Annotated in this window: 55 protein-coding genes and 1 pseudogene (2 of these 56 only partly in view); 29 read left to right on the plus strand and 27 right to left on the minus strand. The window is 62.7% G+C overall.

The features are described from left to right. From wag31 to H351_RS15425, 6 genes and pseudogenes are all read left to right on the plus strand, one after another. A protein-coding gene (gene wag31 / locus H351_RS15400; RefSeq protein ID WP_003941722.1) for a DivIVA-like cell division protein Wag31 crosses the window boundary here: on the plus strand, positions 1-381 show its end. It extends 447 nt beyond the left edge of the window; only the last 381 of its 828 coding nucleotides appear in the window; the start codon falls outside the window, past its left edge; its stop codon occupies positions 379-381. Positions 382-430: 49 nt separating this feature from the next. Continuing rightward, positions 431-616 (plus strand): annotated as a pseudogene (locus H351_RS32935) (hypothetical protein); the annotation flags it as partial. 420 nt (positions 617-1,036) lie between these two features. Further along, on the plus strand, positions 1,037-4,150 hold the full coding sequence (gene ileS / locus H351_RS15410; protein WP_020908068.1) for an isoleucine--tRNA ligase: 3,114 nt from the start codon (positions 1,037-1,039) through the stop codon (positions 4,148-4,150). Positions 4,151-4,218: 68 nt separating this feature from the next. Then, on the plus strand, positions 4,219-4,557 hold the full coding sequence (locus tag H351_RS15415; protein WP_029255550.1) for a TfoX/Sxy family protein: 339 nt from the start codon (positions 4,219-4,221) through the stop codon (positions 4,555-4,557). Between the two features lie 36 nt (positions 4,558-4,593). Next, positions 4,594-5,958, plus strand: coding sequence for a DNA polymerase IV (locus H351_RS15420; protein WP_019748863.1), 1,365 nt, complete (start codon positions 4,594-4,596; stop codon positions 5,956-5,958). 116 nt (positions 5,959-6,074) lie between these two features. After that, the gene (locus H351_RS15425; protein ID WP_029255549.1) at positions 6,075-6,581 is read left to right on the plus strand and encodes a WKL family lipoprotein; all 507 of its coding nucleotides are present in this window, start codon (positions 6,075-6,077) and stop codon (positions 6,579-6,581) included. A gap of 83 nt (positions 6,582-6,664) precedes the next feature. Here H351_RS15425 and gad read toward each other — a convergent pair whose 3' ends face one another. From gad to H351_RS15440, 3 genes are all read right to left on the minus strand, one after another. Then, positions 6,665-8,056: a glutamate decarboxylase gene (gene gad / locus H351_RS15430; RefSeq protein WP_020969851.1), complete on the minus strand. Its 1,392-nt coding sequence runs from the start codon at positions 8,054-8,056 to the stop codon at positions 6,665-6,667. Positions 8,057-8,198: 142 nt separating this feature from the next. After that, positions 8,199-8,963: a sensor domain-containing protein gene (locus H351_RS15435; RefSeq protein ID WP_241896081.1), complete on the minus strand. Its 765-nt coding sequence runs from the start codon at positions 8,961-8,963 to the stop codon at positions 8,199-8,201. Next, on the minus strand, positions 8,960-9,886 hold the full coding sequence (locus H351_RS15440; RefSeq protein WP_019748859.1) for a hypothetical protein: 927 nt from the start codon (positions 9,884-9,886) through the stop codon (positions 8,960-8,962). The genes H351_RS15435 and H351_RS15440 overlap by 4 nt, the downstream gene beginning before the upstream one ends. Before the next feature lie 68 nt (positions 9,887-9,954). Between H351_RS15440 and lspA the strand changes: the two genes are divergently transcribed. The 5 genes from lspA (at position 9,955) to dnaE (ending at position 16,830) form a co-directional block, all read left to right on the plus strand. After that, on the plus strand, positions 9,955-10,641 hold the full coding sequence (lspA, locus tag H351_RS15445) for a signal peptidase II (RefSeq protein ID WP_021344550.1): 687 nt from the start codon (positions 9,955-9,957) through the stop codon (positions 10,639-10,641). Further along, positions 10,638-11,564: an RluA family pseudouridine synthase gene (locus H351_RS15450; protein ID WP_007733161.1), complete on the plus strand. Its 927-nt coding sequence runs from the start codon at positions 10,638-10,640 to the stop codon at positions 11,562-11,564. Before lspA ends, H351_RS15450 begins: the two co-directional genes overlap by 4 nt. Next, complete coding sequence (locus H351_RS15455) at positions 11,561-12,244, plus strand: hypothetical protein (protein WP_029255547.1); 684 nt, start codon at positions 11,561-11,563, stop codon at positions 12,242-12,244. Before H351_RS15450 ends, H351_RS15455 begins: the two co-directional genes overlap by 4 nt. 11 nt (positions 12,245-12,255) lie before the next feature. Next, the gene (gene rarD / locus H351_RS15460; RefSeq protein WP_037120403.1) at positions 12,256-13,194 is read left to right on the plus strand and encodes an EamA family transporter RarD; all 939 of its coding nucleotides are present in this window, start codon (positions 12,256-12,258) and stop codon (positions 13,192-13,194) included. Between the two features lie 99 nt (positions 13,195-13,293). Beyond that, on the plus strand, positions 13,294-16,830 hold the full coding sequence (gene dnaE / locus H351_RS15465) for a DNA polymerase III subunit alpha (RefSeq protein WP_003941755.1): 3,537 nt from the start codon (positions 13,294-13,296) through the stop codon (positions 16,828-16,830). Positions 16,831-16,925: 95 nt separating this feature from the next. On the opposite strand, the gene H351_RS15470 is transcribed toward dnaE, so the two are convergent. Beyond that, positions 16,926-17,159, minus strand: coding sequence for a hypothetical protein (locus H351_RS15470; RefSeq protein ID WP_029255545.1), 234 nt, complete (start codon positions 17,157-17,159; stop codon positions 16,926-16,928). A gap of 220 nt (positions 17,160-17,379) precedes the next feature. Between H351_RS15470 and H351_RS15475 the strand changes: the two genes are divergently transcribed. The 3 genes from H351_RS15475 to ilvA all read left to right on the plus strand — a co-directional run bounded on the left by H351_RS15475 (position 17,380) and on the right by ilvA (position 21,141). Further along, positions 17,380-17,814, plus strand: coding sequence for a nitroreductase family deazaflavin-dependent oxidoreductase (locus H351_RS15475; protein ID WP_019748853.1), 435 nt, complete (start codon positions 17,380-17,382; stop codon positions 17,812-17,814). A gap of 116 nt (positions 17,815-17,930) precedes the next feature. Then, the gene (locus H351_RS15480) at positions 17,931-19,706 is read left to right on the plus strand and encodes a pyruvate dehydrogenase (protein ID WP_020969844.1); all 1,776 of its coding nucleotides are present in this window, start codon (positions 17,931-17,933) and stop codon (positions 19,704-19,706) included. A gap of 79 nt (positions 19,707-19,785) precedes the next feature. Continuing rightward, on the plus strand, positions 19,786-21,141 hold the full coding sequence (gene ilvA, locus H351_RS15485; RefSeq protein WP_019748851.1) for a threonine ammonia-lyase IlvA: 1,356 nt from the start codon (positions 19,786-19,788) through the stop codon (positions 21,139-21,141). Positions 21,142-21,154: 13 nt separating this feature from the next. Here ilvA and H351_RS15490 read toward each other — a convergent pair whose 3' ends face one another. Beyond that, complete coding sequence (locus tag H351_RS15490) at positions 21,155-21,676, minus strand: TetR/AcrR family transcriptional regulator (RefSeq protein ID WP_019748850.1); 522 nt, start codon at positions 21,674-21,676, stop codon at positions 21,155-21,157. A gap of 128 nt (positions 21,677-21,804) precedes the next feature. Between H351_RS15490 and H351_RS15495 the strand changes: the two genes are divergently transcribed. Next, complete coding sequence (locus H351_RS15495) at positions 21,805-23,349, plus strand: MFS transporter (protein ID WP_029255544.1); 1,545 nt, start codon at positions 21,805-21,807, stop codon at positions 23,347-23,349. 50 nt (positions 23,350-23,399) lie between these two features. On the opposite strand, the gene treZ is transcribed toward H351_RS15495, so the two are convergent. After that, on the minus strand, positions 23,400-25,121 hold the full coding sequence (treZ, locus tag H351_RS15500; protein WP_019748848.1) for a malto-oligosyltrehalose trehalohydrolase: 1,722 nt from the start codon (positions 25,119-25,121) through the stop codon (positions 23,400-23,402). A 69-nt stretch (positions 25,122-25,190) separates the two neighbouring features. Further along, entirely contained in the window at positions 25,191-26,552 is a 1,362-nt protein-coding gene (locus H351_RS15505; RefSeq protein WP_029255543.1) for an NAD(P)-binding domain-containing protein, read from the minus strand. 95 nt (positions 26,553-26,647) lie between these two features. Here H351_RS15505 and H351_RS15510 point away from each other — a divergent pair, with 95 nt between their 5' ends. From H351_RS15510 to H351_RS15525, 4 genes are all read left to right on the plus strand, one after another. Further along, positions 26,648-27,532, plus strand: coding sequence for a helix-turn-helix domain-containing GNAT family N-acetyltransferase (locus H351_RS15510; RefSeq protein WP_029255542.1), 885 nt, complete (start codon positions 26,648-26,650; stop codon positions 27,530-27,532). Between the two features lie 64 nt (positions 27,533-27,596). Next, positions 27,597-27,983, plus strand: coding sequence for an ArsR/SmtB family transcription factor (locus H351_RS15515; RefSeq protein WP_021334076.1), 387 nt, complete (start codon positions 27,597-27,599; stop codon positions 27,981-27,983). Beyond that, entirely contained in the window at positions 27,980-29,083 is a 1,104-nt protein-coding gene (arsB, locus tag H351_RS15520; protein ID WP_019748844.1) for an ACR3 family arsenite efflux transporter, read from the plus strand. The genes H351_RS15515 and arsB overlap by 4 nt, the downstream gene beginning before the upstream one ends. Beyond that, on the plus strand, positions 29,080-29,493 hold the full coding sequence (locus H351_RS15525; protein ID WP_019748843.1) for an arsenate reductase ArsC: 414 nt from the start codon (positions 29,080-29,082) through the stop codon (positions 29,491-29,493). Before arsB ends, H351_RS15525 begins: the two co-directional genes overlap by 4 nt. 21 nt (positions 29,494-29,514) lie before the next feature. Here H351_RS15525 and H351_RS32785 read toward each other — a convergent pair whose 3' ends face one another. The 3 genes from H351_RS32785 to H351_RS15535 are packed head-to-tail and all read right to left on the minus strand — an operon-like array spanning position 29,515 to position 32,286. Next, entirely contained in the window at positions 29,515-29,646 is a 132-nt protein-coding gene (locus tag H351_RS32785) for a hypothetical protein (RefSeq protein WP_007733137.1), read from the minus strand. Further along, on the minus strand, positions 29,643-30,233 hold the full coding sequence (locus H351_RS15530) for a TetR/AcrR family transcriptional regulator (protein WP_019748842.1): 591 nt from the start codon (positions 30,231-30,233) through the stop codon (positions 29,643-29,645). Before H351_RS15530 ends, H351_RS32785 begins: the two co-directional genes overlap by 4 nt. Positions 30,234-30,273: 40 nt before the next feature. After that, positions 30,274-32,286, minus strand: coding sequence for an MFS transporter (locus H351_RS15535; protein WP_029255541.1), 2,013 nt, complete (start codon positions 32,284-32,286; stop codon positions 30,274-30,276). Positions 32,287-32,464: 178 nt separating this feature from the next. On the opposite strand from H351_RS15535, the gene H351_RS31435 reads away from it, so the two are divergent. From H351_RS31435 to H351_RS15550, 3 genes are read left to right on the plus strand one after another with little or no spacing between them, the layout of a single operon-like run. Further along, positions 32,465-32,659 carry a DUF1918 domain-containing protein gene (locus tag H351_RS31435; protein ID WP_003941743.1) on the plus strand — a complete coding sequence of 65 codons (195 nt, stop codon included), beginning with the start codon at positions 32,465-32,467 and terminating at the stop codon, positions 32,657-32,659. 57 nt (positions 32,660-32,716) lie between these two features. After that, positions 32,717-33,340 (plus strand): TetR/AcrR family transcriptional regulator, encoded by a 624-nt coding sequence (locus tag H351_RS15545; RefSeq protein ID WP_019748839.1) that lies wholly within the window; start codon positions 32,717-32,719, stop codon positions 33,338-33,340. 57 nt (positions 33,341-33,397) lie between these two features. Next, positions 33,398-33,754 carry a PLD nuclease N-terminal domain-containing protein gene (locus H351_RS15550; RefSeq protein ID WP_019748838.1) on the plus strand — a complete coding sequence of 119 codons (357 nt, stop codon included), beginning with the start codon at positions 33,398-33,400 and terminating at the stop codon, positions 33,752-33,754. A gap of 1 nt (position 33,755) precedes the next feature. On the opposite strand, the gene H351_RS15555 is transcribed toward H351_RS15550, so the two are convergent. Next, entirely contained in the window at positions 33,756-34,646 is an 891-nt protein-coding gene (locus H351_RS15555; RefSeq protein ID WP_029255539.1) for a LysR family transcriptional regulator, read from the minus strand. Positions 34,647-34,729: 83 nt separating this feature from the next. Here H351_RS15555 and H351_RS15560 point away from each other — a divergent pair, with 83 nt between their 5' ends. Then, positions 34,730-35,626, plus strand: a complete 897-nt coding sequence (locus H351_RS15560) for an EamA family transporter (protein WP_029255538.1) — start codon at positions 34,730-34,732, stop codon at positions 35,624-35,626. 34 nt (positions 35,627-35,660) lie between these two features. On the opposite strand, the gene H351_RS15565 is transcribed toward H351_RS15560, so the two are convergent. Then, positions 35,661-36,254 (minus strand): TetR/AcrR family transcriptional regulator, encoded by a 594-nt coding sequence (locus H351_RS15565; RefSeq protein WP_029255537.1) that lies wholly within the window; start codon positions 36,252-36,254, stop codon positions 35,661-35,663. Between the two features lie 55 nt (positions 36,255-36,309). On the opposite strand from H351_RS15565, the gene H351_RS15570 reads away from it, so the two are divergent. Continuing rightward, positions 36,310-36,729, plus strand: coding sequence for a PaaI family thioesterase (locus H351_RS15570; protein ID WP_020908051.1), 420 nt, complete (start codon positions 36,310-36,312; stop codon positions 36,727-36,729). A 16-nt stretch (positions 36,730-36,745) separates the two neighbouring features. Here the strand turns inward: H351_RS15570 and H351_RS15575 are convergent, their stop codons facing one another. From H351_RS15575 to H351_RS15595, 5 genes are all read right to left on the minus strand, one after another. Beyond that, entirely contained in the window at positions 36,746-37,675 is a 930-nt protein-coding gene (locus H351_RS15575) for an NADP-dependent oxidoreductase (protein ID WP_029255536.1), read from the minus strand. Between the two features lie 66 nt (positions 37,676-37,741). Continuing rightward, positions 37,742-38,554 (minus strand): mycofactocin-coupled SDR family oxidoreductase, encoded by an 813-nt coding sequence (locus H351_RS15580; protein ID WP_019748832.1) that lies wholly within the window; start codon positions 38,552-38,554, stop codon positions 37,742-37,744. Positions 38,555-38,648: 94 nt separating this feature from the next. Continuing rightward, positions 38,649-41,006 (minus strand): malto-oligosyltrehalose synthase, encoded by a 2,358-nt coding sequence (gene treY / locus H351_RS15585; protein ID WP_029255535.1) that lies wholly within the window; start codon positions 41,004-41,006, stop codon positions 38,649-38,651. A gap of 13 nt (positions 41,007-41,019) precedes the next feature. Next, entirely contained in the window at positions 41,020-43,359 is a 2,340-nt protein-coding gene (gene glgX / locus H351_RS15590) for a glycogen debranching protein GlgX (protein WP_029255534.1), read from the minus strand. A gap of 57 nt (positions 43,360-43,416) precedes the next feature. Then, positions 43,417-44,709: an adenosylmethionine--8-amino-7-oxononanoate transaminase gene (locus H351_RS15595; RefSeq protein ID WP_029255533.1), complete on the minus strand. Its 1,293-nt coding sequence runs from the start codon at positions 44,707-44,709 to the stop codon at positions 43,417-43,419. A 38-nt stretch (positions 44,710-44,747) separates the two neighbouring features. On the opposite strand from H351_RS15595, the gene H351_RS15600 reads away from it, so the two are divergent. The 3 genes from H351_RS15600 to H351_RS15610 all read left to right on the plus strand — a co-directional run bounded on the left by H351_RS15600 (position 44,748) and on the right by H351_RS15610 (position 48,066). Next, positions 44,748-45,893, plus strand: coding sequence for an 8-amino-7-oxononanoate synthase (locus H351_RS15600; protein ID WP_019748828.1), 1,146 nt, complete (start codon positions 44,748-44,750; stop codon positions 45,891-45,893). Next, a complete protein-coding gene (bioD, locus tag H351_RS15605) occupies positions 45,890-46,573 on the plus strand; it encodes a dethiobiotin synthase (protein ID WP_020908046.1) in 684 nt (227 codons plus the stop codon). The genes H351_RS15600 and bioD overlap by 4 nt, the downstream gene beginning before the upstream one ends. 80 nt (positions 46,574-46,653) lie before the next feature. Next, complete coding sequence (locus tag H351_RS15610) at positions 46,654-48,066, plus strand: GGDEF domain-containing protein (protein ID WP_244891359.1); 1,413 nt, start codon at positions 46,654-46,656, stop codon at positions 48,064-48,066. Between the two features lie 59 nt (positions 48,067-48,125). On the opposite strand, the gene H351_RS15615 is transcribed toward H351_RS15610, so the two are convergent. The 7 genes from H351_RS15615 to H351_RS32790 all read right to left on the minus strand — a co-directional run bounded on the left by H351_RS15615 (position 48,126) and on the right by H351_RS32790 (position 55,054). Continuing rightward, positions 48,126-49,508, minus strand: a complete 1,383-nt coding sequence (locus tag H351_RS15615) for a tripartite tricarboxylate transporter permease (RefSeq protein ID WP_003941745.1) — start codon at positions 49,506-49,508, stop codon at positions 48,126-48,128. Next, positions 49,505-50,011, minus strand: a complete 507-nt coding sequence (locus H351_RS15620; RefSeq protein ID WP_029255531.1) for a hypothetical protein — start codon at positions 50,009-50,011, stop codon at positions 49,505-49,507. Before H351_RS15620 ends, H351_RS15615 begins: the two co-directional genes overlap by 4 nt. Positions 50,012-50,072: 61 nt before the next feature. Beyond that, complete coding sequence (locus H351_RS15625; protein WP_080910802.1) at positions 50,073-51,041, minus strand: hydroxymethylglutaryl-CoA lyase; 969 nt, start codon at positions 51,039-51,041, stop codon at positions 50,073-50,075. Positions 51,042-51,046: 5 nt separating this feature from the next. Then, entirely contained in the window at positions 51,047-52,336 is a 1,290-nt protein-coding gene (locus H351_RS15630) for a hydroxymethylglutaryl-CoA reductase, degradative (RefSeq protein ID WP_029255530.1), read from the minus strand. Positions 52,337-52,442: 106 nt separating this feature from the next. Further along, on the minus strand, positions 52,443-54,416 hold the full coding sequence (locus H351_RS15635) for a helix-turn-helix domain-containing protein (RefSeq protein WP_020969825.1): 1,974 nt from the start codon (positions 54,414-54,416) through the stop codon (positions 52,443-52,445). A gap of 10 nt (positions 54,417-54,426) precedes the next feature. After that, positions 54,427-54,942, minus strand: coding sequence for a tail fiber domain-containing protein (locus H351_RS15640; RefSeq protein ID WP_144440112.1), 516 nt, complete (start codon positions 54,940-54,942; stop codon positions 54,427-54,429). Continuing rightward, positions 54,926-55,054, minus strand: a complete 129-nt coding sequence (locus H351_RS32790) for a hypothetical protein (RefSeq protein WP_021333694.1) — start codon at positions 55,052-55,054, stop codon at positions 54,926-54,928. Before H351_RS32790 ends, H351_RS15640 begins: the two co-directional genes overlap by 17 nt. A gap of 288 nt (positions 55,055-55,342) precedes the next feature. On the opposite strand from H351_RS32790, the gene H351_RS32290 reads away from it, so the two are divergent. Further along, entirely contained in the window at positions 55,343-55,507 is a 165-nt protein-coding gene (locus H351_RS32290) for a hypothetical protein (protein WP_019748819.1), read from the plus strand. 5 nt (positions 55,508-55,512) lie between these two features. Here the strand turns inward: H351_RS32290 and H351_RS15645 are convergent, their stop codons facing one another. The 3 genes from H351_RS15645 to H351_RS15655 all read right to left on the minus strand — a co-directional run bounded on the left by H351_RS15645 (position 55,513) and on the right by H351_RS15655 (position 57,004). After that, positions 55,513-55,887, minus strand: coding sequence for a VOC family protein (locus H351_RS15645; RefSeq protein ID WP_019748818.1), 375 nt, complete (start codon positions 55,885-55,887; stop codon positions 55,513-55,515). 29 nt (positions 55,888-55,916) lie between these two features. Beyond that, a complete protein-coding gene (locus H351_RS15650; protein WP_021344530.1) occupies positions 55,917-56,330 on the minus strand; it encodes a VOC family protein in 414 nt (137 codons plus the stop codon). Between the two features lie 101 nt (positions 56,331-56,431). Then, entirely contained in the window at positions 56,432-57,004 is a 573-nt protein-coding gene (locus H351_RS15655; protein ID WP_020908036.1) for a helix-turn-helix domain-containing protein, read from the minus strand. Positions 57,005-57,068: 64 nt separating this feature from the next. Between H351_RS15655 and H351_RS15660 the strand changes: the two genes are divergently transcribed. Continuing rightward, on the plus strand, positions 57,069-57,671 hold the 5' portion of the coding sequence (locus tag H351_RS15660) for an AzlC family ABC transporter permease (protein WP_020908035.1). It continues 93 nt past the right edge of the window; only the first 603 of its 696 coding nucleotides appear in the window; the start codon lies at positions 57,069-57,071; its stop codon lies beyond the right edge, outside the window.

Here is a 57,671-nt window from a genome sequence, read left to right on the forward strand (position 1 = left end):
ACCAACTCCGAGCAGCTCATGAGCGAGGCTCGCAGCAAGGCCGACGGCATGATCGCGGATGCGCGCAACAAGTCGGAGGCAATGCTGACCGACGCTCAGACTCGCTCCGAGACCCAGCTTCGCCAGGCTCAGGAGAAGGCAGACGCTCTCAAGGCAGACGCCGAGAAGAAGCACACCGAAATCATGGCGACCATCAACCAGCAGCGTTCGGTCCTCGAGGGCCGTATCGAGCAGCTGAAGACGTTCGAACGTGAGTACCGGGTGCGCCTGAAGTCCTACCTGGAATCGCAGCTCGAAGAGCTCGAACAGCGTGGCTCGGCCGTTCCGGTCGACGGTGGACAGGATTCCTACAGCCCGTCCTTCGCCAAGGGAAACAGCTGACCGAGAGCGCCTCGTCGGCTCAGCTATCGGACCGGACAAAGGTTGATACGTGCTGGTCGTGACGTTGGTTCTCGCGGGAGTTGGCTTCGCTCTCCTGATCGTTGCCCTGACCACAGGGTCGCTGATCTGGGCGTGGGCATGTATCGCGATTTGTGTAGCAGGTGCCGTCCTCCTGCTGGTCAGTGCGCTGACCAGCAGGAAGGCGGTTCCTTCGTTGGATGACCCGATATCGGGCAGCGGCGTGTCGTCGCCTTACGGTCGAGTCGAGAGTTCCTCGGATTCCTCGACCGATGATGCAGCTACTGCCAACGACGACAATCAGGGAAACCACGGCGGGTCGCCGGGTACCCCCGACAAGACCTAGGGCGAGTTCCGACAAGGTCCAGGACGAGTATTAGACTGTCCAACACGAATACCAGGCTGTGATCCGGCAATCACCGGGGAGCTTTCGGAAGAACGGTTGTCGACGCTTTCGTACGTGTCGAGGACCCAGTAGAACCGAACGGGTGAGCCCGTCACAGCTCGATCGAGTGGCAGCTCGAGATCCGGTGTGAAAGCACGGATCTGCGGGGTGCAAACGGGGTGGTACCGCGGTGTCGGCGCACAAGCGTCACGTCGTCCCCGTGCCGAGTCCGACTGGCACGAGGAGATCGCCATGGCGAGTAACGGGTATCCCAAAGTCGACTACGGTGTCCCCGCCGACACCGGAGTCAAGTTCCCCGAACTGGAACAGAAAGTCCTGAAACAGTGGGACGACGACGACACCTTCCGTGCGTCGGTTTCCAATCGGGACGGTAACGAAGAGTTCGTTTTCTACGACGGACCGCCATTCGCAAACGGTTTGCCGCACTACGGCCACCTGCTGACGGGGTACGTCAAGGACCTGGTGCCGCGCTTCCAGACAATGCGTGGACGCAAGGTCGAACGACGCTTCGGCTGGGATTGCCACGGCCTTCCGGCAGAGCTCGAAGCGGAGAAGCAGCTCGGCATCAAGGACAAGGCCGAGATCGAAGTCATGGGTCTGGCCAAGTTCAACGAGTACTGCAAGGCCTCGGTGCTCAAGTACACCGACGAGTGGCGTGACTACGTCACCCGCCAGGCGCGCTGGGTCGATTTCGACAACGACTACAAGACCCTGGACGTCGACTTCATGGAGTCCGTCATGTGGGCCTTCAAGGAGCTGCACGACAAGGGCCTGATCTATCAGGGCTTCCGTGTGCTGCCCTACAGCTGGTACGAGCAGACTCCACTGTCCAATCAGGAGACTCGCCTCGACGATGCGTACAAGATGCGTCAGGATCCTGCAGTCACGGTCGACATGCCGCTGGTCGCTCCGGGTTCACCCCTCGACGGCGCAAACGCGATCATCTGGACCACGACTCCGTGGACACTGCCGTCCAACTTGGCCACTGCGGTTCATCCCGAGGTCGACTACGTCCAGGTGCTCGGCGAGGACGGAAAGCGGTACGTGCTCGCAGAAGCACGGGTAGCTCATTACGCACGTGAGCTGGGGGAGGACCCCGAGGTCGTTTCCCGTCACAAGGGCGCCGAACTGGTCGGACTGTCGTACACACCGCCGTTCGACTTCTTCCTCGGACATCCGAATGCGCACGTCGTGCTCTCGGCGGACTACGTGACAACCGACTCCGGAACCGGAATCGTCCACCTCGCACCGGCTTTCGGTGAAGAGGATATGGACGTGGCCACGGCCAACGGTATCGAGGTCGTACAGCCGCTCGATCCGGGTGGAAAGTTCACCTCGATGGTTCCGCCGTACGAGGGTCTGATGGTGTTCGACGCCAACCCGGTCATCATCAAGGACCTCAAGGCTGCCGGAAAGCTGCTGCGGCACGAGACGATCGAGCACTCGTACCCACACAGTTGGCGCAGTGGGCAGCCGCTGATCTACATGGCGGTCCCCTCGTGGTTCGTCGCGGTCACCAAGTTCCGAGATCGCATGGTCGAGCTGAACAAGGACATCACGTGGGTGCCCGAGCACATCCGTGACGGCCAGTTCGGCAAGTGGCTCGAAGGTGCACGAGACTGGAACATCAGCCGAAACCGCTACTGGGGCAGCCCGATCCCGGTGTGGGTGTCGGACGATCCGCAGTACCCGCGTACGGACGTGTACGGCTCGCTCGATCAGTTGGAGGCAGACTTCGGCGTCCGTCCGACCGATCTGCATCGCCCGATGATCGACGACTTGGTCCGCCCGAACCCCGACGACCCGACCGGGAAGTCGATGATGCGCCGCGTTCCCGAGGTGCTCGACTGCTGGTTCGAATCCGGTTCGATGCCGTACGCGCAGGTGCACTACCCATTCGAGAACCGTGAATGGTTCGAGGGCCATTTCCCGGGCGATTTCATCGTCGAGTACAACGGGCAGACTCGCGGCTGGTTCTACACGCTGCACGTGCTGGCAACCGCACTCTTCGATCGTCCGGCGTTCAAAACCGTTGCTGCGCACGGCATCGTGCTCGGCGACGACGGACTGAAGATGAGCAAGTCCAAGGGCAACTACCCGGACGTGAAGGAGGTGTTCAACCGCGACGGCAGCGATGCCATGCGCTGGTTCCTGATGTCTTCGCCGATCTTGCGCGGCGGAAACCTCATCGTGACCGAGCAGGGCATCCGCGAAGGCGTACGTCAGGCGTTGCTCCCGCTGTGGAACGCCTGGAGCTTCCTGCAGTTGTACGCGCCGGAATCCGGTGTGTGGCGTACCGATTCGGAGAACATCCTCGATCAGTACATCCTGGCCAAGCTCGCTACCACCCGCGACGTGATCACCGAGGCCCTCGAGGTCAACGACATCGCCGGCGCGTGCGACGAGCTTCGGTTGTTCTGTGATGCGCTCACCAACTGGTATGTGCGACGGTCTCGTTCGCGGTTCTGGGACGAGGATCGCGACGCGATCGACACCCTGCACACAGTGCTCGAGGTCGTGACGCGTCTCGCTGCGCCGCTGTTGCCGCTGGTGTCCGAGGTGATCTGGCGCGGGTTGACCGGGGAGCGCTCGGTTCACCTGGCTGATTGGCCCGAGGCGTCGGAGCTCCCCGCGAACCCCGAGCTGGTAGCGGCGATGGACGACGTCCGGACCGTGTGCTCCACGGTGCTGAGCCTGCGCAAGGCGCAGAATCTGCGAGTTCGTCTTCCGCTGCCCGAGGTCACGGTTGCGGCGCCGGATGCCGAGCGTCTGCGTCCGTTCCTCGGACTGATTGCCGACGAGGTCAACGTCAAGAAGGTCGATCTGACCGATGACGTCGACGTGCACGGGCGCTTCGAGATCGCGGTCAACGCGCGTGCTGCAGGACCGCGTCTGGGCAAGTCCGTTCAGACTGTCATCAAGGCGGTCAAGGCGGGCGACTGGACCGAGAACGCGGACGGCGTCGTAGTTGCGGCGGGCATCGAACTGCTGCCCGAGGAGTACACGCAGAAACTGGTTGCAGCCGAGCCTGATTCGACGGCGGCATTGCCAGACGGTGCGGGACTCGTCGTACTCGATTCCGTCGTGACGGAGGAACTCGAAGCCGAGGGCTGGGCGAAGGACCGTATCCGTCAGTTGCAGGATGCGCGTCGTGCCGCCGGTTTGGACGTCTCGGACCGGATCAACGTCGTACTCGAGGTTCCGCAGGACTGCAAGGAGTGGGCGGAGCGTCATCGCGAATTGATCGCCGGTGAGGTTCTGGCCACCTCGTTCTCGGTGGGTGAAGCGGGAGACGACGCCGTCGATCTCGGTGACGGTATCCGCGCCGCGATCACGAAGGTCTAATACCGCCGTAACTACTCCGGCTCCCCGATGAATGTCTGTATGTCAGGGTGCCGGAGTAGTTTGCTCTCATGAGTACGAGCAAGGAAACCGTGGCGAGCATTCTCGAGCAGTTGGAACCGCTCGACGTGCGGGCAAGGGCGATGTTCGGCGAGTACGGATTGTATTGCGACGAGAAGATCGTGGGCTTGATCTGCGGAGACGTTCTGTTCGTCAAACCCACCGAGGTCAGTGCCGAGTTCGGATCAGAGGCCGATCTGGCTCCGCCGTACCCGGGAGCGAAGGATTACTACCGGGTGACGGAGGAACGGCTGCAGGACCTCGATCACCTGCACGCCTTCATTCAACGGACTGCCGACGTACTACCCCTGCCGAAGAAGAAGTCGCCCAAGAAGAAGGCGCGGACGTAAATTCTGCACCTACTTTTGAGAGAACCGTAACGCCCGATGAATCAAGGTGATCCCACACGAAGTCGCAGGTGGGTGCTGCATCTCGACATGGATGCGTTTTTCGCTTCCGCCGAGCAGTTGACGCGTCCCACGCTGCGAGGTCGGCCGGTGCTGGTCGGCGGCTTGGGCGGGCGCGGAGTGGTGGCCGGGGCAAGTTACGAAGCGAGAGTTTTCGGTGCGCGTTCGGCAATGCCGATGCACCAAGCACGCCGGATGGTCGGTGGCGGAGCGGTGGTATTGCCACCGCGGATGTCGTTGTATTCAGTTCTGAGTAAACGCACCTTCGACGCGTTGCGCCTTCGTATGCCGATCCTCGAGCAATTGTCGGTGGACGAGGCATTCGGCGAACCAGTGGAATTGGCCGGAGTCGGCGCCGACGAGGTCCGCGCGTTTTGTGAGGACCTGCGGGCGTTGATCAAAGCCGAGACCGGGTTGGTCGCCTCGATCGGTGCCGGCGCAGGTAAGCAGGTCGCCAAGATCGCGTCGGGACTGGCAAAGCCCGACGGCGTCGCAGTGATTCCTCCCGGGATGCAGCACGAGTTGCTCGATCCACTTCCGGTGCGAAAGCTGTGGGGGATCGGCCCTGTTGCCGAGGAAAAGCTGAAGCGTCTCGGCATCGAAACCATCGGAGGGTTTGCCCGCACTCCCATAGCGGAGGTGGCGTCGATACTCGGAACCACTGTCGGACCGGGGTTGCATCGGCTCGCGCAGGGGATCGACGACCGGCCGGTCGCGGAGCGTGCCGAATCCAAGCAGATCAGCGCGGAATCCACGTTCGCCGCAGACATCGTCACTATGGCGCAACTGCGCGCGGCCGTCGAAAGTAGTGGTCGCGCAGCATTTTCCAGGCTGGAGAAGGACGGAAGAGCAGCTCGCACCGTCGTACTGAAGCTCAAGAAGTCCGATATGAGCATTCTGACGCGATCCGTGACGTTGCCGTTTGCCACCATCGACCGCCAAATCCTTGTCGCGACTGCGCAGAAACAGGTCATCGACCCGCAGGAATTGGGGCCGATTCGCCTCGTCGGTGTGGGATTCGCCGGTTTGTCCACCGTTCGGCAAGGATCACTTTTTCCCGAGTTGGATCAGGATGTTCCCGGCTATCCGGTCGAGACTCTCACGGGCGCCCTCGATGAGGCCGAACTCGACGTTCCGGTGGCCGCACGCGTCCCTCAGCGCTACTGGCACCCTGGTTTGGACGTGAAGCATCCAGAATACGGACACGGTTGGGTGCAAGGCGCCGGGCACGGAGTGGTGACAGTTCGCTTCGAAACCCGTTCCAGCGGAACGGGAATAGCCAAAACCTTCGCCGAATCGGATGAGGTGCTCGAGGTAGCAGATGCGGTCGACAGCCTTCTCTGAGGATGTCCTTAGACTTTTTCCGCTTACCGTTGGGTAATGTTGTCGACGATCCTCGAGCAAGCACGATGTTCGACTGACGCTCGAATGTGAACACCCGAATGGATAGGACTGAGAAGTTGAAGCTTCAGAAGATGACCGTTGCAGCCGTGGCGATCGCAGCAGCCCTGACGATGACCGCTTGTGGCTCGGATGACAAGACCGACTCACCCACCACGACGTCCAAGAGTGCGACGGCCACCACCAGCACCACGGACGTTGCAGCTCCCGAGCTCCCGACGTCTGCTGAGCTCAACGGCAAGGTCGCTCAGGCACTCGACGAGACCGTTCCGGCCGCAGACAAGGTCAACCTCGTCCAGGGCGCCGAGCAGGATCCCGAGCTGATCAACCAGGTCGCCGCTGCCGCCAAGGCTGCCGGCGCGCAGGTCGAGATCCTCGACCCGGTCACCGACACGGGTAGCGAGACGGCCGCAGCTTCGCTGAACATCGTCGTCAACGGCCAGCCGCTGCAGCAGGGTCTGCAGGCTTCGTTCGTCTACGAGGACGGCGTCTGGAAGCTCTCGAAGACCACCGCTTGCCAGATCGTCGGCGTTGCAGGTCTGACCTCGCCTGCTTGCGCTGCTTGATCTCTGCGCAACACCTGAAACACCAGAGCGGCCGTCGACCCCCGAAAGGGAGTCGGCGGCCGCTCTTCATGCAGTGAGCGTCGTCAGTGATGGAATCCCTCGGTGACGCGTGGCCGCGGCATCGGGCTGTCGAGTTCGTCGAGGAACGCGGTTTCCTCTTCGATGATGCGCAGCAGATTGGCTGCCAGGTCCATGCTCAGTCCGTTACGAACCACGATGCGCTGCACTGTCAGATCCGAGAGATCGTCCGGCATGGGATAGGCCGGCACCAACCAGCCCTTGCCCCGCAGCCGGTCGGACAGGTCGTACAGCGTCCAGTTGGACGTGTGGCCCTCGGCGAGGCGCCACGCGAAGACCGGGATGTCGGAACCGTCGTTCCACAATTCGAAGGCGTCGAGCTTCCCGATTCCTTCGGCGAGGAATTTCGCCACGTCCTGTGAGGACTGCTGGATCGCGCGATAGCCGTCGTGGCCGAGACGCAGGAACAAGTAGAACTGCAGGATCACCTGAGCACCGGGCCGCGAGAAGTTCAGCGCGAAGGTCGGCATACTGCCGCCGAGGTAGCTCACCTTGAACACGAGGTCGTCGGGAAGTAGATCCTGCGATCGCCAGACCACCCAGCCGAGGCCGGGATAGACGAGTCCGTACTTGTGCGCCGAGGTGTTGATGGAGTGCACGCGCGGGAGCCGGAAATCCCATTCGAGTTCCGGCTGTAGGAACGGGGCGATCATTGCGCCGGAAGCGCCGTCGACGTGGATGGGAACGTCGAGTCCCGTCTTTTCCTGGATCGCGTCGAGTGCCTTCGAGATTTCCAGGACCGGCTCGTACATCCCGGTGTACGTGACACCCATGATCGCGATTACGCCGATGGTGTTCTCATCGACGTACTTGTCCAGATCGTGACCGTCGAGGGTCCGGTGTTCCTCGCTGATCGGCACGTAGCGCGCCTCGACGTCCCAGTAGTTGCAGAATTTCTCCCAGCACACCTGGACGGCGGAACTCATGATGAGATTTGGTTTTTCGGTGGACTTCCCCGCGGCTTTTCGTGCGTGCTGCCAGCGTCGTTTCATCGCCAGGCCACCGAGCATGCACGCCTCGGACGAACCGATCGTCGAGGTACCGATTGCGTCCTTGGGGGAGGGCGAGTGCCAGAGGTCGGCAAGGATGCGCCAGCAATAGGTTTCGATCGCGGCGGTCTGTGGATACTCGTCCTTGTCGATCATGTTCTTGTCGAACGACTCGGTATACAGCTTGGTGGCGTGGTCGTCCATCCACGTGCTGACAAACGTCGCGAGATTGAGCCGCGCATTGCCGTCGAGCATCGTTTCGTCGTGGACGATCTGATAGGCGGTCTCGGGAAGCATGCCGTCGGGTTCGAGTGTGTACTTCGATGCAACCGAATCCTCGCCAGGCCTCGAGAAGATCGGATTGACGGCTACGTAATCGGTGTGATCTGACCTTCTGGGTTCCGGCATGAACTCTGGCTCCTCACATCAGTGTGTCGCGTTGGTCTGTTTCGTACCTACTCTCACCGTTCAGTGTGGACGGGCAGTTGTCAAAGGGTCTGTGGTCCCGAATCATTCGCGTAAGGCCGAGACGGGACTAATCCGCTCGTTGTCAGGGCGTTTGTGCGCGCAGGCGATCGGCGGCGGCCGACGCCATCGAGTGCAGAACATCGGGGGCGATCGCACTCGGCGCCGTCGCGGACACCTGAGTCAACGTCGTCCCGACTGCGGCCACGATCGCGTCGGCAACCAAGGTGAAACCACCACTCTCCGTGATGATTCGGAAAGCGAAAGACGCGTCGCCGACGTTCGGGCCCGACGCTCCGCCGACGCGATAGGTGATTTTCGTTCCGTCGGCATCGGTTCCCGAATACTCCGCACACCCGGCCAGCGTGGTCTGAAGTTTCTCGAAAGCTGCTGCTGCCGCGGTGCCGTCGGCGTACGAAGCAGAGTCCTGATCGATGCTCGTGAAATCGGGGCCGGTGAACATGTCGGAGAGGTCGGCGACCGATTCGGGAGCCTGGGTGGCTATCGGCGCCAGAACCTGGGCGCAGACGGCGGGGTCGGTGCTCGACTTGTCCGCCTCCGAACTCTCCGGCGCCGGTGCGAGGCCGAGGTCGTCGACCGGGTCGGGAACTATGTCGAAGTCCGCAGGTAGTTCGGAGAGGGTGAGCGCGGCTCGTTGCAGCGCATCACGGTCGAGAGGTGCCCCGCTCAGCGATGCGGCCGGAGCAGCTGTGAACGGCGTCAAGCCGACCTGTGGGGCGGAAACCTGCGTAGTTGTGTCAGCACTAGGAGAGTCGTCCGAGCCGCAACCGGTGACGACGAACAGTGCCGCCGTTGCTGTCAGGCCCAGTGCGAGCGATCGGCGTGTCACGATTCCCACCGAATGCTGTTGGAGATGGTCTGCCGGATCACCGAGGAACTGTCCGGATCTCCGTACGCCTGGTCGCCGCCGACGGTCATCTGTCCGTCGATCGGCAAGGGGAGTGAGAGGTCGACGGTGAGGTTTCCGGAGCCGGCCATGACGTACTGATCGATGTTCAGCGTTCCGGCGTCACCGGCCAGGTTCCAGACCGGGCTCTGCGGGGTCTGCGATACGTCCACCGCGAGCGAAAGCCGATTACCCTCGCGCGCGGTGAGCGTGACGGTGGTTGTCTGATCGAGCAGGATTTCACTGCTGACTTGTTGTCGAACCACCCAACGTGCGCCGACACCGACCGGAGCGTCGGGGAGTGCAACGGTCCGGTAGACCGCTTGGCCGAGCGCCTGTTCGATTGCAGCGCGGGCAGCATTGGCCGAGTTGGCGGACGGCTTCAACCGTAGGGCGGTGATGGCGCCCGAATCCGTGACCGACAATCCGGCCGCAGATCCGTCGGCCCCGCTCAGCGCTGCCTGCAGCGTTGCATCCGGCGAGGTCATCGACGACAGCGTCAGGTCCACGACAGCGGTGGGATCGTCAGCGGTCACGTTTGCCGAGAGCGGGATCGTGATCTCCGGCGAAGAGAAATCTTGTGCCGGCTGTTGATCGATCTGCTGACTCACGACCGCCTGGGTGACGAGCGTCGCCGTCTGCGTGGTGCCGACAGGCAAGTTCATGCGCAACACCTCGCGCGGTTCGCTTCCCGCATCGAGTACCTCGACGGTGGCGGCGGTCACCGGAACAGTGACTTCGCTCGGCGACGAGGTAGGTGTGGTGGGAGGTTGATCCGAGTCGCCGCAAGCGGTGAGAACGGTGGTGAGAGCGAGGGCAGCGAGGGCGAACGGAACTCGTCGGCCGGTCGTGGACAGCAGTGGCACGCGCTCCAGGCTAGCCGCAGTTGCAGAGTGCGTGACCCGGTGCGGTGAACATGAGGGATGATGGTTGCGTGAGTACAGACCACCCAGACCGAGATGTCAACGCGGAGGATCAGCCGATTACCGAAATCTCGAAGGCCGACGAGCCCGAAACCGTGAAACCGGAAGCCGTGAAATCGGAAGACGGTGACCTGGCGGTTGCGCCGGTCGCAAAGCCCCGCCGGCTGACCATGCTCATTGCCATCGCCGCTGTCATCCTGCTCTCGGACATTCTCACGAAGGTGTGGGCCGTCGCCGCGGTCAAGCCGGGGCAGCCGATCGAAATCATCGGTGACGTGGTCACATTCACGATGGTGCGCAATCCCGGTGCAGCGTTCTCGATGGCGACGTCGATGACGTGGATCCTCACCCTCGTCGCCATCGGTGTCGTCATCGGTGTGATCAAGATCGGTCGCACGCTCCGATCGCCGTGGTGGGCGCTGGGTCTCGGCCTCGTGCTCGGCGGCGCGCTGGGTAACCTCGTCGACCGATTCTTCCGCTCTCCCGGAATCATGCGCGGACATGTGGTGGACTTCGTCTCCGTCGGTTGGTGGCCCGTGTTCAACATCGCGGATTCCGCGATCGTCTGTGGCGCGATCCTGCTTGTCGTACTGACTCTTTTCGGCTTCGAACCCAACGGTGAACGCCTGCGTGATCACAAGGCGGACGACAAGAAGCTCACCGAATCGAAGGCCGCAGCCGAGGGAGAAACCAAGTGAGGGAATCCCGTTCGATGCCCGTGCCCGACGGCCTCGACGCCATGCGGGTCGATGCCGGCCTCGCGCGCCTTCTCGGACTCTCGCGCACCGTGGTCGCGACACTCGCGGAAGAAGGCTCGGTACTCGTCGACGGTGTGGCGGTCGGCAAGTCCGATCGTCTGACCGCAGGGTCGTGGCTCGAGGTTGTCCTGCCCGAACCGCCGCGGCCCCTGACCATCGAGGCGACACCGGTCGAGGGGATGGAGATCCTCTACGCCGACGACGACGTCGTTGCAGTCGACAAGCCCGTCGGAGTTGCCGCGCACGCCAGCGTCGGGTGGACGGGACCGACGGTCATCGGCGGACTTGCCGCGGCCGGTTTCCGTATCTCGACGTCCGGTGCCCACGAGCGTCAGGGCATCGTCCACCGTCTGGACGTCGGAACGTCGGGTGTCATGGTGGTTGCCACCTCCGAGCGCGCATACACCTTGCTCAAGCGCGCTTTCAAGCAGCGGACCATCGACAAGCGCTACCACGCTCTCGTGCAGGGACACCCCGACCCGAGCAGCGGAACCATCGACGCCCCGATCGGACGCCACCACGGGAACGACTGGCGATTCACGGTCACGGCCGACGGCAAGCCCAGCGTCACGCACTACGACACCATCGAGGCGTTCCAGGCAGCGAGTCTGCTGGACGTGCACCTCGAAACCGGTCGCACACACCAGATCCGTGTCCACTTCTCGGCGTTGCGCCATCCGTGCTGCGGCGACCTGACCTACGGCGCGGACCCCCGACTTGCCGAGAGGCTCGGTCTCGAACGCCAGTGGCTGCACGCAGTCTCGCTCGGCTTCGCCCACCCGGCGGACGGTCGCTGGGTCGAGATCAAGAGCAAGTACCCGAAGGATCTCGAACACGCACTCGAAGTTCTCCGGTCCTCATGACACCGCGCGGGCTTACCCCCGCGCTGGCCGTCGTCGCGGTGGTGGTCGGTGTGGCGGCGGTGGTGGGCGTGGGGTTCGCGAATCCCGTGCCGACCCCGCCGATCACGACGGACACTCTCGGTCCGGACAGCGGGGAAGCTGTGCCGGACTACCTCGACCGAGCGCGAGATTCTGTCGCGTCGGTCGATGGGCCGGTGTGGGCGTTGGTCTCGTTCACGAAGGCACTCACCGTCGACGAGGTCATCACGTCGACCAGCAGTGTTCAGGTGCCGGGCGCTGAAGTCTCGGGCGTTCGCGTGTCCAGGGTCATGTTCCGAGTTCCGATCGAGCGCGTCCAGACGCCGCTCATGTCCGTGCCCGTTCCCGACAACGACGAAGCAGTGCGCAGATCGCCCGGTGTTGCAGCCACGCGACTGATCTCGCTCGGCGGCGACACCGATCGTCAGCAACAGGTGGCGCTCGCGTCGGCGAAGCAATTGTCCGCCGGGTGCGCCTGCGCGGTGGGCGTGCTGGTGCGAGCTACTCCCGAAGGACTCGAAGCGATCGAACATGACTCGAACGTCCGTGCAGTGGAAGCATTGCCGTCCGACGCCTCGCTGTGGTTCGCTGCCGTTCGTCCCTTGCTGCCGGAGTACGTGGACGTCGTTGCTCCCGGCCCCGACGACGGCCCGGTCCCGTGAACTCCGGTTCCGTGAACAAGGACGAACGCGCTAGGTCCGGTTCGTCCTCGGGGATCTTCTACGGTGTGGCGGCGTTCCTGTTGTGGGGAACGTTCCCGGCATTCTTCGGACTACTCGACTTCGCCGATCCGGTCGAGATCCTTGCGCACCGAGTGGTGTGGACCCTTCTGTTGATGCTGATCGTGTTGGCCTTTGCCGGTCGCCTCGGATCGCTTCGCGGCATCAGCGCACGCACCTGGCTGCTGGTGACCGCGGCATCAGCGGCGATCGCGGTGAACTGGGGGACGTACATCTATGCCGTGGTGTCAGGTCGCGTCGTGGAGGCGGCCCTCGGGTACTTCATCAACCCACTGGTCACCGTGCTGCTCGGCGTCGTGATCTTCCGCGAACGATTGCGCCGCGCTCAGATCGCCGCCCTCGTCCTCGCCGCAACGGCAGTTGTCGTGATCACGGTCGACTTCGGTAAACCGCCGATCGTCGCATTGGTGCTCGCCGGTTCGTTTGCCACCTACGGGCTGGTCAAGAAGGTGGTTCCGCTCGATCCCCGAACCAGTTTGACTGCCGAGGGAGTCGTCGCCGCACCCTTCGCGGTCGGCTACCTCGTGTTTTTAGGCCTGACCGGGGCCGGTGCATTCATCAGCAGCGGCGCCGGACACAGCTTGTTGCTGCTTGCCGCCGGCCCGGTCACCGCACTGCCACTGCTCCTGTTCGGCGTCGCCGCTCAGCGAGTTCCGTTGGCGACGATGGGCATGCTGCAGTACCTCACCCCGGCGCTGCAGATGGCGTGGGGTGTGGCCGTCATGCACGAGGACATGCCGGCCTCACGCTGGATCGGCTTCGTTCTGATCTGGGCTGCGCTGGTGATCTTCACGACAGATACCTTCGTCGCCAGTCGACGTTCGCGGCGTTCGATGAGGTCGAGCGCCGAACCTGAGGTTCCGGTCACGTGATCGGAGGCGGCACACTGCGACTCCACGATGGCGGTCGCCGAACGTGTCGGCAACGCGGCATACACTCGATCTCGCTCCCAGACCTTCAGAGAGGCGCACGTGGCTGACTCGTTCGTACATCTTCACAATCACACCGAGTACTCGATGCTCGACGGTGCGGCCAAGGTCGGCGCCATGTTCGAGGAGGCCGCTCGTCTCGAAATGACCGCTGTCGGCATGACCGACCACGGAAACATGTACGGCGCCAGCCAGTTCTACAACGAGGCCAAGAGTGCCGGCATCAAGCCGATCATCGGCATCGAGGCGTACATCGCACCCGAATCCCGCTTCAACACCAAACGAGTTCTCTGGGGTGATCGCAGCCAGAAGTCCGACGACGTCTCCGGTAGCGGTGCGTACACGCACATGACGATGGTGGCCGAGAACGCCACGGGGCTCCGAAACCTCTTCAAGCTGTCTTCTCTCGCGTCAATCGAGGGACAGCTCGGCAAGTGGCCTCGCATGGACGAGGAACTCATCGCGGCGCACGCCGAGGGCATTATCGCCACCACCGGTTGCCCTTCGGGTGAGATTCAGACGCGTCTTCGTCTCGGTCACGATCGCGAGGCTCTCGAAGCTGCCGCGAAGTGGCAGGAGATCTGGGGACCGGACAACTTCTTCCTCGAACTGATGGATCACGGTCTCTCGATCGAGCGCCGGGTGCGCGAGGGTCTGCTCGACATCGGCAAGCAACTCGGTATCCCGCCGCTTGCCACCAACGACTGCCACTACGTCACCAAGGACGCCGCCGAGAACCACGAGGCGCTGCTCTGCATCCAGACCGGCAAGACGCTGTCCGACCCCACGCGCTTCAAGTTCGACGGCGACGGCTACTACCTCAAGTCCGCTGCCGAGATGCGCGCCATCTGGGACAACGAAGTACCGGGGGCGTGCGACAACACCGTGGCCATCGGCGAGCGTGTGCAGTCGTACGAGGACGTGTGGGCGTTCCACGACCGCATGCCGATCTTCCCGGTCCCGGAGGGTCACACGCAGCAGACCTTCCTGCGCGCCGAGGTGATGCGCGGACTCGATCGCCGCTTCCCGAGCGGACCTCCGCAGGAGTACCTCGCCCGCGCCGACTACGAGATCGGCGTCATCAACGAAATGGGCTTCCCGGCCTACTTCCTGGTGGTCGGCGACCTGATCAACCACGCCAAGGACGTCGGAATTCGCGTCGGGCCCGGCCGTGGATCGGCTGCCGGTTCGTTGGTGGCCTACGCGATGGGTATCACCAACATCGACCCCATCCCGTACGGGTTGCTGTTCGAGCGATTCCTCAACCCCGAGCGTGTGTCCATGCCCGATATCGATATCGACTTCGATGATCGCCGTCGCGGCGAGATGGTTCGCTACGCGACGGACAAGTGGGGCAACGACAAGGTCGCCCAGGTCATCACCTTCGGCACCATCAAGACCAAGGCTGCCATCAAGGACTCGGCTCGCGTCCAGTTCGGCAAGCCGGGCTTTGCCATCGCCGATCAGATCACCAAGGCGCTCCCGCCGCCCATCATGGCCAAGGACATCTCGGTTTCCGGTATCACCGATCCGAAGCACGAGCGGTACAAGGAGGCAGTCGAGGTTCGAGCGCTCATCGACTCCAGCCCGGACGTCGCGAAGATCTACAAGACCGCGGTGGGTCTGGAAGGGCTGATCCGTAACGCCGGTGTGCACGCCTGCGCGGTCATCATGTCGTCCGAACCGCTCACCGACGCAATCCCGGTCTGGAAGCGCGCCCAGGACGGCGCCATCATCACCGGTTGGGACTACCCCTCGTGTGAAGCTATCGGCCTGCTCAAGATGGACTTCCTCGGTCTGCGAAACCTCACGGTTATCGGCGACACGCTCGAGAACATCAAAGCCAACCGCGGCATCGACCTCGACCTCGACACTTTGCCGATGGACGATGCGGCAACATACGAACTGCTCGCCCGCGGCGACACTCTCGGTGTGTTCCAGCTCGACGGCGGCGGCATGCGCGAGTTGCTGAAACTGATGCAGCCCACCGGATTCGGCGACATCGTCGCCGCATTGGCGCTGTATCGACCGGGACCGATGGGTGTGGACGCCCACATCTCGTACGCCAAGCGCAAGAACGCCTTGGAAGACGTCAAGCCGATTCACCCCGAGCTGGAGGAGCCGCTCGCGGAGATCCTCTCGGAGACATACGGCCTGATCATCTACCAGGAGCAGATCATGCAACTGGCGCAGAAGGTGGCCGGTTACACCCTGGGTCAGGCCGACTTGCTGCGTCGCGCCATGGGTAAGAAGAAGCTGTCCGAGCTGGAAAAGGCCTACGCCGGCTTCCGGCAGGGCATGTTGGACAACAACTTCAGCGAAGCCGCCATCAAGGCGCTGTGGGACACGGTCCTTCCCTTCGCCGGGTACGCGTTCAACAAGTCGCACTCCGCCGGCTACGGACTCGTGTCGTACTGGACTGCGTACCTCAAGGCGAACTACCCGGCCGAGTACATGGCAGGTCTGCTGACCTCCGTCGGTGACGACAAGGACAAGTCCGCGATCTACCTCGCAGACTGCCGCAAGTTGGGCATCACAGTTCTCCCACCGGACGTCAACGAGTCACGCGTCGACTTCGCGACGGTCGGCGACGACATCCGTTTCGGTATGGGGTCGGTGCGCAACGTCGGCGCCAACGTCGTTGCCTCGATCATCAAGGCGCGCACCGAGAAATCGAAGTTCACCGATTTCTCCGACTATCTCGGCAAGATCGACGCGATGGCTTGCAACAAGAAGGTCACCGAATCTCTCATCAAGGCCGGTGCCTTCGACTCGTTGGGTCACCCGCGCAAGGGCCTGATGTTGGTTCATGCCGACGCCATCGATTCCGTGATGAGCACCAAGAAGGCAGAGGCGATCGGACAGTTCGACCTCTTCGGCGGTGCCGAGGCGGACGAGTCGATCACCTCGGTGTTCGACGTCAAGATTCCTGACGAAGAGTGGGACTCCAAGCATCGCCTGGCACTCGAACGAGAAATGTTGGGGCTGTATGTCTCCGGCCATCCGCTCAACGGAGTCGAGCACATTCTTCGCCAGCAGTCCGACACGTCCATCGCTGCGATACTCGAAGGCGGCGTTCAGGACGGTGCCCAGGTAACTCTCGGCGGAATCATTGCCTCGGTGGACCGTCGGGTCAACAAGAACGGTCTGACCTGGTGCATCGTGCAGCTCGAAGACCTCGTGGGTGGAATCGAGGTGCTGTTCTTCCCGCAGGCCTACGCCGTGTACGGGATGGACATCGCCGAGGATGCCATCGTGTTGGTCAAGGCTCGCGTTTCGATCCGAGACGATCGGATGTCGCTGATCGGCAACGACCTTGCGGTGCCTGATATTTCGGCGATCGGGGTCGCGCGCCCCCTGTCGGTCTCGCTGCCGCTTCGGCAATGCACCAAGGACAAGCTCAGTGCTCTCAAGCAGGTGCTGACGAGGCACCCCGGAACATCCGACGTTCACGTTCGGCTGATCGGTGGAACCGAGATCAGCTTGTGGAAGGTCGACGACGTCCTTCGGGTCGAACCATCCTCGGCTTTGATGGGCGACCTGAAGGCATTACTCGGGCCGAGCTGTCTGACGGTCTGACCGCCGATCGAGCGGATCTGAACCGAACGAAGGGACCTTGCTGCATCAGCAGCAAGGTCCCTTCGTGGTTCGCGGGAGATCGGGGAGTGGGGTGATCAGGTGGTGCGTGAGTAGTACACGCGACGCGCCCACCAGGTGACCACGGCTGCTGTTGCGGCAGTCAGTACGGCTACCTGCATCGACTGGGTGACAGCTCCGGCGGCCACGAACAGCACAAAACCGACCGCGAGAGCTTCGATCTTGTACAGCGGCCACCGAGTCCCGGCCAGATCGACGAAATGGTCGGACGAGGGGCGTGATTCGCGAGTGGAGATATCTGCGGTAGTCATCTCGTCCCTTTCTCGGTGCAGTCTGTTCTCGCTGCGGCCTGGTTAGCGATACGGCTGTTCGAAGCTGTGGTTTCAGAGTAACCAGAGATGAGAGTTCGGGCAAGCGAACTTTATTGATCGGCAGCTCACTTAATCGATCAACCAGGGGAGTGTGCCGACGACGGACCTGGTCGGTGTGGTTCGGTGGCCAAGGTGCTCGAGTGGGTGTTCACTGGTACACATGCCAATCACAGGTGAGTACGAACCCAGTCCAGCGTCGTGGGCCGCCGATCAGGTCGCACGCATCGAGAACTCCGGTGGCACCGAGGGAAACGACATGAACGGCATGCCCGTCGTCGTTCTCACGACCGTCGGGGCAAAGTCCGGCAAGGTCAGGAAGACGCCGCTGATGCGCGTCGAGCACGACGGCTCGTATGCCGTTGTGGCTTCGCTTGGTGGCGCTCCGAAGAATCCGGTTTGGTACTACAACGTCAAAGCCGATCCGCACGTCACGCTGCGTGACGCGACGCAGGTCTTCGACCTGGTTGCTCGTGAAGTCACCGGAGACGAGAAGGCGATCTGGTGGGAGCGCGCTGTCGCTGCGTACCCCGACTACGCCGATTATCAGACGAAGACCGATCGTGAGATCCCGGTGTTCGTGCTCGAACCCAAGTAACGCACTGCAGTCCTCACGAAACGGCAGTCCACAAGAAGCACTGCATAAACCACAAGCAAATCGTCACTCGCGGGGGTCGGCGATCCCGACTCCCGTGAGTGTGTCATGGAGGTCTGATGAGTCCGAAAACCGTTGCAGATCAATTGGTTCAGCAGCTCGTTGACGCGGGTGTCAGTCGGATCTACGGAATTGTCGGTGACAGTCTCAATCCCATCGTCGATGCGGTACGTCGCACCGGTGGTTCCGAAAAGGGCGGAATCGACTGGATACACGTCCGTCATGAGGAAGCAGCTGCGTTTGCGGCCGCAGCGGATGCCCAGATCACCGGAAAACTCGCGGTGTGTGCCGGATCCTGCGGTCCCGGAAACCTTCACCTGATCAACGGCCTGTACGACGCTCATCGTTCGGGCGCCCCGGTCCTCGCGATCGCCTCACACATCCCCAGTGCCCAGATCGGAATGGGCTACTTTCAGGAAACGCATCCCGAGCGGATCTTCATCGAATGTTCGAGTTACACCGAACTCGTCAGCACGGCAGTCCAATCACCTCGCGTGGTGCAGTCGGCGATTCAGCATTCGGTGGCTCGAAACGGCGTCTCGGTGATCGTGCTTCCCGGGGACATCGCCGATTGTCCGGCAGAAGGCACCCCGCCGACGCTCGTCGAAACCCGAAGGCCGACAGTCGTTCCGGATGCCGGTGACGTCAAGGCGTTGGCAGATGTGATCAACGGCTCGCGTAAGGTTGCGATCTTCGCCGGCGCAGGCGTGCGAGACGCACGCGCCGAGGTGTTGGCGCTGGCCGAAACCGTCGGGGCTCCCATCGGGCATTCGCTGCGCGGCAAGGAATGGATCCAGTACGACAACCCGTACGACGTCGGGATGACGGGATTGCTCGGTTACGGTGCGGCGCACGACGGTATCCACGGCGCCGATCTCCTGCTCCTGATCGGTACGGATTTTCCTTACGACCAGTTCTTGCCCGATGACGTTCGTACCGCTCAGATCGACATCGCGGCCGAGCGGTTGGGGCGTCGAACCAGCCTGGACCTGGCGGTGCACGGTGACGTCGCGAGCACCTTGAGCGCACTGATTCCGCAACTCGATCGAAAGACCGACCGCGGGTTCCTGGAGGATACGCTCGCAAAGCACAACACTTTGATGACCAAAGTGGTTGGTGCGTACACGGATCCGGTCAAGCAGCGCACACCCATTCATCCCGAGTATGCGGCCTCGATCCTCGACGATCTGGCGGCCGACGACGCAATCTTCACCGCCGACACCGGGATGTGCAACGTGTGGACGGCGCGCTATCTCAATCCGAACGGATCGAGACGCTTCATCTCCTCGGCGCTGCACGGATCCATGTCCAATGCGCTCCCACATGCGATGGGTGCGGCATGGTCGAGTCCGGGGCGTCAGGTCATCTCGGTGTCGGGCGACGGTGGATTGTCGATGCTGCTCGGTGAGTTGGTCACCGTCGCGATGTACAAGTTGCCGGTCAAGATCGTGGTGTTCAACAACTCGACGCTCGGAATGGTCAAGCTCGAGATGCTGGTCGACGGCCTTCCGGATTTCGGGGTCGACGTGCCCGCGGTCGACTACGCGGCGGTTGCTGCTGCGCTCGGTATCTTCTCGCGCCGAATCGAGAATCCCGCGGACATCGAAGCGGGCCTACGCGCCGCGCTCGATCACGACGGTCCGGCCTTGGTTGATCTGGTGACCGATCCGCTGGCGTTGTCGTTGCCGCCCACCATCACCGGTGGTCAGATGAAGGGCTTCGCTTTGGCGATGTCGAAGATGGTGATGAACGGCGGCGTCGGCGAGGCTGTGCAGATGGCCAAGTCGAACCTGCGGAACGTGCCACGTCCCTCACAGTTGGATCCTCGCGGCTGACCTACCCGCCGCCCTGCCTCGCAGACCATGTGGGGCGGGGTGGTGGGAAGGTTGATCCCCGACGTGCGAAAATGGCGGAGTGTCTAACTCGCCCGATGTCGTAGTAACGAAGTCCACCGTCCCCGCGCTCGACGCGCAGGAGATCGACGCGGCCATCGAGCGAATTCAGCACGTCATTGCGGCGACACCCCTGCAGTACAGCGACCGTCTTTCGGCGTTGACCGGCGCGCACGTGTACCTCAAGCGCGAGGACCTCCAGGGCGTTCGTTCGTACAAGATTCGTGGCGCGTACAACCTGATCGCTCAGCTCAACGAGGCCGAGCGCGCGGCCGGCGTGGTGACCGCCAGTGCCGGTAACCATGCGCAGGGTGTTGCCTTCGCGTGCCGAACGATGCAGATCAAGGGTCGGATCTACGTTCCGGCAAATACCCCCAAGCAGAAGCGTGATCGCATCCGCGCCCACGGTGGAGCGTTTGTCGAACTGTTCATGATCGGTGAGACCTATGACGCCGCCGCTGCTGCGGCCGCGGAGGACGTAGCCGAAACCGGCGCAACCATGGTTCCCCCGTTCGACGACGTGCGCACCGCTGCGGGGCAAGGAACCATCGCAGCGGAGATTCTCACGCAACTGGACGCACCTCTCGACACGATCGTCGTGCCGGTCGGCGGCGGCGGTTGCATCGCGGGCATAGCCACCTATCTGCACGAGCGATCGCCCAAGACGTCGATCGTCGGGATCGAGCCGTCCGGCGCGGCGTCCATGACGGCCGCTCTCGTTGCCGGGGGCCCGGTGACTCTTCCCGACGTCGATCCATTTGTCGACGGGGCAGCGGTCAAGAGGATCGGCGATGTTCCCTACGAGGTCGTCTCACGTCTGGGTGCCGCCGTGGTGTCGCACGCTTCGTTGCCGCTCGTGGCTCGTCAACTTCAGACACGGTCCGGTTCGGGATCGTTTGTCGTCAATCAGATCGACGAGGGCGCTATCTGCACGGCGATGCTCGAGCTGTATCAGAGCGAGGGCATCATCGCCGAACCCGCGGGAGCGCTTTCCGTTGCGGCACTTCAGAATTTGACGTTCGAGCCGGGTTCGACCGTCGTGTGCCTGATTTCCGGTGGCAACAACGACGTCTCCCGCTACGGCGAAATCCTCGAGCGTTCGCTCGTTCACCTCGGGCTCAAGCACTACTTCCTGGTGGACTTTCCGCAGGAACCGGGAGCGCTCCGTCGCTTCCTCTCGGACGTGCTCGGGCCGGACGACGACATCGCGCTGTTCGAGTACGTCAAGCGAAACAATCGCGAGACGGGTGCCGCGTTGGTGGGTATCGAACTCGGTTCCGCCGACGGGTTGGCGGCGTTGCTCGAGCGGATGGAGCGCGCGCCGATGCAGTCCGAGAGGCTCGAGCCGGGAAGCCCGGCGTACCGCTATCTGACGTAAGGGACGCCCCCGGTCAGGGCCGCAGTCGCTCGACCACCTGTCGATGCAATTCGGGATCTGGCTGGGGGAGCCCGAGCATGGCCGCCAAGTACAGACCGTCGCCGACGAGTCGGATGATCTCGGCTTGTATGGGATCGGCGATCTCGGTCTGAAGGCCTTTGTCCCAGCTGCGCATCACGTGGGTAACGGCTTTCTGGATCTCGTCGTGTTGTCCGTCGACTGTTCTCAGTGCCGCGATGATCGACCGGAAGAGTGAGAGTTCTTCGCTTTCGTTCGCATCGGGGATCTGTAGATAGAACTCGGTGACCGTCGTACCGCCTGCTACGGCGTCTTCGAGTTGCTGATCCGAGCGTTCTCCGAGTCTGCGGACCATCGCCGCGAGGAGTGCTTCCTTGCTGGGGAAGTGATAGAGAAGTCCGCCCTTGGAAACCCCGGCTTCGGCGGCAACGCCTTCGAGCGTGACTTGGGCAACGCCGCTGACCAGCAGCAGCTTCTCCAGTGCGTCGAGAATTCGATCGCGAGTGTCGGCAGCCATGTGATGTGACCCTACCCGGAAATAACTTTACCGCTTGGACGGTTCACTGTTACCGTAGACCTACTGTACCGGCTGGACGGTTCAGTGAAATCTTTTCGAAAGAACTCAGAGAAAGTCGCAGGGGAGCAATGTCAGTGTCGGCAGATCAGACGTCTGCAATCAATCCCGACGAGGTTCGGGCGACAAAGCGTGACTGGGCGGGCTTGATAGTCCTTGCCTTTGCTGTGTTGCTCATCGCAGTCGACGGCACGGTGCTCGATCTTGCGCTTCCGTTCATCAGCGCCGACCTCGAGCCGAGCAGCACGCAGTTGCTGTGGATCATCGACGTCTATTCGTTCGTGCTCGCCGGTCTGCTCATCACCATGGGTACGCTCGGTGACCGGATCGGTAGGAGAAAACTGCTCCTGATCGGCGCAGTCGGCTTCGGTCTCGCCTCGATCATCGCCGCTCTTGCTGTCAGTCCCGAGATGCTCATTGCCGCCCGCGTGCTGCAGGGTATTTCCGGTGCAACGCTGATGCCGGCCACCCTCGGTCTGATCCGCACGATCTTCGTCAACCCGCGTCAGCGCACCGAGGCAATCGGTGTCTGGGGCGCGATGGCCGGTGGAGGTACAGCGGCAGGCCCTTTGGTCGGTGGTTGGTTGCTCGAGCACTTCTGGTGGGGTTCGGTCTTCTTGATCAACATCCCGGTCATGATCGCGCTGGTAGTACTCGGCCCGATCCTGATCCCGGAGTCGAAAGACCCCAACCCGGGTCGATTCGACCTCGTCAGCGCTGGTCTGTCGATGGCGACCATGTTGCCGTTGGTGTACGCGGTCAAGGAATCCGTGGTGCACGGCGTCAGCATCACGTTGCTGGTGATCGGCCTTGTGGGTCTCGCCGCCGGCTACGTGTTCGTGCGTCGTCAGCGGATGCTGAAGGATCCGATGTTGGATCTGAAACTGTTTGCCAATGCGTCGTTTTCCACCGCCGTCATCACCAACCTGCTCTCGATCTTCGCACTCGCCGGTGTCCTGTTCTTCGGCTCGCAGTACCTGCAGTTGGTGCTGGGTAACTCGGCGCTCGACGCCGGCCTGCTGATGCTCCCGGGTATGTTGCTCAGCGCATTCACCGCGGTTGCGGCGGCCTGGTTGATTCGCCGGTGGTCGGTGTCTCACGTGCTCAGTGCAGGCCTCGCGGTTGCCGGTATCGGTGCTGCGATGCTGCTCGCCCTCGGGGTGGACAGCGGCCCGTTGATGTTCGTGATCGGCTTCGGTCTGGCCGGTGCAGGTGTCGGTGTCGCACTGACCCTGACGTCGGATCTTGTGGTCAGTTCGGTGGAACCCGAGCGTGCCGGCGCTGCGTCCGCGGTGTCGGAGACTGCGTACGAACTCGGTATCGCGCTCGGTGTGGCGATCCTGGGCAGCGTGGTGATGGCGATCTTCCGCAAGGGAATCGACACGTCCATGCTCGAAGCAGATCAGGCGCACGCTGCGCAGGGCACCCTCGGCGGTGCGCTGCAGGAGGCGACGTACCTACCTGGTGAACTCGGTTCGGTGCTTGCCGATTCCGCGAAGGCGGCGTTTGTCGACGGTATGCACGTTGCCGCCGGTGCAACCGCTTTGGTTCTGTTCGTCAGTGCCGCATTGGTATTGCGGATGCTGCGGAGTACACCAGAGAACGCGAAGCGGTAACGCGTGTAACGGTAGAACGCGAAGCGCTAGCTCCTGCAGAATCCGGGTAGTCAGCTTTCGAGTACGACGAACGAGTGCCCAGGCACGACTGTTGCGGACGCGGTCTCGTCCTGTGTCGGCGGATCCCACCAGAGGATGGGGGTTCCGCCGGCTGGGACCGAGGCCGCGTCCGTTCCCAGATTGCACACGATCTGTAATGCGCCGCGGCGCAGGGTGATCCACTGGTCGTCCTCGTCGTAGTCGACGTGCAGGTGCCCCAGCCAGGGGTCGGTGATCTCGATTCGCTTCTTGCGCAGGGCAAGTAGATCGCGATAGCACGCCAGGACGCGAGCACATGTCTCGTCGGTTCGCTCGTCCCAGTCCAGTTTGGATCGCAGAAATGTCTGTGGATCTTGCGGATCCGGAATGTCGTCGCTGTTCCAGCCGTGTGCCGCGAACTCCGCCTTACGGCCCTTGGCGGTGGCCTCGCCGAGTTCCCGTTCCGGATGCGAGGTGAAGAACTGGAACGGAGTGGTGGCTCCCCATTCTTCGCCCATGAACAGCATCGGCGTGTACGGCGAGAGCAGGACCAGTGCTGCCTTGATTGCCAATTGTCCTGGCGTCAGATAGGCGCTCGGGCGGTCGCCGATCGCTCGGTTGCCGATCTGATCGTGGGTGCACGTGTATGCGAGCAGAGCGCTGGCGGGCTGATGCGTGATGTCGATCGGCCGGCCGTGAACCCGCCCACGGAACGAGGAATACGTTCCGGCGTGGAAGAACCCGCGCCGCAATGTACTTGCAAGGGATTCCAAGGATCCGAAGTCGGCGTAATAACCCTGGCGTTCGCCGGAGACGGCTGTGTGAATGGTGTGGTGGATGTCGTCGTCCCACTGCGCGTCCAAGCCGAACCCGCCGGCCGCTCGTGGCGTGATCAGAGTGGCGTCGTTGAGATCACTTTCGGCAATCAACGTGAGCGGTCGGCCCAGATGGGCCGACAGTGTTTCCGTTCGGACGGCGAGTTCCTCGAGGATGTGCGTTCCGGTGTGATCGACCAACGCGTGGACGGCGTCGAGGCGTAGACCGTCGATGTGGAAATCACGCATCCATCGCAGGGCATTCCCGATGATGTATTCGCGAACCTCGCCCGACTGCGGGCCTCCGATGTTGATCGTTCGGCCCCAGGTGTTCGCTCCATCGGCAATGTAGGGGCCGAACTTTTCGAGGTAGTTGCCCGACGGGCCCAGGTGGTTGTAGACCACGTCCAGGATCACGCCGAGTCCACGTTCGTGGGCTGCATTCACCAAGCGCTGTAACCCGTCCGGGCCACCGTAGATCTCGTGGACCGTGTACCAGAGCACACCGTCGTAGCCCCAGTTGTGAGTTCCGTTGAAACCGTTGACCGGCATGATCTCGACGAACCCGACGCCGAGGTCCACGAGGTGATCGAGACGCTCGATCGCGGCGTCGAAAGTTCCTTCGGGGGTGAACGTTCCGATGTGCAGTTCGTAGACCGACGATCCCGGGAGTTGCCGTCCGGTCCACTGAGAGTCGGTCCAGGACGCCTCGTCGAGCTGGTGCAGTTGGGAGAGAAGGTGCACGCCTTCGGGCTGGCGTGGTGACCGCGGATCCGGGAGTATTTGACCGTCGACGACAAAGCCGTAGCGAGCCTGGTTGTCGCAGTCGACCTCGCCTCGCCACCACCCGTCGTCGGTCCGCTCCATGTCGTGCGTGATGCCATCGACTTCGACCCGGACCGATTCCGGCGTGGGCGCCCAGACCTCGAAAGTATGCACACGATCAGCATGCCTTGTTCGGTCGGATGTGGCAGCCCGGCGGGGTGGATCCGTCGTCATGGACTGTTTCTATCCGCAGGTGTTGCCAGACGGCGCCGATAGCGTGATCAGTTCCGGAGTGGGTGCGCCGCAGCATCCGGCTTCGGTTTCCCCGGTGTCAGCTGCGTCTGCGTCAGCTTCGTCGAAAACACCTGCACCGCCGCAGACTCCGGTCTCCGGAAGGATCAGCTCGACGCGGGCTGCGGCGTCGTGATCGCCGGCGAGTTCGGCGGCGATGCTGCGAACCTGCTCGTAGCCGGTCATCGCCAGGAAGGTGGGTGCCCGGCCGTAGCTTTTCATTCCTGCCAAGTACACGCCTGGCTCCGGATGGCGAAGCTCCTTCGCGCCATGCGGGTACACCGTGCCGCACGAGTGGACGTTCGGGTCGATCAGTGGAGCCAACTCGACCGGTGCTTGTAAGACCGGGTCGAGGCCGAGTCGAATTTCCGAAAGCCAGGAAAGATCGGGGCGGAATCCGGTCAGCGTTATGACGTTGTCCACGTTCTCGATGCGATCACCGGCATCGGAGGCAAGTACGAGTTGTCCCGAAGGGGTTGTTGTCACCTCTGCGGTGCGGAAGCCGGTGACCACTCTCAGTAGTCCGTCCTCGACGGCCTTCTTTGCGCGCAGTCCCAGGGCGCCGCGCGCGGGCAGTTCGTCAGCTTCGCCGCCACCGAACGCTGAGCCGACGTTTCCTCGGCGGACCGCCCAGATGATGCGGGTGCTCGGAGCCTGCTCCGCCAACCCCGACAGCGCAACGATCGCCGTCAGCGCAGAGTGGCCGCTCCCCGCGATGACCGTGTGTTTTCCGGCAAACTGTGCACGCACAGCGGGATCGTCGAGATCAGGAACCCGGTACCTGATCGCAGTGCCCACAGCGCCCTCGCCGAGGGCGGGAAGACCTTCACCGCCGAGCGGGTTGGGAGTACCCCAGGTGCCGGATGCGTCGACAACCGCCTGGGCGAACACGCGGTCCTCGGTTCCGTCACGGCGGCGCAGATGAATCGAGAGGGGTTCGGTATCGCGGCCGGCGTCGACGACCAGGTCACGTCCGCGTCGGGCTACGCCGATCACTTCGGTGTCGAACTGGATGGCGTCGCCGAGTGCTGAGGCGAGTGGCCCGAGGTAGAGGTCGCGCCATTGCCGGCCGGTCGGGTACGTCTCAGCGGCGGGAGAGCGCCATCCATTCTGCTCGAGGAGTCGCTGCGCGGCGGGGGAGACGAGTTCGGACCACCGGGAGAACAGTCGCACGTGATTCCACTCGGAGATCGCAGCACCGGCTGTGCTTCCGCGCTCGAACACAAGGGGTGTCAGTCCGCGCTCGCGCAGATCTGCTGCGGCTGCCAGGCCGATCGGGCCGGCCCCGATCACGACAACGGGTAGGGGATTCATTTCGCACCTTTCATCGACGAGTATCGATCTATGCGGAACTGTATCGACAATCATCAATGTAGGCAACCATCGACAGCTGTCGATATAGTGGTTAGATGACATCGCTGCAGACTCCGACGGTGCGCGTCGGTGATTCGGACCCGGATCAGATTGGTTCTTCCGTCCTCGCGCAGGGCGATGCCGATACCTACGCGCAGTGGTTCGCCTGCCTTGCCGAGCCGATGCGCGTCCGATTGCTTCACCGGGTGGCGAGCGCGGTCGGTGGTATTACCGTCGGAGCGCTCGCCGAAGCGTTGGGGATCGGACAACCGACGGTGTCGCACCACCTGCGCAAGCTCGCCGATGTGGGTTTTCTGACCATGCGTAAGGAGGGGACGAGCACGGTCGTCGCGGTGAATCCGACGTGTTGCGTTGCCTTGCCGCAGGCGGCGGACGTGGTGATGGGAGTCCTTGCTCCGCGTCCTTGCTGTCCGAGTGATCTGCCCGACGATGTCTCTGTCCGGGCCATGATCGACGACGACTGGGATGCGGTTCGCCGTATTTACGGCGAGGGTATCGACACCCGAAATGCCACCTTTGCTACTGAGGTCCCCTCGCGTGAGCATCTCCACGAACGGTGGCTGTCGAAGCATCGGTGGGTCGCGACTATCGAGGGTGTTGTTGTCGGTTGGGCTGCGTTGAGTCCAGTTTCCGAGCGTGACTGCTACCGCGGGGTGGCGGAAAACTCCGTGTACGTCGCGGGCGGAATGCGTGGTCGGGGTGTCGGAAAGGCGTTGTTGCGCAAGCAAGTCATGGCCGCTGATGTCGACGACCTCTGGACACTGCAGACGTCGATATTCCCCGAGAATCGCGCCTCCATCTCGCTGCATCATTCGGCCGGGTTCAGAACTATCGGTCTCCGCGAGAAGATTGCCCAGCTCGACGGTGTGTGGCGTGACACCGTTCTGCTCGAACGACGTGCGGTGACCGCCGAGGGGTGAGTCCGGGATCCGGCCGACCGGGCACTCGATTGCGCGTTGATTCGATATCTGTCAATATCGAAGAATGTCGAATCAAGAGCCACCGGAGTCCGAGGCTTGCTGCACCCCGCTCGTCCGTGAACCGCTGACCGAGGATTGGGCCGGCGACCTGTCGCGGATGTTCAAAGCCCTCGGCGATCCGGTTCGCCTCCGCTTGCTCAGCTTGGTGGCAAGTCACGAGGGTGGTGAAGCCTGCGTCTGCGACATCTCCGACTCGTTCGATCTGTCTCAGCCGACTATCTCGCATCACCTCAAGGTGTTGCGTCAGGCCGGGTTGCTCGACTGTGAACGTCGCGGGACGTGGGTGTACTACTGGGTTATTCCGGCTGCGCTGCAACAGCTTTCCGCCGTTCTACTGGTTGAAGGTACGAGCGTGAGTGTCGCGGACGCGTGCGCAGAGGTCACCGCATGAGCAACACCGCTGCCACCACCGGACACCCCGCAGTCGTCGGAAAACTCTCCACCCTCGACCGCTATCTGGCGGTCTGGATCGGCGTGGCCATGGTCGTCGGCCTGCTGGTTGGACGCTGGATCCCGGGTGTGAACACTGCCCTGAACAAGGTGCAGATCGACGGCATCTCCCTGCCGATCGCCCTCGGCCTGCTGATCATGATGTACCCGGTCCTGGCGAAGGTCCGCTACGACCGCCTCGACACAGTCACCGGGGACAAGAAACTCCTCGCCGGCTCCCTGTTCCTGAACTGGGTTCTCGGCCCGGCGCTGATGTTCGCCCTCGCCTGGCTGTTTCTGCCTGACCTGCCGGAATATCGAACCGGTTTGATCATCGTCGGTCTTGCTCGCTGTATCGCGATGGTGATCATCTGGAACGACCTGGCCTGCGGAGACCGCGAAGCCGCCGCGGTGCTGGTCGCCATCAATTCGGTGTTCCAGGTGATCATGTTCGCCGTGCTCGGTTGGTTCTACCTCTCGGTCCTGCCCGGGTGGCTCGGCCTCGAACAGACCACCATCGACACCTCGCCCTGGCAGATCGCGAAATCGGTCCTGATCTTCCTCGGTATCCCGCTGCTGGCAGGTTTTCTGTCCCGCTTCTTCGGCGAACGCGCCAAAGGCCGCGACTGGTACGACACCAAGTTCATCCCCAAGATCAGCCCCTGGGCGCTCTACGGTCTGCTGTTCACCATCGTCGTGCTCTTCTCGATGCAGGGCGAACAGATCACCTCCCAGCCTTGGGATGTCGTCCGGATCGCGTTGCCGCTGCTGGCGTACTTCGCGCTCATGTGGGGCGGAGGCTACATCCTCGGCGCCGCAATCGGATTGGGCTATGAACGCACGACGACCCTGGCGTTCACCGCCGCGGGCAACAACTTCGAACTCGCGATCGCCGTAGCCATCGCCACCTACGGCGCCACCTCGGGGCAAGCTCTTGCCGGTGTTGTCGGCCCGCTGATCGAGGTACCGGTGCTCGTCGGGCTGGTCTATGTCTCCCTTGCTCTACGCAAACGCTTTGCAGTCGAAGAGGTTTCATCCAGTCGAGAAAGAGCGAGGTCATGAGCAAACCATCGGTGTTGTTCGTCTGCGTCCACAATGCCGGCCGATCTCAGATGGCCGCGGGATTCCTGAGCCATCTCGCAGGCGACGCCATCGAGGTCCGTTCCGCCGGATCCGCACCCGCCGAGACCGTCAATTCGGCAGCGGTCGAGGCGATGGCAGAGCGCGGTATCGATATCTCAGCTCGGTCTCCGAAGATCCTCACCGTTGACGCCGTCCAGGATTCGGATGTCGTCATCACCATGGGCTGCGGCGACACGTGCCCGATCTTCCCCGGCAAGAGCTACCGAGACTGGGTTCTCGACGATCCGGCCGGACAGGGCCTCGAAGCGGTTCGCCCGATCCGTGACGAAATCGAGCGTCGCGTTCAAGCCTTGATCGCTGAACTCACCACTGCCGCGAAGTCTCCCTGACCGATCGGGGAATCGACAGGATCATTCGCCCGCGGGCTCGATGTGTTCGGCACCGAGGACCGAGAGTCGGTATTCCTGTGCGTCCTGCTCGGTTTCGAAATCTTTCTCTTCGAGGAGATTTCGATCGGCGTCGAGGTATCGGTAGGTAGTCATTCCTCCACCGTGCCACTGATGTCCGATTCGTGCTCGGATACCGGTTCGATTTCGTCGACGACTGTTTGAATCAGACTTCCGTAGCGCCGGATCAGGTCCTTCGACGACAACGAATCCTCACCGAGGAGTTCGAGCGTCCGCATGCCGGTGGCAAGTCCGAGCAACAGTGAGACGACGACCTGACTGCGAACCAAACCGGGCTCGGTGTCGCCGATGCGTCGCGCGATCCCGTGAACGTATCGTTCCTTGATCTCTGCCCGGGCGGCGTCCGGATCTGGCGCCTCGTGAACGTGTACTGCGAGCATTGCCCACGGATCGGTTTCGTCGGATTCTCTACGAGCGACAAGTTTCTCGACCAGTTGACAGCCGATGTTTCCGGTGGCGTCGGCATTCGGATCCTCGTCCATCGGAGGTGCGGACGGGATCGCAGCCGAATACAACCGAGCTTTGCTGCCGTAGATCTTCATGACCAGGGCAGGGGAGTAACCGGCCGCGACCGCGATGTCCTTGATGGTCGTCGATGCGTAACCTCGTTCCGCGAACAAGGCTTTTGCTGCTGTGAGGATGCTGGCTTCACCGCTGCTCATGCCGCTCGCCTCGGTACCCGATCGCCATGCGTTTGGTTGCTCATACTGTCGTCAACGGCTCGGCATCGACGGGTACGTCGAAGTCGACGACGGTGGACTGCGCGATGACCGCTATCTGACGAGCCAATGTGCCGTGTCCACTCTCGGTCAGCGCGGTCAGGATGTACCGGCCGGATGTCGGGAGTGCGATTCCGTAGTGCCCGGTTCCGTCGGTGACGGTGGATGCGACGAATTCGCCGGTCGGTTTCGTGAGTGTGACGACGGTTCCCGAGGTTGTTCGGCCGTCGACTCCGACCTTGCCGGAGATGGTGAGGCGGTCACCGAGTTCGACGGTGTGCGTCGATTGCGCGCTGTCGAAAGCGATCACCTGCGACCGAGGGGACCAGCCGTCGGCACTCGTCACCACCAAGTACCGTCCGGGCCGGGGTAGTGCGAGGGAGAAGTTGCCCTCGTTGTCGGCGCGACTCCAGTCGATCGGTCGCCCCTCCATATCCATCACGGTGACAACAGCCTGCCGGATCGGTCGGCTGTCGGCTCGGACCACACGACCGGCAACCACAATTTCCGTTTCGGACACGGCGGCGTCGGGAAGCTCGAACCCTTCCGGGGTCACCGGGCGAAGCGCCGTTTCCGGTTTTGCGCCGCGGCGAGGAATGAACGCAGCGGCAGCGGCAGCAGCCACGGCGGCGAGGGCGGCCAGCCAGAAGATGTTCTTGAAGGCGTCGATCGACGGAAGGCCCTCACCCGGCCCGGACGGGATGACCATCGAGGTGAGCATGGCGGCAACCACTGCGCTGGATGTGGACGTACCGACTGAGCGGAGCAGCGAATTGAGGCCGTTTGCGGACGCGGTTTCGGTGATCGGAACCGATCGCATGATCAGCATCGGCATCGCGGAGTAGGCGATTGCAGTTCCGATGCTGACCACCGCCGCGCTGATGATGATCAGTGCTATCGAGCCGGTCAGGAACACGCGCGCGATGTAGGCGAGCGCGAGCACAGTGCCGCCGACGATCAGGGTGATCTTGGCTCCGAATCGCTTCGTGATGTTCGCGGAGACGGGAGCGAAGAAGACCATCGCGAGGCCTGCCGGAATCATGCACAGTCCGGCCGCCATCACTCCCAGTTCGAAGCCGTAGCCGGAGATCTTCGGCATCTGGAGTTGCTGAGTGGTGGAGAGGTTGTTCGCATACATCGAGAAGCCGACGAGGATCGAGGCGACGTTGGTCAGCAGAACGGGCCGCTTGGCCGACGTTCGCAAGTCGACCATCGGCTGGGTGACCCGGAGTTCGTATGGGAACCACAGTGCGAGCGTCACGATTCCTATGACGAACATGAGCAATGTCAGTTCGCTCGTCCATCCCCAACGAGCCCCCTTGGAGATGGCGAGGAGGATCGCCGTGAGTGCTGTCGAGAGCATGACCGCGCCGAGGAAGTCGAATTTGCCGCGGGTGCGAACACTCGATTCCGGGACGACGGCGGCTACCGCGATGATCAACAGGACGCCCACGATTGCCGAGAGCCAGAAGATGGCGGGCCAGCCTAGATGCTCGAAGATCAACCCGGACAGGGGGAGCCCGAGTGCGCTGCCGATTCCGAGAGTGGCACTCATCAAGGCTGTTGCCGACGCCACCTTCTCCTTGGGCAGTTCGTCGCGCATGATGCTGATTCCGACGGGGATCATCGAGATCGCGAAACCCTGGAGACCACGTCCGATCAGCAGGGCGACAAAGTTGCCGCCGATCGCCGCGACCAGTGATCCGACCACGATCATCGTCATCGAGATCAGCATCATGCGTCGTTTTCCGAACATGTCCGCCAGGCGGGAGACGATCGGAGTGGCGACGGCGCTCGTGAGGAGTGTGACGGTGACGAGCCAGGAGGCGTCGTCAGCGCTGACGCCGAGGATTTTCGGGAAATCGGGCAACAACGGAATGACCATCGTTTGCTGCAGCGCGACCACGGTGCCGGAAAGACAGAGAATTGCGGTGATGAGCCGACTTGAACGGCGAGTGGTCGGAGACGAGTGCAATGCCAAGAGAGGGTCCTTCACGCGGCGGTGGTGAACGGGAATTCACCCATGAGTGAACCACTGTTCACCCCTCGCTGTCACCTTCGGTGAATATGCGATTCCTCACGACGGCAACCTGCCCAGGGTTTCCAAGTCGGTATCGCGGGAACAACGTCAGTGGTTGGTCTGCGCCCGCGCGAGCGGGCAGCGAGGAGGAGTGATGCATGCCGAAGTGGGTGACCGTCTCCATGTCCAGGGGCGCGTGGTTGGGCAGGCGGAGGTAACTGCCGAGGTCCTCGAAGTCCACGGGGAGGACGGAGGGCCGCCCTATTTGGTCAGGTACGACAACGGGCACGAGGCGTTGGTGTTTCCCGGTAGCGACGGCTGGATAGATCACCCCGGAAAAGGCTCCTGAACTGCACGATTCTTTCCATGCATGGCCGTTGCATCGAATGCGGCTAAAGTGTGCGCAATGGAGGGCAGACGCCAGTACCACTCCCGCGTGCGTGAAGCCTCCGCACAGCGAACGCGTGAACTCATTCGTGATGCGGCGACGACCTTGTTTGTCCGAGACGGATACGTCAGTGCAACCGTCAAACAGATTGCCGACTCGGCCGGCGTCGCCAACCGGACGGTGTTCACAGCCTTCCCGGGCGGGAAGCTCGAGATCTTCGAAGCGGCCCTCGCCGCGGCGCTCGATGCCGACGAGGTTCCACTCGGCGCGCCGAACCTGGCCTCGGACCCCGATGACGTTCGCCGGATCGTCTCCCAGATCGTGGCACAGGGCATCGGACTGCTCGAACGTGCCGGCGCTCTGATGATGGTCGCGGTCGAATCGTCAGGTGCGGATGCCGACATGCGGCGACTGTCCGAGGAATCGTCGGATCAGTCGGCCGTCAATGCGATGTCGATAGCCGAGGGTCTGTCCGAGCACGGATTGTTGAGGCCCGAGATTTCGCTCGAGAAAGCCGCGGGCATACTTGCCGCTTTCGTCTCGCCTCAGCTTCATCAGCAATTGCGTCGGGTCAGTGGATGGGATGTCGATGCATACCGAGGATGGCTCGAGTTCAACATTCGCCAGAATCTAATGTACTAATCGGTCTGTTTTCGTTAGCATGGCGAGGGTTTTTTATTCTCGGGAGGAATCGCCAGCGTGCCCTATGCCTTGTTCGGCCTCATCACGATGTTGCTGTGGATTTTCTGCATCGTCGACGCCATCACGAGAGATGACGCCTACATCCAGTACCTACCCAAGGTCGTCTGGATTCTGATCATCATCTTCCTTCCCACCTTGGGGTCCGTTCTGTGGCTGGTGGTCGGGCGCGGACAGAACGCGCCCCGCGGTTACGTCGGCCCAACCGGTTACGGCGAATACGAGCGTCCGGGACGCGCCGTTGCGCAGGATCCGGCGGCGGACGAAGCATTCTTGCGTCAGTGCCGCGAGCGGGCGGAAGAGCAGCGTCGAATTGCCAAGCAGCAGCGCCGCGACGGCGACGCTGATCGGATTTGAGTTATCGGTAGGCCGTGAGACGGTCCAGCACGAGCCGAAGCGGCGGCCACGACGATCGGCCGCGACGCGTCACCGCATAGGCGGTGAGGATGACAGGCGGATCGGTCAGCGGCATGACGCGTACGCCTTCGCGGGTCTTGCGTTCGAGTGGCATCAGCCCCACGCCGTAACCACTGAGGATCAAGAGTTCGACCAAGTCGAGACTGTCGATCTGGTGAGTGATCCGAGGGGTGAATCCAGCCAGTGACGCGAGGGTTCGCACGGCCCGCTCGTCGGCTGTATTTCGCGAGTTCACTATCCATGGTGTGTCTGCGAAGGCACGGAGATCGATCCCGGATTTCGTGGACTCGTCGGGTGTGTGGGCGTTGTCGGGAACGCATAATCCCCACGGCGTCGACCAGAGCGGTAGTGCTTCGAGTAACGAGCTCGGGGATGCGGGGGCGAGGTTGTAGTCGTACGTCAGCGCGAGGTCCAGGTCGTCTCGTTCGAGTAGGGCAAAAGCCTCGGCCGGTTCGTACTCGCAGATCACCACGTCTACCTGTGGATGGCTGTGTTGCAGGCTCAGGGCGACGGGGAGCATCGCGGTTCTGACGGCAGTAGCGAATCCGCCGACTCTCAGTGTCCCCTCCGGTTCGGCGGTCGGATCGAGGTCCAGGCGAGCTGCATCCACGGCTGCCAGGATGGTGACGGCATGATCGGCGAGTCGTTGACCGGCAGGTGTGAGGCGAACGCGTCGGCCTTCCGGTTCGATCAATGCAGTACCGGTTTCCGCGGTCAAAGCCGCGAGCTGTTGGGACACTGTCGATGTCGTGAGGTTGTGAGCTTCGGCGACCGCGCGCATGGAACCCAAGCGGGAGAGTTCGAGGAGGAGATGGAGTCGACGGGTTTCCATCGTTCGATCATTCACTAATCGTGAACATAATGTAGGTCAAAATCGCGTGGACACGAACGGTTGGCGTCCCGTTCAATTCAGCTATGGATACGAAAGCGCGGGCCGGAGTGGGCCTGGCTGTTCTGGCGATGTTGTGCGTGCAGCTCGGGCTCGCCGTGTCGGTGGGTCTGATCGATCAGCTCGGAGCAGACGGAGCAGCGTGGATACGTCTCGCCTGGGCGGGCATCATTCTTCTGATCATCGTCAGGCCCCGTCCCTCCGCGTTCACTCGCAAAGCGTTTCTGGCCTGCGTGGTCCTGGGTGTGGTCACCGCCGGCATGACGCTGTTGTTCATGGCGGCCGTCGAGCGTCTTCCTCTGGGAACGGCAAGCGCGCTGGAGTTCTTGGGTCCGCTGACGGTTGCTTTGCTCCGGGGGCGTGGCCGCGTTCTGTGGCCGGTTCTGGCAGGCGTGGGCGTAGTCCTTCTCACTGAACCGTGGGCAGGGACAGTCGATCTGGTCGGTGTGGCGTACGCACTTGGCGCGGCGCTCTGCTGGGCGATGTACATACTGCTCACCCAGCGGGTCGGCGACGAGGTTGCCGGTATCAACGGGCTGGCGGTGTCGATGGCGGTTGCCGGGTTGGCCGCGACAATTGCCGTGGGCCACTCGGCCATTGGGCGGCTGACCCCGCACCTGGTTCTCGTGGGCCTCGGACTTGCGATCTTGCTGCCCGTCGTGCCGTTCGTTCTGGAGATGGTCTCACTGCGGCGGCTGTCGACGGCAGCATTCGGCACGCTGATGAGTCTCGAGCCCGCTTTCGCGCAGCTCATCGGTCTTGTTGTGCTGCAACAGGTTCCGAGTTTTCTGGCGGTGGCAGGTATCGCATGCGTCGTCGTCGCGGGGATCGGCGCGGCCCGCGGTGGCACTCGGGGTGGTGGCGGGAAGCCGGCAGGCCCACCCTCCGATTCCGAGCGAACGTACCTTTCAGCGCCTTCATGAGACCGAGAGTGCCGTTCGCTCAGGGTGTGTCGGCTCAGTGCGCGGCTGCCGCAGCGATTGCTCCGGCGAACACGTCGGCGACCTCGCCGAGGGAATCGAGGATCGGCTGACCTGATCGTTCGACGCGAGCCCGCACCAGCGAACCCTCGAGTGCGGACACTGCCAGGACGGCAAGCCGTTCCGCTCGAGTGCGTGCGACACCGGACTCGATCAGTGAGTCGCGCAGTAGCGAAGTCCACTGTCGGTAGACCGCCTGTCCTGCGGCTGTCACGCTCTCCGAATCGGGGGCAAGTTCCAACAACACCGTCGTGATCGGCGAGCCTTCGTGGAAGTCCGAATCGCTCACCCATCCAGCGAGCAGCCGCGCATACTCGCGCAGCAGTGCTCCGGCGTCCGGGTGGTTGTCGGCGAGTTCGGTCAGAGTGTCGGTGACCAACTGCCCGCCGACGCGGACGACCTCTTCACCGATCTGCTCTTTGCCGCCGGGAAAGTAGTGGTAGAGCGAACCTTTCGGGGCGCCACTCGACTTGAGGATCTCGTTGAGCCCCGTAGCCGCATACCCCTGGCGGCGAAACAGATCGGCTGCAGCTCGTACCAGTGCTTCGCGGTGTTTCGGGGGAGTCGCCACGAGTTGGAGCTTAAACACCCCAGCGATCCACCACAATCTATGTAGACTGGTCTACATGGAAAATTCGGAAATGCTGGAACAGTTGCGCGCAGTCAACGCCTCGGCGGCCTTCAACCGGTGGGCCGGATTCGAAGTGACGGAGGCCGAACCAGGACGTGTCTGCCTGCGGCTCGAATGGCGTGAGGATCTCGGCCAGTACTCGGGACACTTGCACGCTGCGCTTGTGGCGGGACTTATCGACACTGCGTGCGGATTTGCTGCCTTTACACAGGTTGGTGTCGTGGCGGCGTCCAACTGCGCGGTCAATTTCGTGAGCCCGGGAGTCGGAACGGCATTCGTCGCCACGGCACGCTCGGTCAAGGCTGGGCGCAAGCAGGTGTTCGTCACTGCCGAGGTACATGCCGAACGCGAAGGCGAATCCGTGCTCGTCGCGTTCGGCACTACCCTCTTGGTTCCACTCGCCGTTCAGGCTTAGGGAACCTCGGGCAACCTCAGGGAATGAGGATGAACTTCCCGGCGGGATGAGAACTCTGCAACTCGGTGTGAGCGAGTGCGACGTCTGCGAGCGGGAAGGTCTTGGCGATCTTCACGGTGAGGTGTCCGGACCCGGCTTGTTCGACCAGTTCGGAGCGAGCCTTCAAACGTGCTTCGGCACTTGCCGGATTGCCTCCGCCGACAGACTCGAAGCCGTCGGTCTGGGCGCGTCCGAACGCGACGATGGTGACGATACGGCTCTTGTCGGTGACCAACGCCAGAGATGTATCGACGGCTTCGTCAGTTCCGGCGGTGTCGAAAGCGGCGTCGACACCGTTCGGTGCGAGTTCACGAACGCGGGCTTCGAGGCCCTCGCCGTAGAGCACCGGCGTGGCGCCGAGCGAGCGCACGTAGTCCTGATTCGATGTTCCCGCAGTGCCGATCACGGTGGCACCGCGTGCTGCGGCGAGCTGAACCGCAATAGCGCCGACGCCACCGGACGCGCCGTGGATGAGGACGGTGTCCCCGGAGCCGACGCGAATGGTGTCGAGGGCGTCGACTGCAGTTCCGCCGACGAGAAGGAGTCCGGCCGCCTGTTCCCAGCTGATGCCGGCGGGCTTCGCGGTGATCGAGGAGACCGGAACGACTACCTGTTCGGCGTAAAGACCGTTGCCCGGGCTGACGATCACTTCGTCGCCGACTGCAACACCGGTAACGCCGTCGCCGACCGCCGAGACGACGCCCGCTGCCTCGCCGCCGAGGCGGATCGGAAGTTTCTCGGGATCAGTGCCGAAAGCACCGCTGTAGAGCTTGAAGTCGAAGGGATTGACGCCGATCGCCTTCACGTCGACCAGGACTTCGCCTGATTTCGGTGCCGGTAAATCGATGTCCACCAGCTCCAGGACCTCGGGCGTGCCGTACGTCTGCGCTACAACAGTTTTGGTCATGTCTCGCGCAACCGTCCTCGGGGAAGCGATATTCCCCGAGGACGGGAAAAACTCGAGAAGATTCGATCAGCGGATCAAGGTGCCCAGATCGAGCGGCATCGCGATACCGGTGATGTGATGGGCCTCGTCGGAACCGAGGAACGCGACGGCTGCGGCGATGTCCTCCGGCTGGCTGACCGGGTCGGGCAAGGTCTGCATGAAGATCGGACCGAGGGTGTGAGCGTTGGCGTCGATGAGCGGCCGCATGTCCGTCATCTGCATTCCGGTTTCCACGCCGTGCGGGTGGATGGTGTTGACCCGAATGTTGTACTGCCCCAATTCTGAGGCCATCGTCTTGGCCAGACCGGTGATGCCGTGTTTGCTCGCGACGTAGTGGCCGAGGAAGGGGAGCCCACGCAGGCCGGCGACGGAGCTGGTGAAGATGATCGAGCCACCGGTGCCTTGCTTGATCAGGTGCGGGATCGCTGCCTTGGCGGTGTGAAAGACGCCGGTCAGGTTGACGTCGAGCGTTTCCTGCCACTGCTCGGGCGTGATTTCCCAGGACATGTTGGCAGAACAGATTCCGGCGTTCGCGACGACGACGTCGAGGCGCCCCAGTTCGTCGATGCCGGCATCGAGCGCCGCGGACAGCGCAGAGAAGTCGCGGACGTCGGTCTTGGTAGCGACAATTCGTCGGTCCAGAGCCTTGACCAGTTCGACTGTCTCGGCCAGGTCGTCTTCGGTGGCGCCGGCGTAAGACGTGGATTCGAATTGAACACACGCGTCGACGGCGATGATGTCTGCGCCCTCTTCTGCCAGCCGGACAGCTTCCGCCCGCCCCTGACCGCGGGCTGCTCCGGTGATGAAGGCAACTTTTCCGGTGTATCGATTGGCAGTCATGCTCAAACCTCCGAATAGTGGTGACGATCTGCTCTTCGGAAGTTAGCGCGACGAAGTTCTCTTCGGGGGTGAATGTCCAGTCAGCGGAAACCGCTCAGCACACCCTGGTCAACAGGGCACATGGTCCGTCGGCGAAGACATCGCGCGCATCTGCGGACGTGACGGGTTGTCCGCTCAGTGCGTCGAGCCATTCGCCTTCGGGAAGGTCGATTCGTGTGTCTCGCCAGCCGTGCGACGAGAGTCCGAGCGAATGTCGCGTCGCCAGAGCAACGACCATGGGCGGATCACCTGCCGGGCCGCGCGAGAAGCCGACCAGATGACCGGATCCGGAACCTGAAGCGAAGACCGGCCGGTACTCACCGTGATCGAACCACGAGGGGTTCTCCCGCCGCAGTGTCAGTGCCGTGCGAACGAGGTGCAACTTTGCGGTTCCTGTTGCGTCGATCGGCGCGGCGCCGGATTCGAGCAGTGATCGCCTCGCTCCGTAGTCGACAACGCGACGGTTGTCCGGGTCGACCAGCGAGTCCTCCCACAGCTCCGTGCCCTGGTAGACGTCGGGAACGCCGGGCCCGAGGAGTTGGAGCAGCTTTTGACCCAGAGAGTCCGACCAGCCGTGACGCGCGATCCGGCCGACGAATTCGCTGACCGAATCAGCGACAGGTCCGTCGATCACTTCGTCGATCCAGCGGTGCACTGCCGACTCGAAGCCGACGTCCGGATCGTTCCAGGAAGTCCTGGCGCCGGACTCGCGGACGGCCTTTTCTGCGTAGGCGTGTAAACGCTCGCGCAGCTCTGGAACCGAGGCTGCGGAGCGGCCGTCCGCCGGCCACACGCCGATGATGTTCTGCCACAAGAACAATCCGGTCAGCGGATCAGGGCTGGGGCAGACGTTTTCCCAGTCGCGAATCAGCCGGGACCACAGGGTCGGCACCTGAGACACAACACCGATCCGTGCCCGCACGTCCTCGCCGCGTTTGGTGTCGTGAGTGGACAGACTCGTCATCGCCCGGGGCCACCGCTTCGCTCGGTCCGCGTTGTGGAGATGGAATTCGGCGACGGAGACGGCAAGCGATGCCGGGTTGCCGCCGACTTCCTGACGTGAGACCAGTCGCGCCGTCCGATAGAAGAGTCGATCTTCGACGGACTTCGCCATGACGGCACCGCACACCTGCTGGAAGCGAACTGCCCCTTCACCGCCGTTGACCAGTGACTGCGCCAGCACGTTGAACGCTGCTTCATGTCCGGGAGCCAATTCGTGCATGTCGCCGACGATACGAGCGGCCAAACCGGCGAGGGGACTGTAGTCGGATCGGTACACCGGCATCCGAGCGATCGCGACGACGACGGCGTCGTTCAGTTCGGTTTCACTGCAACGACTTCCGGTTTCGCGTCGGATTGCGCGCACGAGTCTGCGAACCTCGGGTGCAAGGTCACCGCGCCCGGTGTCGCGTTTGAACTGACGTTCGGTGTGATGCAACCACGTACTGTCCCCGTCGTCGCCGGTCAGATCTGCGGAGAGTTCGGTCAATTCGAGTTCGGCGGCGGGATCGACGAAAATGCCGCCCAGTTGATTGAGTGCGTCGTATCCGGTGGTGCCGTCGATCGGGAGCAGCGGATCGAGTGGTTCCGTATGGCCGAGGATCTTTTCGATCACGAGCCACTGATCTGGTCCGATCAGTTCCCGCAGGCGCCCCAGATACTCCGCCGGATCGGCGAGTCCGTCCGGGTGATCGATGCGAACGCCGTCGATCAGTCCTTCGTCGACCCACGACTTCAATTGCCGATGGCAGAGTTCGAAGACTTTGGGGTCCTCCTGACGCAGTGCAGCGAGGTCGTTGACGGCAAAGAACCGTCGATAGTTGATGATTCCGGCGTTCCACGGTACGAGTCGGTACGACTGCCTGGAGTGGACCTCCTGTGGAGATCCGAATTCGGTGCCGGAGGCGACAGGGAAGCGGTGCTCGTAGAACGCGAGAAGTGTTTCCTCACCATCCTTCTCGACAGTCAGTGCGTCGAGATCGTCCTGGCTGCCCAGCACCGGGAGCGAGAGTTTGCCGTCGGCCCCGTTGTCGTCTGCCCAGTCGATGTCGAAGAAGTCCGCGTACTCCGACGACTGCCCGTGCGTGAGAACGTCCCACCACCAAGCATTTTCGCGAGGTTTGGCGACACCGACATGGTTGGGGACCAGATCGACGATCAGGCCCATCCCAATTGATCGAACCGCGCGTGAGAGCTCCACCAAAGCCTCGCGGCCACCAAGTCCTTCGGACACGGTTGTCGGATCGGTGACGTCGTAGCCGTGCGTCGACCCGGACGTCGCAGTGAGGATGGGGGAGAGATAAAGATGTGAGACCCCCAATGCCTCGAAGTAGTCCACCTGTGCGGCCGCATCACGAAGAGTGAATGCATCCGGTCGCAACTGCAGTCGGTAGGTGCTGGTTATCGGGGCCATGTGCACGTCTCCCTCAGGCGGTTCTGCGAAGTACCGTCAATGCTCGCGCTTTTACATCCAATGTTGTTCCGGCCTTGATCACGGTATCGCTCTCACCAGTGGGGACCGAGGTGTCGAGTACGACGGTCCACTCCGACGCGTAGTCCGCGTTGGGGGTGGAGAATTCGAGATCTTCGTAGTGAGCGTTGAAACACAGGAGGAACGAATCTCCCGTGACACGCTCGCCGCGGTAGTTCGGTTCCGGGATCGCGTCGCCGTTGAGAAAGACGGCCAACGACTTACCGAAACCGCTGTCCCAGTCGGCCGGAGTCATCTCCTCGCCCGACGGCGTGAGCCAGGCGATGTCTCGGCCCTGATCGCCACTTCGAATGGGTCGGCCCTCGAAGAATCGACGACGCCGGAAGACCGGGTTCTTGGCGCGCAAGGCAATTGCGCGCTTGGTGAACTCGACGAGGTCCGCATTGGTTTCTGCGAGAGCCCAATCCATCCATGACAGTTCCGAATCCTGGCAGTAAACGTTGTTGTTACCCTGCTGAGTTCGGCCCATCTCGTCGCCGTGGGCAAGCATCGGGGTGCCCTGGCTGAGCATCAGCGTAGCCAGGATGTTTCGGCTCTGACGTCCACGCAGTTCGAGGATTTTCGGGTCGTCTGTGGGGCCTTCGACGCCGCAGTTCCAGGATCGGTTGTGCGATTCGCCGTCGTTGTTGTTCTCGCCGTTGGCTTCGTTGTGCTTCTCGTTGTACGAGACGAGGTCGTGCAGGGTGAAACCGTCGTGGGCGATGACAAAATTGATGCTCGCGCCAGGGCGGCGTCCGGTCGCCTCGTAGAGATCAGAGGATCCGGTGAGGCGGGAAGCGAACTCGCCCAGCGTTGCCGGCTCACCACGCCAGTAGTCGCGGACGGTATCGCGGTACTTACCGTTCCATTCGGTCCACAGGCCTGGGAAGTTTCCGACCTGGTAACCGCCTTCGCCGACGTCCCACGGTTCGGCGATCAGTTTCACCTGACTGACGATCGGATCCTGTTGCACCAGGTCGAAGAAGGCGGAAAGGCGGTCCACGTCGTGCAGTTCACGGGCGAGTGTGGAGGCCAGGTCGAAGCGGAAACCGTCGACATGCATTTCGGTGACCCAGTACCGCAGCGAGTCCATGATCAATTGCAGGGTGTGCGGATGACGGGCATTGAGGCTGTTGCCCGTTCCGGTGTAGTCCATGTAGTGCGCTTCGTCGCCGTCGACCAGTCGGTAGTAGGCGGCGTTGTCGATTCCGCGGAAGCTGATGGTCGGCCCCATGTGGTTGCCCTCGGCGGTGTGGTTGTAGACCACGTCGAGGATCACCTCGATACCCGCCTGGTGGAAACTGCGCACCATTGCCTTGAATTCCGCCACGGCCGCATCGGGTTTGGCGGCCGAGGAGTAGTCGGTGTGCGGAGCAAGAAAGCCGAAGGTGTTGTAGCCCCAGTAGTTTCGCAGTCCCTGATCGAGCAGCACCTGGTCGTGCATGAACTGATGGACCGGCATCAGTTCGATCGCCGTGACACCCAGATTGGTGAGGTGCTCGATGATCACCGGATGCGCGAGTCCGGCGTAAGTGCCGCGCAATTCCTCCGGAACTCCGGGGTGCGTCGCGGTCATACCCTTGACGTGCGCTTCGTAGATGACCGTCTCGTGGTACGGACGCTTCGGCGAGCGGTCGGACGCCCAGTCGAAGAACGGATTGATGACGACGGTCGACATCGTGTGACCGAGCGAATCATGTTGGGGGAAAGGGATGGTAGCGGGTTCGTCGACGAGCGGTTCGGGATCGAAGGGTTCTGGGTCGAGGCTCTCGTCCGATTCCTGATCGTCCGTGGGTGACTCGTCTTCGAGGCCCACCTCGCCCGATTCGGCTTCCGAACTCGTTTCGTCGGTGGCTTCTTCCGGCTCCACGGCAGGAGTTTCGTCGTCTCCAGCAGGTTCGGGGTCCGCCGCCGACTCGACGTCGTACGAGAACAGTGAACGGTCTCCGTCGAAGTCTCCGTCGAACGCTTTTCCGTACGGGTCCAGCAGGAGTTTGCTCGGATCGCAGCGCAGACCTGCAGCCGGATCGTACGGCCCGTGCACGCGGTAGCCGTATCGCTGGCCGGGGGACACGGACGGAAGGTACGCATGCCAGACGTAACCGTCGACCTCGTCCATCCGAATGCGGGTTTCGGTGCCGTCCTTGGCGATCAGGCACAGTTCGACGGCTTCGGCGACCTCGGAGAAGAGCGAGAAATTGGTCCCCGCGCCGTCGTAGGTGGCACCGAGTGGGTACGCACTGCCAGGCCATACCGGGATGGGAGTGGCTGAGGGCGCGCTCGGCGGTTGATCCATGAATCAGACCCTATCGGGTGCAGCCGATCGAATCTTGTCGACTGTCTACGCCGCTGATCACCGTTTCGCCTGGCTGCGGGCGGTTGCAAGCATTCCGGCTGTGATCTGTTCCACCTCCGCGTCCGAACACAGGTACGGAGGCATCGCGTACACGAGGTTGCGGAACGGTCGAAGCCAGACCCCGGCGTCGACGGCCGCATCGGTGGCGCTCTGCATCTCGACCGGCTGCTCGAGTTCGATCACCCCGATTCCGCCTTTGACTCGAACGTCCACCACCCCGGGAATTGTGACGGCTTCGGCGAGGCCGCGAGCGAGGCTACGTTCGAGGGTTGCGACGTCACGCCGCCAGTCCATTGCGAGCAGAAGTTCGGTCGACGCGACCGCGACAGCGCACGCGAGTGGATTGCCCATGAAGGTGGGGCCGTGCATCAGTCCGCCGCCCTCGCCGGCAGTGATGGTCTCTGCGATCTCCGTGGTGCACAGCGTTGCCGCCAGACTCATGTACCCGCCGGTCAGTGCCTTGCCGACGCACATGACGTCGGGACTGACGCCGGCATGATCGGCGGCGAACAGTTCACCGGTGCGTCCGAATCCGGTCGCGATCTCGTCGAAGACCAGGAGGACTTGGTATTTGTCGCAGAGGTTACGGAGGTCGATCAGGTATGCGGGGTCGTGGAAACGCATTCCGCCGGCGCCTTGGACTACCGGTTCGACGATCACCGCGGCGAGGTCCTGGTGATGCTCGGCCAGCAGCGTTTCCAACTCCTGCACGTATTCGGGGAGATAGTCCGCCGGGGGAGTCTGCGCGAAGACCTGAGGGCGAAGGACGTCGGTCCAGAGAGAGTGCATGCCGCCGTCGGGGTCGCAGACGCTCATGGGGGTGAATGTGTCGCCGTGATATCCGCCGCGCCAGGTCATCAAACGATTTTTCGACGGTTTTCCGAGGCTCCGCCAGTACTGCAGGCACATCTTGACTGCTACTTCGACGGCCACCGAACCGGAGTCGGAGAGGAACACCTTGTCGAGGTGAGGTGGTGTGATGTCGACGAGCAGTCGCCCGAGGCGAGCGGCGGGTTCGTGCGTCAGTCCGCCGAACATGACATGACTCATCTTGCCCAGCTGCCGTGCAGCAGCAGTGTCGAGCACGGGATTGCGGTATCCGTGAATGGCGGCCCACCACGAGCTCATTCCGTCGACCAATCGGCGGCCGTCGGAGAGCGTGAGGGTAGCCCCCTGGGCAGAGTCGACGATCAGCGGACGAGTCGACGCGGGAAATGATCCGTACGGATGCCAGAGGACATCGGCATCGATGGCGGAGACGTCATGGGGATCAAGTCCGGTTGTGAGCACGGATGCACCCTAACCATTGAGTTGAACGGTGTTCAAGTATGGTCGGAAAAGTGAACACCTCGCTGAATTGGCTCACTGCCGTCGAAGCGGACCGTAGGGCCGCTGGACTGCGCCGCGAACTCCGTCCTCGCACGGTCGACTCCCCGTTGATCGACCTGGCGTCGAACGATTACCTCGGACTCGTGCGGCACCCCGACGTGATCGAGGGTGCAACGGCGGCTCTGCGCCGTTGGGGCGCGGGCGCCACGGGTTCGCGTCTGGTCACCGGCACCACCACCGAACACGAACTGCTCGAAGTCGAACTGGCCGAGTTCGTCGGGGCGGACTCCGGACTGGTCTTCTCTTCCGGCTACACAGCCAATCTCGGCGCGGTGACGGCGCTCTCGGGTCCCGGATCGTTGATCGTCTCCGATGCGGGATCGCATGCCTCACTCGTGGATGCCTGCCGCCTGTCACGTGCCCGGGTTGCGGTAGCTCCGCATTCGGACGTGAGCTTTCTCGCCGACACGTTGCGCAGCAGAGTGGAAGAGCGAGCGCTGGTCGTCACGGATTCGGTCTTCAGCGCCGACGGAGACCTCGCGCCGCTGCGGGAGATGCATCAGGTGTGCCGCGAGTACGGGGCGATCCTGCTGGTCGACGAGGCGCATGGCATCGGTGTGCGCGGTGCCGGTGGACGTGGACTCGTCCACGAGTCGGGCCTGGCGGGTGAACCTGACGTCGTCGTGACGGCAACGCTGTCCAAGTCGCTCGCCAGCCAGGGCGGAGTTGTACTCGGCGACAACAAGATTCGCGCGCATCTCATCGACGCGGCAAGAACGTTCATCTTCGACACCGGTCTCGCTCCCGCCGCTGTCGGCGCGGCCAGAGCTGCACTCGCCGTACTCCAGCGCGAGCCGACGCGAGCGCTCGACGTCCTGGCCCGGGCATCCGAACTCGCCGACGTCACCGGTGCACCGTCGCCTGAATCTGCTGTCGTCTCGGTCGTTCTCGGCGATCCGCAACGGGCGTTCGATGCCGCGTCGGCGTGCCGGGATCAGGGGTTGCATGTCGGTTGCTTCCGCCCGCCGTCGGTTCCGGAAGGAACGTCACGGCTGCGTCTGACCGCACGAGCGACGCTGTCCGCATCCGAGATGGAGCAGATCGCTCTCGTACTGCGCGACGTCTTGGCCGGTGCCCGAGCATGAGCATTTTCCTGGTGACCGGAACGTCGACCGACGTCGGAAAAACAGTGGTGACAGCCGCATTGGCATCGGTGGCCTTGCAGTCGGGCAAGTCGGTTGCAGTGCTCAAACCGGCCCAGACCGGCGTCGACGTGGACGGTGCGGGTGATCTGGCCGAGATCGAGCGTCTGACCGGGGGCGGCGTGACGCTGGTCGAGTTGGCGCGGTATCCCGAACCTTTGGCGCCGGATACTGCTGCCCGTCGAAGTGGTCTCCCGTTGTTGGCGCTCGACGACGTAGTCCGAGTTGCTCGCGACCTGGACACCACCCACGACTTGACCCTGATCGAAGGTGCCGGCGGCTTGTTGGTTCGGTTGGGGGTGGACGGGTTCACCGCGCGCGATCTCGCCGCAGCTCTGGCAGCACCGGTAGTGCTGGTGGTTGCGTCCGGCCTGGGCACGCTCAATCACACCGCTCTGACCGTGGAAGCGCTGGGTGCATCCGGTGTGGAATGCGCCGGGTTGGTGATCGGTTCGTGGCCGCAGGAACCGGACCTCGCCGAGAGGTGCAATCGCGAGGATCTTGTCTCGGTCAGTGGTGTTCCCCTTCTCGGGTTGATGCCTGCGGGAAGTGGCAGCGAGAGTGTCCAAGAGTTTGCTCAGACCGCTTGGGGCGCGCTCGGTAAATCTCCTTTGGCCATCTGACGCCGTAACATCCGATTTGTCTGCATCGATAGCCAAGGCACAGTAGGGCGAATTGTGAGTAGGTCAGCCGAATGTAGGTGGTGAGCACGGTCGAAAAGTCGTTGTCGTCATCGGCCGTACGTCGCGCACTGCTTGTCGGCGTAGTCGTCTTCGCCTCGTGCCTGGTCGGAATTCTGAGCCGCCTACCGGGCACGCTTGCTGTCTTCTGGCCGGCCAATGCGCTGCTTCTCGGGATTCTCTTTCGATCGCCGCGCTCGGCCACACCGCTCACCTGGATCTGCGCTGCAGCCGGCTACGTTGGAGCCGACCTCATCACGGGCGGGGCGTGGGAGTCCACAGTGTGGCTCAACGCGGCCAACATCGTCGGGGTTGCGAGTGGCTTTTACGCCTTCCGTTGGGTGGGCGGCGACGATCGTCGACTGACCAGTATTCAGTCCGTCGGCTATCTCGTGTCGATGACTGTCGTGGCCGCGTCGATGGCGGCGCTCGTGGGCGGAATCGCGAACCGCGTGCTGTTCGGCGGGCAGTGGTGGGACGGCTGGTTGCTCTGGTTCTCGAGTGAGTTCGTCAACTACATGACCATCGTCCCGTTGGTGCTGACTTTCCCTTCGCTTCGGCGGGTGGATCGAGACCCGAAAGCTGTTGCCACACTTCTGCGTCGATCAGTTGTTCCGACAGCGCTGCTGGCCATCTGCATCATCTTGGAGTGGGTGATCGGCGGCGCCGGAGCGATCGCGTTTGCCATGCCGGCGCTGGTGACTGCCGCTTTGCTCACCAATGTCTTTGTCACGTCGGTGCTCACCGCCGCATCAACTGCCTGGACGTTGGTACTGACGGCCGACGGGCATCTCGGATTGTCCAGCGAAGGCGTCTCGCCCGTCAGTGCGTCCGTCCAGATCGGATTGTCGTTGCTGGCGGTAGCGCCGATCGCGGTGGCGTGTGTGATCCTCGAGCGCCGCCGCGCGCTCGAGGCACTCACACAGGCCGTCACCCACGACGATCTCACCGGTGCGTTGCGCCGGGACGAGTTCTTGCGGCGAGGCGGCAGCGTGACGGGTGCGCCCGATCCGCGTCGCCACTCTGGTCGTCCGGTGAGCGTCCTGATGATGGATCTGGATCACTTCAAGATGGTGAACGACAACCTCGGTCATCGCGCCGGCGATACCGCGTTGGTGAGTTTTGCCGATCAGGTGCGGCGGAACCTCGATGACAAGCATCTCTTCGCCCGGTTGGGCGGTGAGGAGTTCGTCGTACTGATGGCCGGCGTCGATCTCGAGGGTGCGACCGAAACGGCCGAGATGATTCGACGCGCACAAGCGGAGAATTCGTCGGCGGTGTTGGGTGAACTCGGGCCGACGGTCAGCATCGGCGTCGCATGTTCACCCCACGGCGACGCAGACCTGACGCAATTGGTCGATTGCGCCGACGAGGCGTTGTACCGAGCGAAGAAGCTGGACCGCAATCGAACCGTGGCGCTCACGGTCGCTAGCTGAAGAAACACGTGCGGACCCGCATTCTTGCGGGTCCGCACGTGTTGGTGGAATCCAGCGATTCAGAACAGATTGATCAGGGCAGGAACGCTGAACAGCGCCACGTAGTAACCCATGAACAGAACACCGCCGTGAATCTTGAACAGGCGCCCGAGAAGGCCACCGACCAGGCCGACCGTCACGGTGATCAGAAGCCCGAGGATGCCGCCCTCCCAGATACTGATGACCACGACCAGTCCCGTGAACACCGCGATCACAGCTTCGTGACTGATGTGCTTGACCACCGCTGACGCAGCGCGGTACGCGTAGTTCATGGCAAACGGGTACGCGATGACCGTTGCCGTGACCACTGCGAGCAGTCCGTAGAGCAGGAACTCCCACTGCGTCAGGTACGTGGAGAGATTGTTGATCACTCCGGTTTCCTGATTGGTCTCGAAGACCGGCGGAGCGTTGAACAGAGGGGCCGCGGGACCTGCTGCCAGCGGGCTGAGCGGAAGGCCGAAGGCCACGAGAGGGATGAGGGTTTCCGCGATGTAGGTGGATTCCGTCGTACCGTTCTTTGCCGAGACCATGGTGGTCAGTCGGTGATAGCCGTTCTTGATCCGCGCACCTACCAGCTCACCCATCAGAACTGTCATGGCGACGGGGCTGAAAACGAACGTTGCGCTCGACACCGTGGAAGCGGCTGCGGTGTAACCGATCTGCTTGCGATCGAGGACCTTCAGAGGATTGGGGAAGTATCCCTTCCATCCTTTGATGTCCGGGGCCAGTGCCACGGTCTTGGGTTCGCTGCGCTCCATGTCCTTGCGGCTCGACGGCCCCAGGGTCAGCGCGAGGTCGGCGATCAGCGGCCCGACCGCAATGGCCAGGAAGTAGCTGATGTTCAGCGACACGTCGTAATTCGACGTCAACGCGCGGGCACCGAGGATCAAGATGACAAACGGAACGAGGGCGACCACCCCGGCCCAGCGGCCTGGTGAGGCGTAGGCGATGCCGATGGCGGCGACCAGGAACAGCCACGGTGCGATCGACTGAACGGTGTCGGCGAACGGCGCGAGGATGGTCGCGAACAGAACGGCAACCGGCACGGCGACGAACGCCGAGATCACTGCTCCCGAGATCGCCTTGCGGAGTGCGATGTGCGGGATGCCGAGTGAGCGCATCATCTGCGCTTCCGGCAAGAGCGGAATCGCCATCGTGTCGCCGGGAATGCCCAGCAGCATCGTCGGCACCGCATGCGTCATGTGTTTGGCGATCGCACCGGAGAGGAAGAACGTGAAGACTGCCGCCGGGGGAGCGCCGAGCAGAATCACGAGCAGAGTCAGCGGTGCGATGGTGGCGGTCTCGTCTGTGCCGGAGATCAATCCGATGAACGTGAACGCGACAGCACCGATGATGCCGAAGAGAACGGCGATGAGAATTTCGTTGGTCAGAACCGAACTCATGCGCGCCCACCGCCCTTCGGCGGGTTCGAGGGCGATGTCTTCGAGGCCTGTGCGTGCTCGGCCTCGGCAGCGGCGAAGTGGTCGTACAGACCGAGTTCGCGAAGTTCCTGTCGGCTCTGCTCCGGAATGTCGGCGAGAGTGCCCAGACCCTGACGCTGCTCACTCATTGTCGCGATGACACCGTCGATCGACTCCGCGTCGGCGGCGGCCAAGGCGACTATCCGCTTCGGCTTGATGAAGATTCCGCAGACGACGCCGGCGAGCAGGCAGGCAGCGATACCGACCAGCAGGCTGTACGCCTGGGCCAACGACGGTTCGCTGACGACCCGTTCGAACAGAGACTGGGCCGCAAGCAGAGCCGAGGCGCCCACGACACTGCCGACTGCGACGGAGATCGCGAGGTGTCGACCGTTGACAGTGTCGCCCCAGACTTCGAGGTATGTCTGCTGATCGGTCGGCGCGGTTGTGGTGGTCGGCGTCGTTGCCGACTGCGGTGGTGACATCAGTCTTCTCCAGTGTCATGCATGGCAGGGGGTCGTACAGGGAGGGGCTTGCGTGCGAGTGTCAGGTACGTGCTGCGCGGAGGGCGGTGACGACTCGGGACGGACTCGAGTGTCCGATCTGTTCGGCCATCCAACTACTTGTGTCGGTAAGGGAATCCAGGTCGATGCCGGTGTCGATCCCGAGGCCGTGGAGCATCCACACCAGGTCCTCGGTGGCGAGATTCCCGGTCGCGCCCTTGGCGTACGGGCACCGTCCGAGACCACCTGCTGAACTGTCGAATTCGGATACTCCAGCGGTCAATGACGCATAGACGTTCGACAGCGCCTGGCCGTAGGTGTCGTGAAAGTGCATGGCGATCTGCGATGTGGGGATGCCACGTTCTCGGAGGGCGTCGAGTAAGGCGAGCACATGGCCAGGTGTGCCGACGCCGATGGTGTCGCCGAGTGAGAGTGACGTGACACCGCTGTCGACCAGGGTCTTCGCGATGTCGGCGACTCGTTCGACGGGCACAGTGCCTTCCCAAGGGTCGCCGAAGCACATCGAGATGTAGCCGCGGACGGGAAGTCCCAGAGCTCTTGCGGCGGCAGTGACCTCGGTGGCCGCGGCTATAGCGCCGTCTACCGTCGAGTTGAGGTTTCGTTTAGCGAATTCCTCTGTAGCGCTGACGAATACTGCAACTTCGCGCGCTCCGGCGGCAACGGCCCGCTCGAGACCCTTGCGGTTCGGGACAAGAACGACCGTACGTACCGAGTCCGGCAGGTGCAGCCGATCCATCAATTCTTCCGCGTCCGCGAGTTGCGGGATCCATCGAGGTGAGACGAAGCTCGTCAATTCGACAGTGCGGGAACCGGCCGCGACGAGGCGTTCGATGAACTGGGCTTTCGTCTCGGTCGGGATCACCGCCGTCTCTGCTTGAAGTCCGTCGCGTGGCCCGACTTCGTAGATCCGGACCGAGGTCGGTAGTCCCGGCGCCGGCACTCGATGAGGCGCCGGCTTCCACACTGGTGATCCTGCAACTGTTTCGGTCATTGTCGTCAGTTTCCGCCGCGGATCTCGGTGAGAACCTTCTCGGCATGTTCGACGCGAATGCTCTTGTCCGCGATCAGGCGTGCGACCACGGCGTCGATCTCGCTCTTCTGCGCTCCGGCGGTGGCAGCGATGTTGCGGGCGTGCAGTCCCATGTGTCCGCGTTGGACACCTTCACTGGCCAGAACGCGGACAGCGGCCAGGTTCTGCGCCAGACCGACTGCCAGGATGATGCCGGCGAGTTCCTCGGCGCTCTCGACGCCGAGCATCTTGATTGCGGCCTGCGCTACGGGGTGCACTTTGGTGGCCCCGCCGACGAGGCCGACCGGCATGGGCAGCTCGAGGGTGCCGACGATGTTTCCATCGGCATTCTTCTCGAAATGCGAGAGCGAGGAGTAGATTCCGTCGGCGTTGACTGCATGGGAGTGGCATCCGGCTTCGACTGCGCGCGTGTCATTTCCGGTCGCCAGCACTACGGCGCTGATGCCGTTCATGATGCCCTTGTTGTGCGTCGCGGCGCGGTAGGGATCCAGCTCCGCCAAGCGCGCGGCATGGATCAGGTTGTCCACAACCTCTGCGCCGCCGATCAATTCGGCGTCGAACACGGCGCGAACGCGCGTCAGCCGCAGATCGGCCTTGTTGGTGAGAATGCGCAGGACGACGTGTCCGCCGCCGATCTCGGCGACTCGATCCGCGATTGCCTCGGCCATCGTGTTGACGGCGTTGGCGCCCATGGCATCTCGTACGTCGACATGAAGATGGAGGACCACGTAGGTGGCCTTGTCCGAAGGAACGATGCGAACCGAAATGTCCTTCACTCCACCGCCGACGCTGACCAACTTCGGGTCCTGCTCGTTGGCGAGTGCAATGATTTCCTCGCGAGCCTCGAGGAGTCGGATTCGGGCGGCCGCCGGATCCACGACGTCGACGAGTTGTATCTGGGCCTGCATGACCGGCGGGGTGCTCGAGACGTGAAAGCCGCCGAGTCCGCGTGCGATGCGGGCAGCGTTACTCGCGGCTGCGACTACCGACGGCTCCTCGGTGGCGAGAGGGATCAGGTAGTCCGTGCCGTTGATCGTGAAGTTGGTGGCGACGCCGACCGGGATGCCGATGACGCCGACTACGTTCTCGACCATGCGATCGGCCTGATCGATGGTGAGACCGTCGGCAGCGTCGTAGACCGCGATGTCTGCTTCGGTCAGGTCCGTCTGGCGGACGATCTCGGCGCGCCGTGCGGCGACATCGTAGGACCGGAAATTGGCGATACGGCTATTGATAGACGGGCTGTTGATTGACACGGGGGGTGGTCCTCCTGAAGTAATTCTGTGCTCCGCTTCACAGTAGGGAGGGTGATGCCTGCCAGGCCACGTGCTCAGGACACATCGATCGGTCGAAATTGTAGTGTCATGCACCACCGTCTCTGTCGATGGTCTCGCCCTCGGCCTCTTCGGCGCCCACTCTCCGAAGCTCGTCGAGCCTCGTCGCCATGGACACCCGAAAGAAGTTCTCGTCTTCACGCCACGAGTGACCGAGGAGCGTGCGGATGCGCTCGAGACGCTGAACGACGGTGTTCGGGTGATAGTTGAGGGCGCGGGCAGCCTTGGTCGGGCTTCCTTCGTTGCGCACGAGGGCGCGCAGGGTCGCAGTCAGATCGGTGTCCTTGTCGCGGTCGTAGGCGAGTACCGGGCCGATCACGTCGTCGATGAACTGATGAAGTGATTCTGGATTTTCGCCGAACAGAACGGTGTACGGCAGATACGACGCCGTCGTGACCGCGCCGTCGGTCTTGCCCAACGCCGAGAGCAGGCGAGCAGTACGCAGGGCAGAGGTGAAGCGCGCCGGGAGGTCTTCGGGACGCTCCGCCGTTGCCGGCGCAATCACCACGGCGTGAGGTCCCACCGAACCGGTGATCTGGCGGTGAACGACGGTCGCCGCGGCTGCCGGGTTCCCCGAGCGCGAGACCACCGCGATCAATCCGGCGTGCTGCGACGCCAAAGCCCCGACCGGCAAACTCTGCCCGATTGCGCGGAGCGCAGCGGTGCGGAGTTCCGGAGCAACCGACACCACGAGGACGGTATCGAGTTCGCCGAGGGAGATGCCGAGGTTGCGGGTCCGACGTTCGAGATCGCGCCTGCGCTCGGGCGCAGTGCTCAACAGATCGGCGACCAGTTCGTCACGTGCGCGCCGATCCGCTGCTGCCGCCGCCGTGTGTTGCAACACGAGGATCGCAGTAACCTGAGCGGCCCGTTCCACGGTCCTGAGTTCGACAGGTCCGATCGGCGCGTCCGAACGATTCAGCAAGATGGCCCCGAGGAATGATTCGCCGGCGGTGATGGCGCTGACGAGTTGGATCACGGTTTCACTGTCATCGGCGACGAACGTGCATCGGCCGCTTCGGCGACTCTGGTCGATGGCCTCGGACACGGCGCGAGGTAGAGACAACGGCACCGTCGTGATCTGCTCGCCCGAGGATTTGACCAGAGGGCGTAGCTCACTGTCGACCACGACGGTGCCGCGCTCGAGTGCGCTGCTGAGGGTTCGTGCAACCTGGGCGTATCCGCCGCCACGGAGAACGGCGTGGATCAGATCCTGGTGGACGATGTTCGACTTGTCGCGCGCGGACACGTGCTCCCGCAGTTCGTCGAGTGCTCGCCCGGTCTCGGCGGCGGATTCCTCGGCGCGGTCGAGCGCCCGCGCGGTTTGCAGGACCACCGAGGCATGATCCGCCAGCGCCGAGAGCAGGGCTATCTGATCGGCAGTAAATCGTCGTTCCCGGCGGTCGGCGGCAAACAGGACTCCGAGGATCTGGCCGTCCGAGAGCATCGGCACGCCGAGAATCGCCACCAGACCTTCGGCGACTATCGCGGCGTCGACCACCTCGTCGTGACGCGACTGCGTGTAGTCGCTGTAGTTCTGAACCCATTGGGCTGCTCGAGATTCGGCAATCGCACTGACCAGTCCCGCGCCGGCGGGAACCTGTAGATGCTGTAGCTCCGGCGAGACGGCGCCTGCTGTCTTTCGAACATTCAGATCTCTGGTGACCACATCGAACTCGGAGAGGTACGTGACGTCGGTGCCCATGATGTCGTGTGCTCGGTTGACGAGTCGCTGGAGCAGAGTGTCCACGTCGCGAACTTGCGCGAGTTCACGCGCACTCGAGTAGAGGACCGCCAATTCGTTCTCGCGACGGCGCAGTCGGCGAAATTCCGACCGACTGGCCCGGATGCGGGCCGCGGTCTGCGTGATCTCCGTTGCGCCGAGGCCGAATTCGGAAAGTACCTGTTCGACATGTTCGTCACCGACGGAGTCGGACGTCACGTCGAACAGCGCGGCAATCTCGTTGGGTTCTGAGTCGGAGTCTGAATCAGGGGCGGTCACACCGAACAAACTACAGACCTGCGGACCTACCGGACTCGTCGAGCGGCGGGGGTGTGTGACTGTTGTTGACCTTTAATGCATTTCGATCCGTGCCCGTGCCTCCTAGTTCTTCGTGCAGTCTGTCCATGTCCTTCTCGAGCGCGCTGACCTTTGTCTCGAGGGCGAGAACTTTGCGGTTCAATGCTTGGATGCTCGCCATGCAGACGCCGTTTGCATCGACGGCCGAGATCCGACGGGTGTTGGATCCCAGGCCGAAGACTGCGGCAAAATCCTGTGCCATCGGTCCGAGATGACGGATCGACTTGTGGTCGAAACCGTAACTCCACGTGCTGATTCGGAGAGCCGTCAACCGGTCGAGCACGTCCTGGGCGCTGGTGGGAACGGCTGCGTCTGTGTCCACGCCGCGGCGACGTGTGGCGTGCGAGAGCACCCACTGCGCGGGGTGGCGCATCGCCGCGTTGACCCGAGTGCTGACCCGAGTGTCCAAATAGTCAGTGCGCTCGCCCTCGTCAGGCGGTGAGGTCACGTCGCGCAGTTTTGACGGTCTTGTCGCTCAGCAGAATTCCCGCTCCCGCGCCCAGTAGTCCGAGGCCGATTCCGACAGCAGCGCTGCCGAGGCCCAAAGCAATTCCCAACATGATTCCTCCAAAAATTGTGCGGTGAATTGAGGGGCCAGGTGTCCGACGAAAGTGCTGCCGACCTGCTCCGCGCTCATCTTTCACATTGCTCCGCCGTGCGGGCGATGACAACCCGTCTGGACCGAATTTCTCGTGGAAAACACAGGCGTGCAACACTGGGTCAAGAACTGCTGGGTCATCGGCGCCTTGTCGGCGCCGTACGGGCGGCAGTAATCAAGTAGCCATCGACCGATCTCTAACGCAGGTTTATCTGCGCGCGGCAACGATGACCAGGCAAAAGGGTGGCATGTGAACGAATCGAGCAATGGCTTGTTTTCCGACCTCAGCGCGTCGGAGCCCGTTGTCGACGCAAAAAGCGCCGAGCAACTGGCGGCCGAGCGTGAAACTGCGGCAGCAGAACGCTCCAACACCGACACCGCTGAACAGCGGCAGTCACAGCTGTTCAGCGGTTAAGCGCGTCAGGACTCCTTGATTACCGACAGAACATTGCCGGCTGGATCGGTGAACCACGCGATGTCGGGGCCGTTGCCACGCATGATGCCTCGCGCATCCTGGGGGAATCCGTCGTATTTCAGAAACTCCACGCCACGTGCGGTCAGTTGATCGACGGTTGTGTCGATGTCGTCGACGACGAAGTTGAGAATCGTGTACGTCGCCGCTTCGTGATTCGGTTTGGGATAGACGAGGATTTCGGTTCCTCCGGCAAGATGTAGCCGAATCAGCCCCATGTCTTCATCGGTCACTTTCAGCCCGAGTATTTCGCCGTAGAACTTCTTTGCAGCATCGATGTCTGTCACCGAAAATCCGCTGAATGCTTTGGTGTCCGCAAGCATGACTGTCTCCGTTCCTAGCTGTTGTCGGACTAGGTGGGTTGGGAATCCGTCATTCCGGATTCCATGTCGGCCCTGGCTTCCTCGCTGAACTCGATGATCTGAACGTAGTTTCCGTCGGGGTCGATCGCGGTGGCGAACAAACTGCCCCCGCGGACTTCGAGCGGAGCGTGCCAGTTTCCGCCGAGTGCGTCGATGCGCTGTGCGATCGACCGGGCGTCGTCGGTCTCGACGTTGAGGAACATGCGACCCGGCTGGGGGTTTGTCTCACCGACGTCGTCGCGTCTGTCGAGCATTACGTAGAAACCGTTGAAGTCGAGGACGTCGTAGCCAGGTTCACCGGGAGTCCGGTCGACCTTCGGGGCGAACGCCTCGGCGTACCAGTCGCGCAAGCGTTCGGGGTTGGTGCTCGAGAGCAAAATGCTGCTGATGCTGGATCCGGACATGGGTCCTCCTGCTGTCGGTCGTTACTGTCGTCGGCAATCGCGGCTCTGGCCGCATCACCTCCCAGATACAGACTTCCCGCAGCGGCGAAACTCATCGCGGCTCAGATGTGTTCCGACACCATGATCGCCGTCGTCCCTGGTTCGAGCGCCCGAAAGATGTGCTCCTCGTCGCCGGGATAAGCGAGATAGTCGCCCGGTCCGAGCTCGATCGGATCTGCAGTGGGCCCGACCTCCGCTCGCCCGGTGCCGATCACAACGTGTTCGGTGGTGCCGCGCGCATGCGGAGTCGAAATACGCGGCTCGCCCGGTTCGGCGACTATCCGATACAGATCGCGTCGTGCGTTCGGTGGGCTCGGCGCCAAGAGCGTCGCGATGTACGACGCGTTTGCCGAAGCAATTGCGGGACCTTCTCCGGCTCGAATCAATTGAACGGTCTGTGCCTGCGAGTCGACGAGTTGTGAGAACGGCACACCCAACGCGTTGCCGAGTGCCCACAGTGTTTCGAGGCTCGGGTTCCCGAGGCCGGATTCGAGTTGGGAGAGTGTGGATTTGGCGATGTCGGCGCGCCGCGCCACCTCCGAGAGGCTCAAGCCTGCTCGGGCACGTTCGCGTTTGAGTGCGACGGCGACCAGTTTCTGAGGAGTCTCCGCTGTATCCGTTTCATTACTGGTCATCGTTCGATTCTCCGATCGGTCGTTCTACTTGACGAACGGTGTCACTTCGTTCAACATAGAATACATGCGTTCTTTATGGCGAACAGTTGATCGAGACACGGTTCGGGTGAGCGTGCTGATCTGGCTCTCCGTGGCCATCGTCGGTGTGTCCTACGGTGTGACGGCAGGATCGGCTGGATTCTCGTTGTGGCAGCTTTCGGCGTTGGCTGTACTCGTTCTGGGAGCGTCTTCGGAGTTCTTGTTCATCGGAATCATCGCAGCCGGAGGCAGTGCCACCGCTGCTGTTGTGGCGGGCTTGTTGATCAACTCACGTAACTTCGCCTACGGGATGTCGGCAGGATCATTTCTCGGCACGGGTCGCTACAAAGATTCAGGCTGGCGCAGTATGGTCGGCGCGCACCTGGTCAACGACGAAAGCGTCGCGGTCGCCATGGCGCAGGAATCGGTGGAGCGCAAGCGTGCGGCTTTTTGGTTCTGTGGAATCGGGATCGCGGTGTCGTGGCCGATCGGAGCGCTGCTGGGCGGGCTGCTCGGCAGCGTCGTCCGAGACCCCGGCGCGTTGGGATTGGATGCCGCGTTTCCGGCTGTCATTCTGGCCCTTGTCTTGCCTGCGCTGAAGGAAAAGGTGACGCTGCTTGCCGCCCTGATCGGTGCAGCAGTCGCGGTG

Source organism: Rhodococcus erythropolis R138, assembly GCF_000696675.2.
Classification (GTDB): domain Bacteria; phylum Actinomycetota; class Actinomycetes; order Mycobacteriales; family Mycobacteriaceae; genus Rhodococcus_F; species Rhodococcus_F erythropolis.

What these genes read in the sequence shown, in the direction of transcription:
- H351_RS15530 (WP_019748842.1), bottom strand. Translation starts at nt 30,233, where the DNA reads ATGAGCAGCGGTGAAGCCAGCATCCTCACAGCAGCAAAAGCCTTGTTC.
- H351_RS15575 (WP_029255536.1), bottom strand. Translation starts at nt 37,675, where the DNA reads ATGACCAAAACTGTTGTAGCGCAGACGTACGGCACGCCCGAGGTCCTG.
- H351_RS15505 (WP_029255543.1), bottom strand. Translation starts at nt 26,552, where the DNA reads ATGAATCCCCTACCCGTTGTCGTGATCGGGGCCGGCCCGATCGGCCTG.
- H351_RS31435 (WP_003941743.1), top strand. Translation starts at nt 32,465, where the DNA reads ATGCATGCCGAAGTGGGTGACCGTCTCCATGTCCAGGGGCGCGTGGTT.
- H351_RS15570 (WP_020908051.1), top strand. Translation starts at nt 36,310, where the DNA reads ATGGAAAATTCGGAAATGCTGGAACAGTTGCGCGCAGTCAACGCCTCG.
- H351_RS15415 (WP_029255550.1), top strand. Translation starts at nt 4,219, where the DNA reads ATGAGTACGAGCAAGGAAACCGTGGCGAGCATTCTCGAGCAGTTGGAA.
- treY (WP_029255535.1), bottom strand. Translation starts at nt 41,006, where the DNA reads ATGGCCCCGATAACCAGCACCTACCGACTGCAGTTGCGACCGGATGCA.
- H351_RS15555 (WP_029255539.1), bottom strand. Translation starts at nt 34,646, where the DNA reads ATGGAAACCCGTCGACTCCATCTCCTCCTCGAACTCTCCCGCTTGGGT.
- H351_RS15615 (WP_003941745.1), bottom strand. Translation starts at nt 49,508, where the DNA reads ATGAGTTCGGTTCTGACCAACGAAATTCTCATCGCCGTTCTCTTCGGC.
- ileS (WP_020908068.1), top strand. Translation starts at nt 1,037, where the DNA reads ATGGCGAGTAACGGGTATCCCAAAGTCGACTACGGTGTCCCCGCCGAC.
- H351_RS15545 (WP_019748839.1), top strand. Translation starts at nt 32,717, where the DNA reads ATGGAGGGCAGACGCCAGTACCACTCCCGCGTGCGTGAAGCCTCCGCA.
- H351_RS15560 (WP_029255538.1), top strand. Translation starts at nt 34,730, where the DNA reads ATGGATACGAAAGCGCGGGCCGGAGTGGGCCTGGCTGTTCTGGCGATG.
- H351_RS15655 (WP_020908036.1), bottom strand. Translation starts at nt 57,004, where the DNA reads ATGACCAGTAATGAAACGGATACAGCGGAGACTCCTCAGAAACTGGTC.
- H351_RS15475 (WP_019748853.1), top strand. Translation starts at nt 17,380, where the DNA reads ATGCCAATCACAGGTGAGTACGAACCCAGTCCAGCGTCGTGGGCCGCC.
- H351_RS15525 (WP_019748843.1), top strand. Translation starts at nt 29,080, where the DNA reads ATGAGCAAACCATCGGTGTTGTTCGTCTGCGTCCACAATGCCGGCCGA.
- H351_RS15580 (WP_019748832.1), bottom strand. Translation starts at nt 38,554, where the DNA reads ATGACTGCCAATCGATACACCGGAAAAGTTGCCTTCATCACCGGAGCA.
- H351_RS15515 (WP_021334076.1), top strand. Translation starts at nt 27,597, where the DNA reads ATGTCGAATCAAGAGCCACCGGAGTCCGAGGCTTGCTGCACCCCGCTC.
- H351_RS32785 (WP_007733137.1), bottom strand. Translation starts at nt 29,646, where the DNA reads ATGACTACCTACCGATACCTCGACGCCGATCGAAATCTCCTCGAAGAG.
- H351_RS15510 (WP_029255542.1), top strand. Translation starts at nt 26,648, where the DNA reads ATGACATCGCTGCAGACTCCGACGGTGCGCGTCGGTGATTCGGACCCG.
- H351_RS15650 (WP_021344530.1), bottom strand. Translation starts at nt 56,330, where the DNA reads ATGTCCGGATCCAGCATCAGCAGCATTTTGCTCTCGAGCACCAACCCC.
- H351_RS15495 (WP_029255544.1), top strand. Translation starts at nt 21,805, where the DNA reads ATGTCAGTGTCGGCAGATCAGACGTCTGCAATCAATCCCGACGAGGTT.
- H351_RS32790 (WP_021333694.1), bottom strand. Translation starts at nt 55,054, where the DNA reads ATGTTGGGAATTGCTTTGGGCCTCGGCAGCGCTGCTGTCGGAATCGGC.
- gad (WP_020969851.1), bottom strand. Translation starts at nt 8,056, where the DNA reads ATGCCGGAACCCAGAAGGTCAGATCACACCGATTACGTAGCCGTCAAT.
- H351_RS15455 (WP_029255547.1), top strand. Translation starts at nt 11,561, where the DNA reads ATGACACCGCGCGGGCTTACCCCCGCGCTGGCCGTCGTCGCGGTGGTG.
- H351_RS15620 (WP_029255531.1), bottom strand. Translation starts at nt 50,011, where the DNA reads ATGTCACCACCGCAGTCGGCAACGACGCCGACCACCACAACCGCGCCG.
- H351_RS15490 (WP_019748850.1), bottom strand. Translation starts at nt 21,676, where the DNA reads ATGGCTGCCGACACTCGCGATCGAATTCTCGACGCACTGGAGAAGCTG.
- H351_RS15600 (WP_019748828.1), top strand. Translation starts at nt 44,748, where the DNA reads ATGGTCGGAAAAGTGAACACCTCGCTGAATTGGCTCACTGCCGTCGAA.
- H351_RS15645 (WP_019748818.1), bottom strand. Translation starts at nt 55,887, where the DNA reads ATGCTTGCGGACACCAAAGCATTCAGCGGATTTTCGGTGACAGACATC.
- H351_RS15420 (WP_019748863.1), top strand. Translation starts at nt 4,594, where the DNA reads ATGAATCAAGGTGATCCCACACGAAGTCGCAGGTGGGTGCTGCATCTC.
- H351_RS15625 (WP_080910802.1), bottom strand. Translation starts at nt 51,041, where the DNA reads ATGACCGAAACAGTTGCAGGATCACCAGTGTGGAAGCCGGCGCCTCAT.
- bioD (WP_020908046.1), top strand. Translation starts at nt 45,890, where the DNA reads ATGAGCATTTTCCTGGTGACCGGAACGTCGACCGACGTCGGAAAAACA.
- H351_RS15480 (WP_020969844.1), top strand. Translation starts at nt 17,931, where the DNA reads ATGAGTCCGAAAACCGTTGCAGATCAATTGGTTCAGCAGCTCGTTGAC.
- glgX (WP_029255534.1), bottom strand. Translation starts at nt 43,359, where the DNA reads ATGGATCAACCGCCGAGCGCGCCCTCAGCCACTCCCATCCCGGTATGG.
- arsB (WP_019748844.1), top strand. Translation starts at nt 27,980, where the DNA reads ATGAGCAACACCGCTGCCACCACCGGACACCCCGCAGTCGTCGGAAAA.
- H351_RS15470 (WP_029255545.1), bottom strand. Translation starts at nt 17,159, where the DNA reads ATGACTACCGCAGATATCTCCACTCGCGAATCACGCCCCTCGTCCGAC.